Genomic DNA, 55872 nt, shown 5'->3' on the forward strand with positions numbered 1-55872 from the left:
CGTATCTGAACGCGAACGGCGATGTCGCGATGTCGGGCAGCGGCAAGACGCTCGCGGCGTCATACAAGGGCGATGTCTCGCTCTCGGACGTGCGCATGCTCGACAAGGCGACATCCGACCGCTTCGCCGGCTGGAAGCTGCTCGGCCTGACCAACGCGAAAGTGAATTACAGCGAACGCGGCACCGATATCGATGCGGCGCGCGTGACCTTCGCGAACTTCTACGGCCGCGTGCTGCTCGATGCGCAGGGAAGGCTGAACCTGAAGAGCGTGGTGGCGAGCGAGGGCGGGCCGCAATCGGTGACGCGCGACAGAGCCAAGGAAGAAGGCGCGTCCGCGCCGGCGGCGGCGAGCGCGAGCGTGACGGTGCCGGTGAAGACCGCGGCGAAGTCCGGGCCGCCGGTCAACATGCGCTTCGGACAACTGGTGCTGCAGGACGGCCGCGTGACCTACACCGACAACTTCATCAAGCCGAACTACACGGCGAATCTGGTCGCGATCAACGGCACGATCGGCGCGTTCGGCACGCACTCGACTACGCCCGCGCCCGTCGATGTCTCGGCGAAACTCGCGGCCAACGGGCCGGTGTCGATCAAGGGGCAGGTCAATCCGCTGATCGAGAAGCCCGCGCTCGATCTGACGGCGAGCGCGCACGGCGTCGAGCTGACGAATCTCACGCCGTATTCGACGAAGTACGCGGGCTATCCGATCACGAAGGGCAAGCTCAATGTCGACCTGCACTACATGCTCGCCGACAACAAGCTCACCGCGAACAATCATTTGTTCATCGATCAGTTGACGTTCGGCGACCACATCGACAATCCGACGGCGACCAAGCTGCCGGTGCGGCTCGCGGTCTCGTTGCTGAAGAACTCGCGCGGCGAGATCGACGTGAACATTCCGATTTCCGGGTCGCTGGACAATCCGGAGTTTTCGATCGGCGGGCTCGTGTGGCAGGCGATCGTCAATCTCGTGCAGAAGGCGGTGACAGCGCCGTTCACGCTGCTTGCGCACGCGTTCGGCGGCGGCGGCGGCGAGGATCTGAACTACATCGAGTTCGATGCGGGCTCGGCCACGTTGAACGACGCCGCGCAGAAGAAGCTCGATACGATCGCGAAGGCGCTGGTGGACAAGCCGTCGGTGCGGGTGGACGTGACGGGCCGCGTCGATCCGAAGACGGACGAACCGGCGTTGCGCGCCGCGTGGGTCGACAGCCAGGTCAAGCGCGCGAAGGTTCGCGACATGGCGAGCAACGGCGAGAACGTGGACTGGAACGCGATCAAGATATCCGACGCGGACTACGACAAGTATCTGACGAAGGTGTACAAGTCGGCGGAATTCAAGAAGCCGACCAACTTCATCGGCATGACGAAGAGCGTGCCCGACGACGACATGAAGGCGGCGCTGACGAAGAACGCGCCGGTGGATGACGGCTCGTTGCGCGATCTGGCCCAGCGTCGCGCGCAGGCGGTGCAGGAGTACTTCGACGGCAAGATCGACAGCAAGCGGATTTTTATCGTCGCGCCGAAGATGTCTGCGGACGACATCAAGGACAAGGGAGCAGGGTCGCGCGTGGAACTCGGGTTGAAGTAGCGCGCGTTGGCCAAACGGACGATCTGGATGAACAAGGAATCGAAAATTAATATCGGCGATACCGGAAATCAACACGAAGACGGGAATCAGCCGATGGGAACACCTTATGAGAAGGACGTGGTGGCGTGGGCCGAAGAACAGGCCGCGCTGCTGCGTGCAGGGAAGCTTGCGTCCATCGATATCGAGCATATCGCAGAGGAAATCGAGGACGTGGGCAAGAGTGAACAAAGGGAATTTGCGAGCAGGATGGCGGTGTTGCTGGCGCATTTGCTGAAGTGGCAGTTGCAGCCGGAGCGGCGAACCAATAGCTGGACGAACACCGTCCTGACTCAGCGCGCCGCAATCGAGCGACGGCTCAGGAAAACACCGAGTCTGAAGCCTATGCTCAGCGATGAGGACTGGATCGCCGATATGTGGGGCGATGCGCGCGAACTGGCGGCGAATGAAACGCGTATTGGTTTCGCAGATTTCCCGGAAAGCTGTCCCTGGCCGATGTCCTCGGTGCTTGAGGAAGGGTTTTTGCCTGAATAGCAGTCAACGCGCGAGCATCGCAGCTCGCGCATCCTCAATGCGCCCCCGAAGCCGCCCCGCCACCGCCTCCCTTCGCCACCTTCGTCACCCAGATCAGCGGAATGATCAGAATGAAGATCACCGCCGAGATCAGAAAGATATCGTTGAGCCCCATCATCGCGGCTTGCGAGTTGACGGTGAAGTTGAACATGCCGCGCGCCTGCGCCTCGCTCACATCGAGCGTCGATCGCGACAGCCCGAGCGACTGTAAAAACGCCGGATTATAGATATTCGCCTGCTCGGTGAGCCGCTCGTGATGCAGCGCGATGCGGTTGTCCCACGCGTTGCCCGCGAGCGACGTGCCCACCGCGCCGCAAAACACCCGCGCGAAATTCGACAACCCCGCCGCCGCCGGAATCTTCGACGGCGGCAGGCCCGACAGCACGATCGCCGTGAGCGGCACGAAGAACATCGCCATCGGGATGCCTTGCAGGAGCGTTGGCAGCACCAGATGCCACGTGTCGATCTCGATCACGTATTTCGAGCGCAGCCAGAACACGAACGCGAAGCCGATGAACGCCATCGTCGCGATGATGCGCGCGTCGCTGCGCGGCAGCACCTTGCCCATCACCGGCGCGAGGATCACGGCGAAGATGCCGAGCGGCGCCGTGACGAGGCCCGCATCGACGGACCGATAGTTCAGGTACTGCTGCATCCATTGCGGCAGCAGCACGAGATTGCCGAAGAACACGCCGTACGCGACGGAAATTGCCACCGTCCCGCCAAAGAAATTGCGCCCGGCGAACAGCCGCAGATCGACGACGGGATTCGGGTCCGTCAACTCCCAGACGACGAAGAACGCAAACGCGATGACCGCGACGATCGCCAGCACGACGATCAGGGGCGACGAGAACCAGTCGAGGTCGCGCCCCTTGTCGAGCATGATCTGCAGCGACGCGACCCACGAGACGAGCAGCAGCAGGCCGATCACGTCGATGGGCGCCTTGCGCGTCGGCGATTCGCGGTTGCGGTAGATGATCCACGTCACGCCGGCCGCGAAGATGCCCACCGGGATGTTGATGTAGAAGATCCACGACCACGAATAACTGTCGGTGATCCAGCCGCCGAGCGCGGGACCGGCGATTGGGCCGACGGTCGCGGTCATCGCCCAGAGCGAGAGCGCCATCGACGACTTTTCTTTCGGATACGAGCCGAGCAGGATCGCCTGCGAGAGCGGAATCAGCGGCCCGGCGACCGCGCCCTGCAACACGCGCGCGAACAGCAGCACCGGCAGATTGGGCGCGAGGCCGCACAGCCACGACGACAGCACGAACATCAGGATCGCGCCGACGAACAGATGCACTTGCCCGAGCCGCTGCGTGAGCCAGCCGGTCAGCGGAATGGATACCGCATTCGACGCCGCGAACACGGTGATGACCCACGTGCCCTCGTTGACGGACACGCCGAGATTGCCGGAGATGGTCGGAATCGCGACATTGGCGATCGACGAATCCAGCACGTTCATGAAGGTCGCGAGCGCCACCGCGAAAGTGGCGAGGACGAGCTGGCCGCCCGCGAGCGGCGGGGGCGGGGCGGGCGCGGCGGACTGCGGCGGTGTGCTCATGCGGCTCGTGGTCGGTCGGTTGATCCGCCAGTGTGCCTGCGCTCAAAAAAAGCTGCTTGGCCGAACGGCAGATGCCCTGCCAATCAGCCGCTCCAGAGCGCGTATAGACGCGTTGACACGCTGCGAATCGCAGAGATAACATCGAAGTATCAATGAGTATCAACGCCTTTTGGGGACGTCATGCCGAAGCAGATCCTAAAACGTTGGGGCAATAGCATTGCCGTGCGCATTCCTGCCAATATTGCAAGCGAACTTTCCTTGGAGGAGGGACAGGAAGTGCAGGTCGAAATCGAGGATGGACACGTTACGATGCGGCCGCAGCGGGCGATCCGGCGTTTTTCGCGCGAACGTCTGATTCAGCAATTTCGCGAGGGCAAGCTCGAGCGGCATGAAGAGATCGATTTCGGCGATCCCATTGGCGACGAATGGGGTGGTCCGGACGATCCGACGCGCGAGGGTTTCGAATGAAAGACGGAATTCCTGATGCGGGGGACGTGGTGAGATTGCACGTCGGTCCGTCGAGAGGCAATGAGCAGGACGGATATCGCGCGGTGCTGGTGATCTCCGATATCGTGATGAACGACATTACGGGCCGCTTCACGGGACTTCCGATCACGTCGAAGATTCGCGGCTGGGAAACCGAAGTGCCGATCACGAGCCTCAAGCGTCCCGGCGTCGCGCTCGTGGACCAGCTTCGCAGTTGGAGCCATGTCCACAGAGAGCTCGCGTTCCGTGGCGAAACCGTGACGAAGGAAGAGCTCGACGCAGCGAAATACGCGATTCGCGCCTTCCTGCAACTTTGACTGCGGATGCGCGGCGGGGTCGCCGCCGCGCATCCTGCCTACCTCACTTCGCCGAAATATCGATATTCCCCAGATATTTCTTCGCGTACTTGTCGATGGTCCCGTCTGCCCGGACCTTCTCGATCGCCGCGTTGAGCTTCGTCTTCAGCGCATCGTCGCCCTTGCGCACGCCATAGGCGATGCCGCTGCCGAGAATCTTGTCGTCGCGCACCGGCGCGCCGACGAACGCGTAGCCCTCGCCATCCGGCTTCGACAGGAAACCGCTCTGTCCCGCAGGCGCGAGCACGAGCGTCCCGTCGAGACGCCCGGACTTCAGATCCGCGTACACCTGGTTCTGATCCTGATACGGCACGACCTTCACGCCTTCGTTTTCCCAGTGCGCCTTCGCGAAGGTTTCCTGAATCGAGCCCTGCAGCACGCCCACGCTCTTGCCCTTCAGCGACGCCGAAGTCGGTTCCAGGCCGCTGCCCTTCTTCGCGATGAGCTGGGTCGGCACGCGATACACGACCGTTGTGAAATCGATCGCCTGGCGGCGTTGCTCGGTGGCGTTCATCGCGGAGTTGATCGCGTCGAACTTGCGGCCCTGCAGCGCGGGGATCAGGCCGTCGAACGACGTCTCGACCCACTTGCATTGCATCTTCGCGGCGGCGCACACCGCATTGCCGACATCGATGTCGAGCCCTTGCAGCTCGCCCGTCGACGATTTCGATTCGAACGGCGGATATTGCGCTTCCAGCCCGAAGCGCAGCGTATCGGCGGCAAGCGCCGCACCGCTCGCGAAGGTGCACGCGACAAATAATGCGCTGGCGATGTGGTTCAGTTTCATCGTGTTGGTCTCCAGAAAAATCGTCAGATCGAGCAAAGGCGGCGCGCGCCTTCGATGAGCGTGTCATCGTCCTTCGCGAAGGAAAGACGGATCAGGCGGTTGTCGGTGCCATCGGTGTAGAACGCCGACAGCGGAATCGTCGCGACGCGCGCCTCGCGAATCAGGCGCAGCACGAAATCGCTGTCGCTTTCGTTCGAGATCGCGGCGTAACGCGCCAGCATGAAGAAGCTGCCCGCGCTCGGCAACAGCTCGAAGCGCGAATCCTTCAGCGACTCGGCCAGCAGATCGCGCTTGTGCTGATAGAACGGCCCGAGATTCAGATAGCTCGATTCATCCGCCAGCGCCTCGGCGAACGCCATCTGCATCGGCGTGTCGGCGGAGAAGGTCATGAACTGGTGAACCTTGCGGATCTCCGCCGTCAGCGCTGCGGGCGCGAGGCAGTAGCCGACCCGCCAGCCCGTCACGTGATACGACTTGCCGAACGACGCCACGATCACGCTGCGCTCGGCCAGTTCCGGATAACGCGCCATGCCGTGATGCAGCGCGCCGTCGAACACGACGTGTTCGTAGACTTCATCGGACAACACGATGATCTTCGTGTCGCGCGTCAACGCCGTGAGCCGCTCGATGTCGGCGGCGGTGAACGCGCTGCCGGTCGGATTGTGCGGCGTGTTGACGAGGATCATGCGCGTTCGCGGCGTGATCGCGGCGGCGACTTCGTCCCAGTCGATGCTGAAATCCTCCGACGACAGCTTGATCGCGACGGGCGTCGCGCCCTGAAGCTCTACGATCGGTGCGTAGCTGTCGAACGACGGCTCGAAGTAGATCACTTCGTCGCCGGGATGCACGAGCGCGCTGATCGTCGCGTACAGGCCTTCGCTCGCGCTCGCGACCACGGTGACTTCCGTGCCCGGATCGTAGGTCGCGCCGTACAGCTTGTGCGTCTTGACGGCGATCGCCTCGCGCAGCGCGAGCACGCCGGACATCGGCGAGTACTGGTTATGTCCTGCCCGCATGGCTCGCTCGACGCCTTCGATCAGCTTCGGATCGCACGCGAAGTTCGGCGCGCCTTGCGACAGATTGAGCGCATGGTGCTCGTCGGCGAGCTGGCCGATGACAGTGAAAATGGTCGTGCCGACGTTCGGCAGCTTCGACTCGGGAATGCAGGCGCTTTGCACGGCGGTGTCTCCGGAATTGCGGTTCGACGATTGCAGGCGTCGATTCAACCGCAGCAATAAAGCGCGGACAATCGAAACTTTGTCATACTAGCCATGCTTGCAGATCATGGCTATAGGCCGAAAACCCGATGAAACCGTTGCCCTCCCTCGACGTGCTCAAAACCTTCCTGGTCGTCACCCGGACGCTGAATTTCACGCGCGCGGCCGAGGCGCTGAACGTGACGCAGGGCGCGGTCAGCCGCCAGATCGCGGGGCTGGAGGCGCATCTCGGCTACGCGCTGTTCACGCGGCAGGCGCGCGGGCTCGCGTTGACGCATCACGGCGCACTGCTCGTCGCGCCGTTGCAGCAGGCGTTCGCGCATATCGACGATGCGCTCGCGAAAGGCGGCGCGCAATCGGGCATTCTGCGCGTGAAGAGCCCTACCTGCGCGATGCGCTGGGTGTTGCCGCGCGTCATCCGCCTGCAGAACGAACGGCCGGAGCTGGTGGTGGAGGTGACGGCGTCGGTGTCGCACGGCGTCGAGTTCAGTGCGGAGCAGTTCGATGCGGCGATCGTTTTCACGGGCGCGCCGTCGTTCAAGGGCGCGACCGCGCATCATCTGTTCGATGAAGTCCTGACGCCCGTGTGCGCGCCCGAATTGTGGAAGCCGAAGAAAAACGGCCCGTCGACGCCCGACGATCTCGCCGGCAAGACCTTGCTGCATCCCACCCGCGACCGCCGCGACTGGCTGCTGTGGCTCGGCGCGTACGGCTACGCAGGTCTGCCGTCGACGAAAGCGCAGCACTTCGACACGCTCGATCTGGCGATTTCCTCGGCGATGCAGGGCCTGGGCGTGACGATCGGGGATGTCGCGCTGATCGAGGAAGACCTGCGCGCGAAGCGCGTGATCGCGCCGTTCTCGCTGTGCGTGCCGAGCGGCGCGGCGTATTACCTCGTCTATCCGGAGCGGCCCGCGCCGTCGCCCGCATTGCAGCAGTTCGCGCAATGGCTGGGCGACGAAGCGGCGCGCACGCGCGCGCGGCTTGAGGCCCGCGCGCACGAGGCGCAGGCCTGACGCGTCATCACATGCCGTGCTTGGTGACGACGGATTCCCACTGCCCGTTCTTCACCTGGTACAGCGTCGACGATGCGTTCTTCAGCGCGCCGTTGCTGTCGAACGCGATCGGCCCGGTGATGCCGTCGAACTTGTTCGACTTCAGCACCGGCCGGTACACCTTCGGATCGATGGAACCGGCTTTCTGCATCGCGTTGATGGCGGCCCACGCGGCGTCGTAGCCGAACGGCGCATACGAGAGAATCGCGACGCCGAAACGCTTCTGGAACTTGTCGCTGAACGCCTTGCCATCAGGCAGCTTGTCGAGCGGGCTGCCGTATTCCCACGCCTGCGCGCCCTCGGCGGCATCGCCCGCGAGCTTGAGGAAATCGGCGTCCATCACGCCGCCGCCGCCCACGAACTGCGCGTTCATGCCGAGCTGTTTCATCCGCTTGACCACGGCCGCCGCCTGCCGGTCGAGGCCGCCGAAGAAAATCAGGTCGGCGTTGGTCGCCTTGATGCGCGTGAGCTGCGCGCTGAAGTCGACGGTCTGATTGTCGCTGTACTCGCGCGTGACGATCGTGCCGCCTTTCGCCTTCACCGCTTTTTCGAACTCGTCGGCCTCGCCCTGACCGAAGGCCGTGCGGTCGTCGATGATCGCGATGCGCTTCGCCTTGGTCGTCGTCACCGCGTAGACGCCCGCATTGCCGGCGTTCTGCGCATCGCTCGAAATCACCGTGAAGACGTTTTCGAGACCGCGCGTGGTGATCGTCGGGTTGGTGGCGGCCGGGTCGATCATCGGGATGCCGGCGGTGTTGTAGATCGGCGAGGCGGGCAGCGTCGTGCCCGAGTTGAAGTGCCCGACGACGACCGCCACGTTGTCATCGACGAGCTTTTGCGCCGCCTGCACGCCGATGCGCGGGTCGGCCTGATCGTCTTCCGCGTGGATCTCGAACTTGGCCGTCTTGCCGCCGATCGTGATCTTTTTCGCGTTGGCTTCGTCGAGCGCGAGCTGCACGCCGTTCTGGAGATCCTTTCCGTAGCCTGCGTTCGCGCCGGTCAGCGGCGCGGCGAAACCGACTTTCACCGTGAGATCTTCGGCGGACGCTGAAAATGGTACGGCGCCGAGCGCGGCCGTGGCGCACGCCACCAGCCATGCCAAAGGTTTGGTACGAATGCGCATGCTTTCCTCTCCTTTTTTGATTTGGCCTTCGAATGGAACACGACCCGTTCTGTGTCGGCAAGACGGGCTTGCCCTCAACCGTCCAACCATCCGGCGATGAAGACAGCCGCTTCGCGCGCAGCCCGGCACAGGTGACGGACATGCGCAATGTAGAAAGCCAATTTATACGCGTCTTGGTGTTTAGTCGCGCGTCCGATGCGGATTTCGGCATAGGCCCGATCTGCCGCTATCGCACGCCCGACGCGGCTTTGGGCATTTTGCCGCCCGAGCGCGCGCGACGATTCCCGACCATTCCGGCCGCGCGCCTATCGGGGCGATTGAAATTCTCCGGCTTGACAAAGTGCATATGCACTCATATTCTGCGGGACATGACTTCCAACTCCTCTCCACTCGACTGCAACTGTTTCGCGATCCGTCAGGCCGCGCGTTACGTGTCGCAGCTCTACGAGCGGCATTTGACCGTGGCCGGCATCACGGCGGCGCAGTTCACGATCATCGCGGCGATCGGGCGCAGGCCTGGCGTGCAGATGGCCGAACTCTCCGACGCGATGGTCATGGATCGCACCACGCTCGTGCGCGCGCTCAAGCCCTTGCAACGCGACGGCCTCGTCGAAGCGGCGCAGGAATCGGCCGCTTCGCGCGCGATCGGATTGCGGCTCACGGCGGCGGGCAAGGAAACGCTCGTGAAGGCGTCGGCGCAATGGCGCGCGGCGCAGGCGGAATTCGAAGCGAAGTTCGGCGAGAAACGCGCGAAGGCGTTGCGCCAGTCGCTGTTCGAACTGACGACGATGGAGTGAGTCGAATCAAGCAGGCTCGCCGTGCGCGGGCCTTTTGTATATTTATATCAGTGCATATGCACAGTACGGAGCACAGCATGCAGATCAAAGGAAAAGTGGTACTCGTGACCGGCGCGAATCGCGGCCTCGGCAAGCAATTCGCGAAATCGCTGCTCGAAGCGGGCGCGGCCAAGGTGTACGCCGCCGCGCGCGATCCCAAGAGCGTCGACATTCCCGGCGTCGAAGCGATTCGCCTCGATGTCACGAATGCCGCCGATATCGCCGAAGCCGCCGCGACCTACACCGACGTGCAAGTGATCGTCAACAACGCGGGCGTGACGACGCGCGGCCTGCTGGTCGATCCGGCATCGACGCAAGGCATCCGCGATCTGCTCGAAATCAATACGTTCGGCCCGATCGCGCTGACGCAGGCGTTCGCGCCCGTGCTGAAGAAGAACGGCGGCGGCGCGGTGATCAATGTGCTTTCGGTGCTGAGCTGGGTTTCGTTGCCGGCGGGCGGCGCGTATCACATCTCGAAGGCGGCGGCGTGGGCGGCCACCAATGCGCTGCGCGAGGAACTGCGCGAGCAGGGCACGCTGGTCGTGGCGGCGCATCCCGGTTACATCGATACCGACATGACCGCGCAAGTCACCGCCCCCAAATCGACGCCCGAGCATGTAGTGAACGAAGTGCTCGCTGCCGTGGCAAAGAACCAGGAAGAAGTGCTCGTCGATGACACCGGCCGCGACGTCAAGCGCTCGCTGTCGACCGACACGCCGATCTATCTCACCGGCATTCCGCGTTAAAGCGAGGGCATCGACATGTTTGCGCAAGACATCGTGTTGTGTCATCCGGTGCGTACGGCAATCGGTGCGTTCAACGGTTCGCTGAAGGACACGCCCGCCGTCGATCTCGGCGCGGCGGCCATCGCGGAAACGCTGCGGCGCGCGGGCGGCGCGCTCGATCCGGCGTCGATCGATTCGGTCGTGTTCGGCAACGTGATCCAGGCGGGCAATCGCATGAATCCGGCGCGCCAGGCGTCGGTCGGCGGCGGCGTGCCGGTTTCCGTGCCCGCGCTCGCCGTCAATCGCGTGTGCGGCTCGGGCGCGCAGGCCGTCGCGACGGCCGCGACCGAGATCGCAGCGGGCGTCACGAAGCTCGCCATCGCGGGCGGCATGGAGAACATGGACCGCGCGCCGTATCTGCTCGATGGCGGGCGGCGCGGCTATCGCATGGGCAATGCCCAGATCTACGACAGCATGCTGCGCGACGGCCTCGTCGATGCATTCTCGGGCGAACATTCCGGCTGGCACACGGAAGACCTCGTGACGAAGCTGGACATCACGCGTGAAGCGCAAGACCGCTGGGCCGAGCGTTCGCAGCAGTTGTTCGCGGCCGCGCAGAAGGACGGCGCGTTCGATGCGGAGATCGTCGGCATCGACGTGAAGGCGGGCCGCGAAACCGTCGCGTTCGCGCGCGACGAGCAGCCGCGTCCGGACACGACGCTCGCGACGCTTGCGAAACTGCGCCCGGCGTTTCGTTCCGACGGCACGATCACGGCGGGCAATGCGCCGGGGCTGAACAGCGGCGCATCCGCGATGATCGTGACGAGCCGCGGGGAAGCAGAGGTGCGCGGCATCGAACCGTTCGTGCGGCTCGCGGCGTTCGGCGTGGCGGCGGTCGAGCCGGGCATGTTCGGGCTCGGGCCGGTGCCCGCCGTGCAGCAGGCATTGCAGCGCGCGGGATGGACGCTTGGCGACGTGGAGCGCTTCGAGATCAACGAAGCCTTCGCGGCGGTGCCGATCGCGGTGGCGCGCACGCTCGGCGTGCCGGAAGACATCGTCAACGTGGACGGCGGCGCGATCGCGCACGGGCATCCGATCGGCGCGACCGGCGCGGTACTCACGACGCGTCTCGCCCACGCGATGCGCCGCGACGGCGTGAAGCGCGCGATCGTCACGCTGTGCATCGGCGGCGGGCAGGGGATCGCGCTCGCGCTGGAGGCAATCGCGTAGAGGTCCGCGTCAGCGCTTCGCCGCCTTCTGCATATCGTCGAATCCCGCCGCGGCCTGCTGCACGTCCGGCGGGAAATCGTCCATCTCCATCACCTGCCGCACTTCGATCATCTCCGTGTCCGATCCCGGACAGCGCTTCGCCCATTCGATCGCTTCCTCGCGCGATTTCACCTGCAGCATCCAGTAACCCCCGAGCACTTCCTTGGCCTCGGCGAACGGCCCGTCGGTCACGCGCGGCTTGCCGCCTTCGAACGTGACGCGCGCGCCCATCGACGGCGGATGCAGCCCGTCGAGCGCGAGCAGCACGCCCGCTTTCTGCAATTCCTCGTTGTACTTCATCATCGCGGCGACGGCGTCCGCGCTCGGCATCGTGCCCGGTTGCGCGCTTTCGTAACCGCGCGGAATCATCAGCATCATGAATCGCATGTGGATTGCTCCCTGAAGTTCGTGTATTGATCGAGCGTCGTCGACGCGCTCACAACCTACGACGAGCAACATGACACGAGATCGACATGCCCGCTCTTAAGCGTTTGTCCCTAGTCGATTGCTGTTGCCTTCGCGGCTCGTACGATCAAATAATGTAATCCATTACATCTCGATCGCCGCAAGCGACACTGAGCGATGTCCGATTCGGTTCGTCCGCGTGAGGAAGTATCGATTGCCGACGTCGCCGAGCGCGCGGGCGTGTCGGTCGCCACGGTCTCGCGCGTGCTCAACGGGCACACGAACGTTCGCGAGGCGACGCGCGAAAGAGTTCTCGAAGCGGTCGCGGCGAGCGGCTATCGCATCAATGAACTCGCGCGCAATCTGCGCACGGCCGAAAGCCGCCTGCTCCTCACCATGGTCCCCGACTTCGGCAATCCGTTCTATGCGGCGATCGTGCGCGGCATCGACAGCGTCGCGCGCCAGAACGGCTACTTCATGCTGCTGTGCGATACCGGCGCGGACCCGTTGCGCGAGCGAAGCTATTTCGATCTTTTGCGCGGACGCCGCGCGGACGGCGCGATTTGCCTCGATCCCGCCGCCGTGCAAAAGGCGCTCGCCGAAGAAGCCTCGGCGCTGCCGTGGGTCGCGTGCTGCGAGTTCGATCCGGCGGCGGGCGTGCCGTATGTCGGCATCGACAATCATCTCGCGGCGGGCGATGTCGTGCGTTATCTGACCGCCAAGGGACATCGCCGTATCGCGCTCATCAACTCGGGGCAGGGTTATCTGTACGGACGCCAGCGGCTCGCGGGCTATCGCGATGCGCTGATGGACGCGGGCATCGAGCCGCGCGCGCAATGGCTGATCGAGCTGGACAGTCTCGATTACGACGCGGGCGAACGCGCGGCCGAGCAACTCGCCGCACTCGGCGATGCGCGACCGACCGCCGCCTTCGCCGTCTCCGATACGCTCGCCATCGGCGTGATGAACGGCTTTCGCGGCGCGGGCTTTTCCGTGCCGGACGATGTCGCCGTCGTCGGCTTCGACGATATCGCCGTTGCCGCGCACGTCGATCCGCCGCTCACGACCGTATCGCAGCCGATGCAACTGCTCGGCGAAACCGCCGCCGAACTGCTGCTCAAACGTCTGCGCGATCCGCGCGCGGAAGTGCCGGGCGTGCTGCTGCCGCATCGGCTGATCCAGAGAAGGAGCGCGTGACGATGAGCCTCGCCGTGCGTTTCGAAGGCATCGAAAAACAGTTCGGACCAGTGCGCGTGCTGCACGGCGTCAGCTTCGATCTCGCGCCGGGTCGCATCTACGGATTGCTCGGCGAGAACGGCGCGGGCAAGTCGACCTTGATGAAGATTCTCGCGGGCTACGAGCGCGCGAACGCTGGCGAACTTTATGTCGATGAACGCGCGCGCAGCTTCACGAACTCACGCGACGCCGAGCGCGCGGGCATCGTGCTGATTCACCAGGAATTGAATCTCGCGGATCATCTGAGCATCACGCAGAACATGTTCCTCGGGCACGAACTGAAGAAAGGCTACTTTCTCGACGAACCCGCGATGCGCGAAGCCGCGCGTGCGCGCCTGACCGAAGTCGGCCTGCACAAGAATCCGGATACGAAGGTGCGCGACCTGATCGTCGCGGAGAAGCAACTGGTCGAGATCGCGAAGGCGATGTTGCGCGATGCGCGCCTGCTCATCATGGACGAGCCGACCGCGACGCTCACGCCCTCCGAGACGCAGCGTCTGTTCGGCCTGATGGCGCGCCTGAAGGATGCGGGCACGACCATCGTCTATATCTCGCACAAGCTCGACGAAGTGGAGCGCGTGACCGACGACGTGATCGTGATGCGCGACGGCCGCTTCGTCGAACGCGCGCCGACCAGTACGCTCACGCGCCGGCAGATGGCCAATCTGATGGTCGGCCGCGAAGTCTCCGACATGTTTCCGGACAAGCCGGCATTGCGCGCCGATGCGCCGGTCGCGTTCGCGGTCGAAGGCGCATCGGTGCCCGGCTGGGCGAACGGCATCGGCTTTGCGGTGCGCGAAGGCGAAGTGTTCGGCTTCGCGGGACTTGTCGGCGCCGGTCGCACGGAGTTGTTCGAGGCGCTCGTCGGCTTGCGCACGCTCGCCGCGGGGCGCATCGTCATCAACGGCGAAACCGTCCGGCTGAAGAATCCGCGCGATGCGATGAAGCACGGCCTCACGTATCTCAGCGAGGATCGCAAGGGACGCGGCCTGCATGTGGACATGGCGCTGAAAGACAACCTGACGATGATGACGCTGGAGCGTTACGCGCATCCGTTCATCGATATGCACGCCGAACGGGACGCTTTGAACAAAGCGGTGAAGGACTTCGGCATCCGCACGGGAAACCCGTCGATTCGCGCGCGCATGCTATCGGGCGGCAATCAGCAGAAGCTCGCGCTCGCGAAGTTCCTGAATCCCGACCCGCGCGTGATCGTGCTCGACGAACCCACGCGCGGCGTCGACGTCGGCGCGAAACGCGACATCTATTTTCTGATTCATCGCCTCGCCGCCGAGGGCCGCGCGGTGATCGTGATTTCATCCGAACTGATCGAGCTGATCGGCTTGTGTCATCGCGTCGCGGTGATGCGCGCGGGCGAACTCGTCGCGACGCTCGGCATGGATCTTTTGACCGAAGAGAGGTTGATCGCGCATGCGACCGGCACACACTGAAGACATCGAAAGCGAGAGCCGCCTCTCCACTGTCGCGCGCTTTCTGTTCGGCGTCGGGCCGCTGATCGGGCTGGTCGCGCTGTGCATCGGCGGCACGCTGCTCAACCGCGATTTCGCCACCCTCGACAACGCGATGAACGTGCTCACGCGCACGTCGTTCATCGGCATCATCGCAGTGGGGATGACCTTCGTGATCATCTCGGGCGGCATCGACCTGTCGGTCGGCTCGATGGCCGCGCTGATCGCGGGCAGCATGATCTACATGATGAACGCGCTCATGCAGGGCTTTCATGGGCACGCGGTGCCGCCGCTCCTGATCATCGCGCTGGGCGTCGTGCTCGCGCTCGGGCTCGGCGCGCTGTTCGGCTTCGCGCATGGCGTGCTGGTGACGAAAGGGCGCATTGAGCCGTTCATCGTCACGCTCGGTACGCTCGGCATGTTTCGCGCGCTGCTCACGTGGCTCGCGGATGGCGGCGCGCTCACGCTCGACAACTCGCTCGTCGATCTGTACGGGCCGGTCTATTACGCGAGTCTCTTCGGCGTGCCGGTGCCGATCTGGATCTTCCTGATCGTCGCGGCGGGCGGCGCGCTCGTGCTCAATCGCACGGTGTACGGACGCCACGTGCAGGCGATCGGATCGAGCGAGCAGGTCGCGCGCTATGCGGCGATTCGCGTGGATCGCGTGAAGATCGTCACGTACATGCTGCTCGGGCTGTGCGTGGCCGTCGCGACGATTCTGTATGTGCCGCGTCTGGGCTCGGCCACGCCGACCACCGGCCTTTTATGGGAACTGGAGGCGATCGCGTCCGTCGTGGTGGGCGGCACCGCGCTCAAGGGCGGCGAAGGACGCGTGATCGGCACGGTCATCGGCGCGATTCTGCTTTCGGTCATCAACAACATCCTGAACCTGACGAGCATCATCAGCGTGTATCTGAACGCGGCGGTGCAGGGCGCCGTGATCATCCTCGTAGCGTTTTTGCAGCGTGGTCGTCGTTAAAGCTCATAAATCCGGAGACATCGTCATGAAGAAAATGCTTCGCGCGCTCGGCGCGCTCACGTTCGCGGCGAGCGCGTTCGCCGCTGCTTCGTCGTCCGCGTTCGCCGACGAAAAAGTCGTGCTCGGCGTCGCCATTCCGACCGCGGATCACGGCTTCACGGGCGGCATCGTGTGGTGGGCCAACGAGGCGAAAAAGGAGCTGGAGAAGGCGCATCCGGATCTCAAGGTGATCGTGAAGACGGCGGCCACCGCGCCCGAACAGGCGAACCAGTTGCAGGATCTCGTGACCGTCAACAAGATCAATGCGCTCGTGATCTTCCCGCAGGAATCGGCGTCGCTCACGCAGCCGGTCGCGCAGGTGAAGAAGAAGGGCGTGTATGTGACGGTGGTCGATCGCGGTCTCACCGACACCAGCGCACAGGACGCCTACGTCGCCGGCGACAACACCGCGTTCGGCAAGGTGCCCGCCGAATATCTGGCGAAGGCGCTCGATGGCAAAGGCGATGTCGTCGCGCTGCGCGGCATTCCGACGACGCTCGACAACGAACGCTGGAACGCGTTCGAAGGCGTGATGAAGCAGTATCCCGGCATCAAGATTCTCGATGCGAAATACGCCAACTGGAATCGCGACGACGCCTTCAAGGTCATGCAGGATTACCTCACGCGCTTCAAGCACATCGACGCCGTGTGGGCCGCCGACGACGACATGATGGTCGGCGTGCTGAAGGCGATCGATCAGGCCAAGCGCACCGACGTGAAGATCGTGTTCGGCGGCGCGGGCTCGAAGGAAGCGGTGAAGCGCATCATGGACGGCGACAAGCGCGTGCCCGCCGATGTCTCGTATTCGCCGAAGTTCATCTACGACGCGATCAAGCTGACAGCCGAAGCGCGTCTGAAGGGTGACAAGCTGCCGCCGACAACGATCATCCCGTCGGTGCTCATCACGAAGGACAACGCCAAGCAGTTCTATTTCCCGAACTCGCCGTTCTGATGTGCGAAGGCCGTTCACGCGGCCTTCTTTCTCCTAGAGGCGCAAGATGAAAACCATCAAAGGCCCGGCGATATTTCTCGCGCAGTTCATGGGCGATCAGCCGCCGTTCGATACGTTGGAGAACCTGGCATCGTGGGCGGCTTCGCTCGGTTATGAAGGCATCCAGGTTCCCGCCGATCCGCGTCTGATCGATCTGGAGAAGGCCGCATCGAGCGATGCCTATTGCGACGACATCCGCCGCATCGTCGACGATGCCGGCGTCTCGATCACCGAGTTGTCGACGCATCTGCAAGGTCAGTTGATCGCCGTGCATCCCGCTTACGACACCTTGTTCGATGGCTTCGCCGCACCGCACGTGCGCGGCGATCCGGCAGCGCGCACGCAATGGGCGATATCGCAGTTGAAGCTCGCGGCGGCCGCGTCTAAGCGTCTGGGCTTAAGCGCGCACGTGACGTTTTCGGGTGCGCTCGCGTGGCCGTATGTGTATCCGTGGCCGCAGCGTCCGGCGGGTCTCGTCGAAGCTGCGTTCGATGAACTCGCCACACGCTGGCGTCCGATTCTCGACGAGTTCGATCGCGCGGGCGTCGACGTGTGTTACGAGCTGCATCCCGGCGAGGATCTGCACGATGGCGTCACGTTCGAGCGTTTTCTCGCGGCGGTGGACGATCATCCGCGCGCGAACATCCTGTTCGATCCGAGTCACTTCGTGTTGCAGCAGCTCGATTACCTCGCGTTCATCGATATCTATCACGCGCGCATCAAGGCGTTTCATGTGAAGGACGCGGAGTTTCGGCCGAACGGCAGACAGGGCGTGTATGGCGGCTATTCCGGCTGGGCCGATCGCGCGGGACGTTTTCGTTCTCTGGGCGATGGTCAGATCGACTTCAAGGCGATCTTCTCGAAGATGGCGCAATACGACTTTCCCGGCTGGGCCGTGCTCGAATGGGAATGCGCGTTGAAGCATCCCGAGGACGGCGCGCGCGAGGGCGCGGTGTTCATCCGGGATCACATCATCCGCGTGGCCGAGCGCGCGTTCGACGACTTCGCCGGCAGCGGCGCGAGCCGCGAGCAGATGCGCGGCGTGCTCGGTATCGGAGACAACGCGGGAGAGCAGCGATGAATCGCGTCCGACTGGGGATGGTCGGCGGCGGCGATGGCGCGTTCATCGGCGCGGTGCATCGGATCGCGGCGCGGCTCGATGATCGTTACGAGCTGGTCGCGGGCGCGTTGTCGTCGGATGCGCGGCGGGCGGCGTCGAGCGCGGCGGCGATCGGTCTGGCGCGCAGCTACGACGATTATCGCGAGATGGCGCGCACCGAAGCGGGGCGCTCGGACGGCATCGAGGCGGTAGCCATCGTCACGCCGAATCATCTGCACGCACCGATCGCCACCGCTTTCCTCGAAGCGGGCATCCACGTGATCTGCGACAAGCCGCTCGCCGTTTCGCTCGATGAAGGCGAGGCGCTCGCGAAGCTCGCGCGCGAGAAGGATCGCGTGTTCGCGGTGACTTATACCTATACGGGTTATCCGCTCGTGCGTCACGCGCGCGGGATGGTGCGGCGCGGCTTGCTCGGCGACATTCGCGTCGTGCAGGTCGAGTATGCGCAGGACTGGCTGTCGTTGCCGGTCGAGACGCAATCGAATCGACAGGCCCTGTGGCGCACCGATCCCGCGTTGGCAGGACCGGCGGGCTGTCTCGGCGATATCGGCACGCATGCGTATCAGCTCGCGGAGTACGTGACGGGGATGCGGCCGATGGAGTTATCGGCGGATGTGACGACGTTCGTGCCGAACCGGCGCGTGGACGATCACGTTCAGGCGATGTTCCGTTATGCGGGCGGCGCGCGCGGGATGCTGTGGGCGAGCCAGGTCGCGGCAGGCGAGGAGAATGCGCTGCGCTTGCGCGTGTATGGCACGAAGGCGGGCATCGCGTTCGATCAGCAGAAGCCGGATGAGTTGTGGTTCACGCCGATCGGGGGTGCGTCGGAGCGTCTGACGCGCGGGCGCGTGCAGAGCCCGGAGGCGCTGCACGCGACGCGCGTGCCGGCTGGACATCCGGAAGGGTATCTGGAGGCGTTTGCGCAGGTCTATACGGATGCGGCGGCGTGCATCGCGAGCGGGACGACGCAGGGGGATGACTGGCTGACGACCGTCGAGGATGGGGTCGCGGGGTTGAGGTTCGTGGATGCGGTGTTGCGGAGCAGCAGCGCGGACGGGAAGTGGATCGCCGTCGGATGACGCCGCACCGGTTGCCAGGCAGGTGCGGCGGGTTGGCTGCTATGCGCGCGTTACTTCATGCGCCTGCGGTATCCGAGGTTGCCTGTTCGGCGTCCGCCGCGGGGGCAGCGTCGTCGGCGGGCGCAGAGGGTTGCGTGTCGCTGTCGGTGTTCACAGCGGGCGGTTCAGCGGCGACTTGCTGATCGGAAGCGTTCGTAGGGGCCGCTGCGGTTTGCTGCGAATTATCGCCGCTTGCCGAAGTGTCCTGTGGTTGCTGAGCGGGCGCCGGTTGCGTCGCTTGCGTCTGTGCGCCGCCCTCGTCGGGCGTCTGCGTTGCGTATTTTTTCCAATCCGCGAAGGTTGCCGCATTGCCCGGACTCAGCGCGCCGGTCTGCCGGCCCTGTTCCTGGCCATCGCTGCCGACCGTGTAGGAGGTGTGTTGCGTGCCTGTGGCCTTGTCCACTGCACGGCTGCCATCCGGGTTGTATGTGACGTGCGTGAGCGTCCCCGAGCCATCGCTCGGATCATAGCTGGTCGAGGACGTGGGCTTGCCCGTCGCATCGTAACTGTTAATCGCGCCGACATTGCCCTGCGCGTTGCGGGACTCGATGGTATGGCCGCCGCCCGGGTCCGTCGTGTTCTGGGCGGTTATCGCACCGGTTTCCGGGTCATAGTGCGTGGTCTGTATGCCCATTGGCGATACGTTCTGCGCCTGCGTCATCTGGTTCTTCGCGTTGTAGGATTGCGTCTTCATCGAAAGGTTCTCGTTATCGGGTGTCGTAACCGAACGGCTGCCATCGGGTTGGTAGTCGATATTCTTGTTCGGCGCTTCCGTCACGGGGTCGAAGTAACGCGCGCTCACGCGATTTCCATTGGGGTCGAACTGGACTCGCGAGCCGAGCGTGTTCTGATCGTTGTACGAATTGAGCGTCCTGCTGCCGTCCGGTTCGGTCACGACCTGATTCGTCACCCTGTTGGTCGCCGGGTCGGAGTAGTTCTTCTGGCCGCCCAGGGCATTGTTCGCGCCCACCGGTTGCGGCGGCGCGACGCCCGCCGCCGTGTCGCCCTGCCCCTTGAATGCCTGCAATTGCGCCGGCGTGTAGCTCATGGCCTGCTCGGGCGACCGGTTGCCGTTCGCGTCGGTGCTGACGCGCGTTCCTGCTCCGTTCTCATCGATGGTGTCGGCGACGCGGCTGCCATCCGCGTTGTACCGGACGTTGAGATTCATCCGGCCGGTATCGGGGTCGTAGGCGCTCATGCCGGTGCGGTTGCCTTGAGCGTCGTAGTCGTTTTGCAGGCCCACCTTGTGCAGATCATTGAAGGAGTAAAGGGTGCGGCTGCCGTCCGGATGCGTCACGACCTGATTCGTGTTGCGGGCTTCGTTCGGATCGAAATAGTCCTTCTGCGTCTCGCGGCCATTGGCGTCGTACTGGGTCATGCGGGTCGTGCGATTCTGCGCATTGAACTGCGATTCCAACTGCGAGCCGTCCGCATTGAAGCCACGTTCGACGCCGGACTTGTCGGCATTGAAGTCGCTTTGCTGGAGCGTTTGTCCCGCGCCGTCCTTGACCGTCATGCCGTAGCTGCCGTCCGGGTTATAGGTGTACGACGAACTCTGGAGGGGCTTGCCCGACGGGTCGACCGTCTGGACGGACTGGAGCCTGCCGTCCTGGTAATTCTGCGTGGAGACATCGCCGGATTTCCAGTTTTCAGTCGAGGACGTGATGTCGCCGGTGTTGGGGTCGCTCTGGAAGCTGGCCGAAACCGGCCGACCCGGTTCGATCGGCGCCAGGCCGCTGAACTGTCGACCATCGTAGTCATAGGTGCCGTCGGTGAAGTGGCGATCGTTGACCATCGACGCGCCCATGCCTGCGTGAATGATCCGGCTGTCGTTCTGCGCGTCCGTCAGTCCGGCCGGGCGATTCTTGCTCGCCGCTTCGAACGCGTCGAACGTTTCCGGAGATGAGGTGTCAGGCTCGATCCCGGGCTTGCCCGCGGCCTGGAGGCTGCCGTTGATCTCATTGCCGATCTTCCAGCCGTTGTACTCGCCTCCGGTCTCGTTGAGCAGCGACCACATGCCGTTGTTATGGTAGCCGGCTGGATCGCGTGGGTTCGCGGTGTCGATGTACTTGTCCTTGAACGCGAAGTCGCTGGGTTGATTCGCGACGTGGCCGACTTCATGGGCGAGCAGGTTGACGAAGGAGCCGTCGGATTGCTGCGTGACGTCGGGGGCGAATTCCAGTTGATTTTTGTCATAGATGTAACGCCCGTCCGCGGGCAAATCCGGGTTTATCGCCATCGGTTGCAACGTGCCAGCGGCGACTCTTTCGTTCGCTGCCTGAAGTTGCGCGACGAAGGTCGGGCTTCTGTTGATCAGATCGAGTTGCGACTGGGTTGGCTTCACGTCGCCCCAGACAGGCTCGGTTCCGGTGATGGGTTTGATTTTGACGCTCATGTGTCACCTCTTTCAGTGTGATAAAGGGAACATGCCATCTTCTTACCGGAAAGCTTCGTCAGTATTCGTTTGACGGCATGGCCGCGATCTACGCGGTATATCAAGGATGACGAACAGACGATTCGGCGGGTGATATCTTTTCATGTTCATTCGTGACGACGGGGCGACATCCTTGTGCCGAACCTCCCGGACTCGCGAAATCGCCGTTGCGTGCCTGGTCACGCTCTCAATACGATGCCAATCCCGACGCGCACGATGGTGCTGTTGCCGCCCGCCGTCGATATGCCGAGGTTCAGATTGACGTTGCCCTTCTGGTTCCAGCGCGAGACGCCGATGCCGAGCGCCGCCTGGCCGCGATAGCTTGCAATGCCCGCATTGAGCGTCGTACGGCCCGGCAAGTAAGGCGTGACGATGTTGAGCGCCGAGGCCGACGCGATGCCACGTCGAGCCGACTGGTCGACGCCGTCGATGCGCTCGTTCAGGCCGCGCGTCGCGTGATCGAGCTGTCCGACGTTGACGGCGTCGGTGGGAGCGGTCCCCGGTGCGACATTGATGATCTGCCGCTCGTGCCCCGCGCTACCGACGGAGACAGCCTGGTCGCGGTCGGCGACCGAGTCGGCGCCGATCGCCACGGAACCAACGCCGCTCGCCACGGCTGCCTCGCCGAATGCGCTCGATCGCTCGCCGCTCGCCGTGGCCCCGCCGCCCAGTGCGACGCTGCCCGAGCCTGCGGCGCCTGCGGCGCCGGCGGCCGCGCGCAACGCCAGCTGCGGCAAGCGCGAAGCATTGGCATTCTGCGTAAGCTCGCCGAGACTCGCCGCTTGCCGGTTGATCGCGGACCCCCGCGTTCCTTCGACGCTGTCCGCGCTGTTTGCGTCGACCGCACCCGTGGCGATGCCAGCCATTGAACTCCGCGCATGCATCCGGTTTGCGATCGCCTGGCTCGACGTGCCCTGTCCCGCGTGCCTGGCGAGAGCAGACGCATCGGAGCCGAGCCGGCCGCGCACCATCATGCGACGGGAAACGGCGGGCTTTTGATGGACTGGCGCAACACGTCGCGCCCGCCGCTGCCAGCGATCGAGCGGGGCGTGGCCAGCCTTGACGCCCGGGGTGCCCGAGGCGACTCCGCGCGCCGTCGAGCGGAACGTGACGCGCATCTCGGTGGCCGGGGCGTAAGCGATAACGTTGGGCGCTGACGGAAAGTCACGTTGCAACGAATCGAACCCGGCAGGCGAAAGCGACGAGGTCGCCGGTGTGCGCGAGGACGTGTCGGCGGCCATCGTCAGGTCGACATGCTGAGCGCCGGACATCCATGCGCTCATGTCGGGAGGCTGATGACTTTGTATTGCAGTGATGGCACCGCTTTCGGCAAAGGAGAGCGACGCTGTGCCGCCGAGTCCGAGCAGCGCGAAAGTCTTCACGGCGCGCGACAGGAAGGCCCGCGCCACGCGCAGTGCGATACTTCGGTCGACCTTCGGTGCGAGTCCCGCGACCTGCCGAATCATGCCTGCATTCAAATCGGTTCGACGATGCATTTGTAATCCATATAAATGTGAGCAATATATGCTTCGGTTTCTCGAGGAGCCGTCGATGCGCCTTCCAGGCGTGTTCCGGGCGGGGTTACGTATTGCATCGGGAGCTTAGCCGTCGGAGGCGCAGCCACGGTGATACTCCGTTATCGCGGAAAACACTGGAAAGCCGGGATTGGCGATGTGCTGAATAGGTAGTACATCGAATGACATACGGCGAATATTATCGGGTCTGCAGGGAATGCAACCGGGTGCAATGTGCTCAGATGTTCCCTGCGAAATGGTTGTATCGATGAACTGCTAATTTCTTCAGGAAACCAAAATGCAAGCAGCTCTTGATAGTTCTTCCTCGTTCTCGATGAATCCGTTCTCCGGCAGATCGACGTCGTCTTCGTCTTTCTCGAGTAGCCGGAGCGACTCGTCGTTCGGCTGGCGGGATTTCATGCCGTCCTTTCAGTCGCCGTTTCAGCCGTCCTCGCAGCCTTTCTCACCGCCCTTCTCGTTGCCGATGCCCTCGGGCGCGTTCGGCGACAGCAGCATGTCCAGTTCGAGTTTCAACTACGCGGCCCAGCAGATGTCGCGTAGTCCGGACAGTTACAGCGATTATTTCGCCTCGGGCGGTGCGACGTCGTTCAATCGTCAAAGTCCGTTCGGCAATGCCTCATACAACCACATGGAGTCCACCAGCTATATGGATCAAGGGCACAGATCGCCTTCTGGCGGCCGCGACACCGGGTTCGACTCCGGCCGGTGTGCTCGCTGGTCGGATTCGGGCGTCCAAGGGGGCAAATCGTCAGTCGATCTCGGCAACTACAAGCTCGCTTTCGACAAGTCGAATTCGTCGATGCTCCTGACCAACACGCAATCGGGCGACGCCACGAAGATCTGGGGCGATCCGCATATCGACCTTCACTCCGGCGCGGGCAATCAGCAAAGCGGCATGTTCAATGGACCGCTCACGTTCAGCCTGCCGGATGACACCACCGTCGCGGTCGGCACGGAGCCGGGGAACGGCAATTCTGGCGTGTCGTATGCGGACAAAGTGAGGATCACGCAGGGCAATCGCTCCTACGTCGTCGATGGTCTGAGCGAGCAGGACAGCGCGCCGCTCACCGTGCGACGAGGCGATGCCAGCGCGGCCGGGCAGGTTCCCACCGGCGGCTACCATCTGATCGCGAACCCGAACGGCTCGGGCTGGATCAATGCGCAAACGCATCAGGAGGCCACGGCGTCCGACTTTCGTGCCTGACAGACCATAGTCGGGCGACGCTGGTGCAGTTCGGCGGCGATGGCGGCGCAAGCGGTCGCCGCCGCTTTCCTTTCCCTGCTGGCGAAGCCGCCCGCCCGAAAAAGCAAGGCCGGAACGCATGCGCATGCGAAACGAGGCCGTGCTTGCCCAGATGGATCCCGACGATCGCCATGCTCGGCACGATGGCTCTCCCTAAACAGAAATGGCCGGTCCGTGTGAGCTGAACCGGCCATTTCCCTCAGGGTGATCAACTGATAGAACGTGCGCGGCAAGCTCGCACGCCCGCGCACGTCATCACAGTCACATTCCGATATGTCGAATCAGGCGTCACCGCCGCCTGCGTCGGCCGCGGCGCCCGCATCGCCCGCGCCCGCGTCGGCAGAAGGCGCTGCGTCGACTCCCGTGTCCCCAGCCGAGACCGCGCCATCATCGGCGGCGAGCGCTTCGGTAGCCGCGGGGTCTTCCGGCGCTGGGGCATTGTTGCTCGCGGAACCAGGCACAGTGGTGGAACCCTGGCCGCCCGAAGCCCCCGAAGCCCCCGAAGCCCCCGAAGCCCCCGAAGCCCCCGAAGTACCCGTGCTACCTCCGCCGCTGCCGCCGCCTCCGCCGATTCCCCCGCCTCCGATTCCTTTCATCAAGCCGCCGAGAAGGCTGGCGAGCGGATTAGCGAAGCTCTGCATTGCCGTGGCGATCCCACCGAGTCCGCCAAGCAGATCGGCAGGCTTAGCCGAGGCGGACGGCGCACTTGCTGGGCCGGCCGAAGCCGATGCGCGGGCCGGCAGCGCTGGCGCGGCCGCCGCAACGGCACTGGGTGCGCGCGCAACGGGCGCCGCGGACGCGCCGCCGCCATTCACCTGGAAAGGCGCGGGCGCACGAGCGGCTCCATCGTTCGACCCCATTGGCGCGGTCGCGGAGCCGGCAAGGGCCAGGGACGACGGGATCGACGAAGCGCCCGCCAGCGCATCAGGGGCAGGTGAGAACAACTGCCTGTCTGTTGCGCCCGCCAGCGCTGCCATGGCTCCCGGATCGGCGTCGTCCTCCTGCGCCACGGGTGGAAGGTAGATGGGCGCATAACCGACGGCCGGTTGTTGGGCCGCGTCGGCTGGGAACTGCGCAGCGTCGCTGGCCATGATTCTCGGCAGCGCCGGAGTTCTGTTGACTACTAGCATATTCACTCCTTTCTGAATCGAATCTGCGCGTTTGCGCAGACGGTCTTTTGGGTCGCCAGTTTCATCAATTCTCGTAACGTCGATTTGTTCTGCGTACACCTCCTCTATCTGGTTGAAACTGTGTCGCTATCGTGTTGCGAACTGCATCAGTCCTTTCGACAGCCGCCCCCAACCCTCCTCCGCGATCATGGTCTCGACGCGCCTGGCCAGTTGCACGACGCAAACCACGCGCACGTAGGCAGTGAAATTCTTTATGTTGTCTCCTGTCAGGTCCATCTCCATCGACCAGTTGGACAGCAGCTTTCCGACGCTGACGCTATCCTGACGAGCCAGTACTTCGATAATCTCCCAGTAAATTTCTTCCAGGCGAATGCACGTTGCGAGTCCGTTGATGCGTATGGATCTCTGCCGCGGTTCAACGAGTTTCAAGCTGAAGTTGCAATAACGTTTCTTGACCATATGCGTCGCTTAGCTGGCCTGCGGTCTGCATCGATCGTGGCGATCTGTGTTAGGGGTTCGTGGAATGTGTTCGGAAGTTTGTTGTTTGGTATGCTTACCTAATTTCATTCGGGATCCAGTTTATATCTCAAACCCGTTGCGATTCTGTTTTGAAACGGTCGCCGATTGCCTCATGCTTCATCAGCGGTTGAAATACTGATCCTTAAAAAAAATGCCGTGTGGTAAATCTCTATGTCATCCTCATTGATGAACGGAGATAGATTTAGGACATCGCATGCCGGCCTGACCGGAGCAGGAATATGAGATGTCCATGAACTGGCGTAAAAAATGTAATCGTCCTTTGATGCGCGGCCATGCGGTTTGCATGGCGGCCAACCGCATCGTTCCCATTTGCATGGCATTGCAGTGCGCAAACTCATATCCGGCAGAACCCGTATGGCAAGGCGCGGCCATGCGGTATGTCGCGCATGATTCGCGACTTGCGGACGTGCTGACGGACGTGGCGAGCGCCGGCGGTCTGCGCCTCGATGTCACGCGCAACGTGCGCGGCAATGTGAGCGGCGTGTTCGAAAACAAGCCCTCCGAGGTGTTCCGGACGCTCGCCGAGGCCTGGGGTCTCGTGTGGTATTTCGATGGACAGACGATCCACGTGTCGACGGCCGACGATGTGCGCAGCCGGACCATTTCGTTCGCGCCACTGACGAAAGATGCCGTCGCCGCTCTGCTGCGCAGTCTCGATCTCGACGACCCGCACCTCCCATTGAGCTATGCCAGGGACAGCGTGAAGGTAGTCGGGCCATCCCGTTATGTCGACGCCATTGCCGAAGCGATCACCAGGGCGCAGGAGCAGCCTCCGGTGCAGGAGCGCAGCTTCGAGCGCACGCAGATCCGCGTATTCAGGCTGCGCTATGCGCAGGCCCAGGACATCACCTACAACTCAGGCGGTCGTCAGCAAACCATCGCAGGCGTCGCGTCGTTGTTGCGTCGTCTGATGGAGAACACCAGCGTGCCCCGGGCATCGGCCATGCGCGGCGCGCGCACGGACGCGGCGCAGACCTCGCACGGCGGCGTGCCGCCATTGCCGAGCGTGCCGGGACTTCGCGAGACGTCGCAGGCCGCGGCGAGTCTCGACAGCGCGGCCGAGCTACCGCAGTCGCTGGTCACGCCAGCCAGGCGCAGCATCATCGCCGACGCGCGCACCAACTCGGTCGTGGTGTACGACGTGCCCGAGATGATGCCGGCTTACGAGCGAGCCATCGCGATGCTTGACCAGCGGCAGGATCTGGTGGAAATCTCTGCGCTGGTCATGGATGTGTCGAGCGACGCAGCGCGGGAACTGGGCATTCGCTGGGGCGGGGCGGTGAGCTCTCGCGATGCGCGCGTGCCCTATGGCGTCGGGCTGTCCGTGCAGCCGGACGGATCGGCGGCTGCGGGCATGGCCGACGCCGGGCTCACTTTCACCACGCTGATCGGCAACTCGGTGCGCTTCCTGTACAGCCAGATTCACGCGCTCGAACAGAACGGCCGCGCCCGCGTGCTTTCCCGGCCGCGCGTTCTGACCTTGAACAACGCGGAGGCGGTGCTGTCGTCGCGCAACTCGGTGTATGTGCGTGTCGCGGGCAACCAGGACGCCAATCTGTTCAACGTCGATACCGGACTGACGCTCAAGGTCACGCCGACGGTGGAGCAGAGCGGCGCCGCGCGCGGCAGCATCCTGCTCAGCGTGCAGATCGAAGATGGATCGTTCGACGACTCCGCGTCCGTCGACGGCATCCCGCGCGTGAACACGAACTCGATCATCACGCAAGCCGTGGTCGGTGACGGAGAGAGCCTGCTCATCGGCGGTTACGAATACGAGCACAGTCTGGACAGCGGATCGAAGGTGCCCATCCTCGGCGATCTTCCCGTGATTGGCGCGCTCTTCAATGACGATCGCTCGGTCGTCGACCGTACCGAGCGGCTCGTACTCATCACGCCCCAGATCAAGCGCTTCTCGCCCGCGGATGGCGCAAGCGCGCCCGCGGCGGATTCGCCCGCGATCACGTTGCCGGTTGCGCCGGTCGTGCCGGCCGTCGCGTCGTCATCGCCCATGGCGGCGCCGCAGCTCGTGCGCGAGACGTACATTGCGCCGCCGCTGCCGCCGGACGCGCAGGCCGCGTCGGCATCCGGCAAGGTGGCGTTGCGCGGGAGGACTCAATGAGCGGCGTTGCGCGTCTCTATGTCACGCAGGGCTTGCACGCCGGTGCGAGCATCGCGCTTTTGAACGACCGCGAAGTCGTGATCGGCGGCGATGGAGAAGCGGGGCTCGTCCTCGTGGACGCGGGCGTCAAGCCGCATCATGCGACCGTGCGTCTGCAAGGCGACAGACTCGTGCTGCGCACCGTAAGCGATAGCGTCGTGGTGTTCGCGCACACGCTCGGCGCAGGGAGGAAGACGCTGTTGCGGCACGGGGCGAGCTTCCGGATCGGCGAAGCGGCCTTGTTGTTCAGCAACGGTGCGCAGATGACCGACCGGGACGCAGAGCGGGCAGAACTCGCGTGGCTTTTCACGCATGCGCCGCTCGCATGGTTGCGCAGGCGCTGCGCGCGCGTGCCTCGCTATGGCCGCGTGGTGCTGATGTTCGCGCCGTTCGCGCTCGCATCGCTATTCGTCATGGATCTGCTGACTCCGCCCACGCCGGTAGCGCAATCGTCGTTGCTGGAGAAGCCGGCGTTCCGCAATGTTCGCGTGGGAACCGACCAGACCACGGGAACGCGTCTGTACGAAGGCTATGTGCAAACGCCAGCCGATCTCGGCGCGCTGGCGCTCGAAGCGCGTGCGCAAGGCGTCGCGGCAAACGTGCGCGTAGCGGTCATCGACAACATGCAGGAACAGCTGAGCGATTTCCTCGATCTGTACTATCGCGGCGCGCAGTTGAGCGCGGCCGACCCGGGGACGTTCATTGCGACGCCGCCCGCGAGCGCGGGCTATCTGCAGGCCGAGTCGTGGGACTACGCACGGATCGCGCGTCTCGCGCAGAGCCAAGTGGAAGGTCTGAAGGCGCTGCGTTTCGCCGGTCACGAGAACGAAGCCGGACCGGTGCGCGTTCCGATGGAGGCGCTCGGCCTGAATCTGGTGAGCTCGCCACACACTGCATGGCTGGCCGACCGGCAGGGCGTGCGGTATTTCGCCGGAGCTCGCGTGGCAATCGGACGAATCCAGCGCATTGGCCGATGCAATGCGACTGTCATACGCGATGACGGCAGTATCTACGACCTCATCACACGCACGGACGAAGGGAAGTCCTGCTGAGCACCCGGGCATCAACCCTTTGAACGCCGGCGCGCCGTTCGAAGGTTCATGGAGTCCTCCGACTCGAGAAGCGCGTCACTGTTTAATAAGGAATACGGAACATGCAAACCGAGAACCTTGGATTCACACCCGCCATGTACGGCTATGGTGGGCAGATGTACAACCCCGGCGGCGTGAGCATGATCGCCGCGGACGGCACGCTTTCGCTCGCCAGCGTCTCCGAGGCGGTCAAGCGCGTCCTGCAGGGGCAGGCTCAGCAGATCAACCAGCTGCAGCAGCAGGCGGGCGCGCAGGAGGGGCAAGGCGGTCAGGGCGGTCAGGGCGGCGGCGGTGTCGGGAGCGCCACGATGCTGAGCATGCAGGCGAAGGTGGGCGAATACACGGCATCGCTTCAGCAGGGCACCTCGATGATGAGCAGCCTGGCTGAAACGCACAAGTCTGTCGCTCAGAACACGAAGTAGTACAGATCGTCGCCGGAGAGGCCCCCGCGAGGGGGTCATCGCAAGCGCTCTCTCACGTCATTGCCCATCCAGGCAAAAGGAACCCTTCGATGTCACCGCAAGCCATCGGGATGTTTCCCGTTTCCCTCGACAACATGCTTACCGTTCCCGCGGTCGCGCCGACGCAGGCAAGCCCCGACGATGTGGGCGGACACGCATTGACGCGCCTCGCCGAACGCGCGCAAGACTCGCTGCAGAGCGCCGCCGCTCCGCTCGACATCCTGCGCGATCCTGCCCGGCGGCATCCGCTCACGACCAGCGAACTGCTGTCGCTGCAGGCGGCGGTGTCCGACTACTCCGTCACGCTGCTCACGCTCTCTCATCTTGCACAGAGCGCCGGCAGCGCCATCCAGTCCCTCACTCAGAGAACATGATGCGACGCACATTGCTTGTGCTGCTTCTGCTGCCGCTGGCGCTGCTCGCCGCGTGCAAGACTTCACTGTTCGAGGGTATCGACGAAGAGCAGGCGAATCGCATCGTCGCGGTTCTGAGCCGTCACGGCATCGAGGGCTTCAAGGACCGCAATGCCGACAAGACCTGGAACGTTTCCGTGGACGAAAGCCACGCCGTGGCCGCGACCGAACTTGCCGGGGCTTACGCGCTGCCGCGCGGTGCGCATGCCAACCTCGGCGAACTGTTCAGCCGGCAGGGGCTTATTGCGAGCCCGGAGGAGGACCACGTTCGATACGTATACGGACTCACGCAGGAAATGGCGGAAACGCTCGAAAAGATCGACGGCGTGCTCGATGCCCGCGTGCATATCGTCGATCCGCCGCGCGATCCGCTGATGGGCCCCGCGCCGCAACCCAGCGCGTCCGTGATGCTTCGCTATAGCAGCGATGCCGGTCTCGAACAGATGCGCAGCAAGATTCGGTCGCTCGTAGCCGGCGCGGTCGAGGGGCTTACGCCCGAGCGCGTCTATGTCACGTTCGTTCCGGTCATGCCCGTCGTGACGGCGGACGAAGCGTGCAGGCAAACGGGCGTCTGCCCGCACTCGGCGCCCGCTCCGCGTGCGACCGTCACACGCGTGCTCATAGCGTTGACGCTCATGGCGCTGCTCCTCAGCGTGGCGGTCTGGATCTGGGATTCGGGCATCCGAACCTTCCCGAGGATCAGGATCCCCGGCATCACGTTTTATCGCAGGCGCGCCCGTGGCGACGGTAAATCGAGTCAGGCTCCGGGCATGTCCGCCGATACAACCGCTTCATCAACTTCAGAAGGTGGCCAATGAAAACGCACTCCGCTCTCGGAATCGCCGATTGGGCGCATCACAGCTGGCTCGCACGCGCCACACCGGCGCGCAACGAGCGCGCGCGCGCAGGCGGCGGCCTATCTGTTCACGCGCTTTCCCGCGCTGACCGATCCCGGCGTGACGCAGTTGCCGGGGTCCGCGGCGCGGCTCGCGCGGCCGGCTTACGCACGTCTGATGCGGATCTGCGCGGCGCTCGCATGCGCACACGCGCTGCGACTCGTCGTCAGCGCCGAGGCGCGCGCCCGGTTCACCGTGACGACGGGCCTGCCGCCGCTCACGGCGCTTCAATCGCATCCGCGCGGCGATCATGACGATCTGCCGCTCGATGAACCCCTCGACTTCTTCAGTCGGCGCGGCCTGATCGTCGCCGGCCTCGCGCTCGCTTTGCGCGCGGCCGGCGGCGAAGCGCAACGTCAACGGATGCAACTGCGTCTGCCGCGCGATTGCGCCGAAGCCGCCGCGCAATGGCGTCTTCCGTGCGTTTCGCCGCGGATTGCGCTTGAACTGTTCGGCGATGCTCTGCACCTGCTGAATGCGAGGGGTGCGACATGCTGATCTGGCGCGTATCCGACTGGCGTGTGGAGTCCGATGGCTATATCTGCCGCGACGATCTCGCGCGGCTGCAGGACCTGCGCGCGCTGCAGAGCATGAATGCACAGCTTGCCATGCACGAGAAGTCCCGTCTCGTGGAGCGCGCACGCCGGGTGCGGCGTCGTGCGTTCGCGCGCGGCTATCGGGCCGGCCGCGCGGCCGCGTTGCACGATCTCGTCATGCCCACGTCCGCGGCGGCGTTCGCGCTGGCCGCGCTCGAGGAGCGGCTGTTGCGGGTCGCACTGGACGCCCTGGCCGAAATCCTCGGCGAACTGCCGCCTGGCGCGACCTTGCCGAAGCAGATGCGCCGCAGCCTGCAGGCCGCGTCCGGGGAGCGACTGCTTTCGGTGCGCGTCGCGGCATGCGACCACGACGAGGCAAGGCGCGCAATCGACGCGATGGAAAAAAACCTGGGCTTTCCGCTCGTCACGATTCTCCCCGACGCCGGCCTGCCGCCGCGCTCGTGCGTGGTCGAAACCGATCAGGGTTTGATCGATGGCGGCTTGCGTCAGCAGGTCCGGGCGCTCGAGCGCGGCACGCGTGATGCGATCGCCGCCGTGCTGGACACCTACACGCGACTCGACGAGCGCGTGGTCGCGCAGTTCGAGGCGATCGAACGAGGGCTTCGCGACACCATCGACGTCCTGTCGGACGCGTCGCCGGAGGGCGACGCGTTTGGGCGTGCGCCGGCCAGCGGAGGGCACGCGGGATGAACCCCTTCACCGGCCTGAAACGGCTCACGCGCATGCAGGCCGAGCGTCAGAACATCGCGGCCTTGCAGTTCGGGTTTCCGGCGCTCGTGAGCGTAGGTCATCGCCGCTACGCGCTCGTTTTCGAGCCGTGCCGTTCGCACTATCCATTGCGGCTGCACGGCACGGCGTGCGGCGCGCCGCTGCAACTCGACCTGGACGCGCAGGCGCTCCTGCCCGAGCTGTCGCGCGAAACCCTCGAAAAGGCGGGGCCGCACGCAGCCTGCCTGATCGCGGACGCGTGCGAGGACTGGTTGTGCGCACTGGAGGGCGTGTTCGGATTCGCGCTGGATGTCACCGCGGTGTCGTTCGACGTGGCGCCCGACCCCGGCGCCTACGGGCTGGCCCTCACGCACGTCCAGAGCGGCCGCACCGCCGGCTTCTCGTTTCATAACGAAGCGGTCGACCTGTGGCTGCGGCGCCGGCGGGACCCGCTGTGCGACCTGCGTGCGCTGGCGCGCCGCGTGGTCGTGGCCGTGCCGGTCTGCATCGCCGGTCCCACGCTTTCGTTGCCGCGCCTGCGGCGCATCCGTCCAGGCGATGCGCTGGTGCTCGATCGTCATGTCCGATATCTGTGCCTGCCGCTTCGTGACGGTATGCGGCGCTTTCTACTGAAAACTCAAGGAGACCAAACGATGATCGACCGTTCCATGATCGACGAGCAGCATCCGGCACCGGAACTGACGAGCGAATTCATTCCCATCGATGCGCTCACGTTCAGCTTCGATGCCATGATCGGCTCGCTGCGGCTGACGCTCGACGAGCTCAGCCGCTTGCGCAGCGGCTCGCTGGTGTCGTTGCAGATCGCGGTGCGCGAGCGCGCCGTAACGCTGCTCTGCCAGGGCATGCCGTTCGCGCGCGGCGAACTCGTCGATATCGACGATGTGCTGGCCGTGCGCATCACGAGCCTGGTCCGGTCCCCGGACACGGACCGTGCGTCATGATCGGCGCTCAGACCGGCCAGTTGCAACTGATCGGCGTCTTCTTTCTGCTGGGCCTCGCGCCGCTCGCGGTGGTCATGACGACATCGTTCACCAAGTTCAGCATCGTGTTGACGCTTCTGCGCTCGGCGCTGGGCGTGCAGCAGGCGCCGGGCAACATGGCGATCTCCGGGCTCGCGCTCGCTGCCACGCTCATTGTGATGGGGCCGACGATGCACCGTATCGGCGATGCGCTCGCCATCGACGAACGCATCGAGAGCGGGCAGTTGCCGCCGCTCGCGCAGATGATCGACGCCGTTCGCGAACCGCTCGGCGAGTTCATGCTCGCGCACTCGCGTCCCGCCGAACGCGCGCTGCTCGTCGATGCGTCAAAACGCATCGACGCGTCGAACGCCGTGCGGGAAGACGATTTCACCCTGCTCGTGCCCGCCTTCCTGATCAGCGAGATTTCCGCCGGCTTCGAAGCGGGCTTTCTGCTCTATATCGCCTTTCTGGTGATCGATCTCGTCGTGGCGAACGTACTCACGGCCATGGGGATGATGATGCTTTCCCCGAGCAGCGTCTCCATTCCAATCAAACTGTTCGTGCTCGTCGCCGCATCCGGCATTCCGCGGCTCATGCACGCGCTCATTCTCGGTTACGCCCGATGAATACGCTGCCTTCCCTTTCCTCGCTCGCCGCCGACGCGCTGCTGCTGGTGTTCTGGCTGTCGCTGCCGATGCTCGCCGTCGCCACTGCCGTGGGCCTGCTGCTCGGGCTCTTTCAGTCGGTCACGCAGATTCAGGATCAGAGCCTGCCTTACGGCGCGAAGATCATCTGCGTCGGACTCGTGCTGATCGTCGCTGCGCCGTGGGCCAACCGTGAATTCGCGCGCCTGCTGGGCCAGGTTTTCACGCTGATAGCCGCCGGGCACGCCCGATCATGAATCTCGTCGATCAACTCGCCGGGTTCGCTTTCTGCACGATTCGTCCTGCTATCGCGATGAGCCTGATTCCATTCGGCATCGACGGCGCGCTCGGCCTGGCGCTGCGCGTGCCGCTCGTGCTGATGTTCGCGCTCTTGTCCGGGCACGAGGGTTATCCGTCCGGTGTGATCGCCGCGGGCTTCGTCGAAGCGGTCATCGGCCTCGTGATGGGGCTTGGCCTGAGTGTCGTATTTCATGTGGCTTCGGCGGCGGGCGCGGTCATCGATCAGCAGGCGGGCTATAGCGTGGCTGCGGTCTACGATCCCAACTTCCAGCAGGAGTCGGCGCTCTTCGAGACGCTCTTCACGCAGTTCGCGGCGCTGACCTTTTTCACCGGAGACGGGCTCGTCAGGCTGTGCGGCGTTTTCATTGACGGATGGGCGCTGTGGGCGCCGGGCGGCTCGCATCCCGATCTCGGGCGGCTGACCGGGATGCTCGCCGAGGCGCGGCTCGCTCCGGTTCTCGCGCAGGGTCTGCAGCTTGCCGCGCCATTGCTGGTGCTGATGCTGCTCGTCGATATGTCGGTGGGACTGGCCTCACGTCACGCGAAGCGGCTCAATCCGTTCGCCACGGCGCGCACGGTCAAGGTCATGGCGCTGTCCGTCGCCGCCATGTTGTGCGTGCCGGATATCCTCAAACGCCTCGCGCGTATCGCCGCCGCGTCACTGAACCTGGGATAGCCTGCGATGAGCGACAAAACGGAAAAACCTTCGCAACGTCGGCTGCAACGCGCGCGCAAGGACGGCGACATTGCGAAGAGCGCTCATCTCAGCACCGCTGTCAGTGGCGGTCTGTGGTGGTTGCTGCTGACGTTTCAGGCGCCGCATCTGTTTTCCTCCTTCGTGAAGATGGTTCAGACGTGCATGAGCATCGACGCAGACCGTTCCCTGGACTGGCGGCTCAGGGCAGCGATGGCGGCGGCGGCGGACCCGGGCAGGACCGCGCTCACGATGTTCGTCTGCGGACTTCTCGCCGCAGTCGTCCCCGAACTGCTTCAGGCGCGTGGCCTCGTCGCGTTCAAGCGCGTTTCACCGGACTTCCGGCGTCTGGATCCGATCGAAGGCTTCAAGAATCTGTTCGGTCTCAAGGCCTTGCTGGACACCGGCCTGATGCTGATTCAGATGGCCCTCCTTTCATACGTTGCCTGGAATGCGATTTCGGCGTGGCTGGCTCAAGCCGGTCCTGTCTACTCGCTCGAGCCGTTATCCCAGCTCGCGCTCGCCACGCGGGCCCACTCGCGCCTGCTCGCGATGGTCGCACTGTCGCAGCTTGCGCCGGCGGCCGTCGACTACGCGATTCAGCGCAGGTTGCACGAGCGCCGCCTGCGCATGGACAAGGACGAACTGAAACGCGAATACCGCGAGGAGGAGGGCGATCCGCATGTCAAGGGCCGCCGCCGCGCGCTACAGAGATCACTCAACGACCCATCATGATGCAACCTGAATTCTCTTCGTCTTTTCTGGCAGGCCTGCCCGACAGGCTCGCGCGTTACGCTCATTTCGCGGCGGCTGCGGGGTTCATCGGCGTGCTTTCACTGCTGATCCTGCCGATTCCGCCGTTCCTGCTCGATCTTTTTATCGGCATGAGCTTCGGTGTGAGCTTTCTCATGCTGTTCACGACGATCTACGTGTCGCGCGCCGCCGATCTGCCGGGCTTTCCCGCGCTCCTGCTCATGACCACCCTGCTGCGGCTCGCGCTGGCCATCGCCTCCACGAAGATGATTCTCATGCATGCGCACGCGGGCCGCATCATCCAGGCTTTCGGCGAACTCGTGGCGGGCGGCAACGTCGCCGTGGGCATCGTCGTGTTTCTGGTGCTGTGCGCGATCCAGTTCATCGTCGTCGCGAAGGGTGCGGACCGCATCGCCGAAGTCTCGGCGCGCTTCACGCTGGACGCGATCCCGGGGCGTCAGATGAGCATCGACGCCGATCTGCGCAGCGGCCTCATCAGCGCCGAGCAGGCTGTCGCGATGCGCGCGGGTCTCGAGCGCGAGACGTATGTATACGGCTCGCTCGACGGCGCCATGAAGTTCGTCAAGGGCGACACGATCGCGAGCTTCGTGATCGCGATCGTCAACATCGCGGGTGGGCTGGCGATCGGCCTCGTGCAGCACGGCATGTCTTTCAGCGATGCGCTGCAGGTCTACACGATCCTCACGATCGGCGACGGGCTGGTTTCGCAAATACCTTCGCTCGTCGTGTCCATCGCCGCGGGCCTGCTCGTTACGCGCGTCTCGCAGGCGGGCTCCGGTTCGAACCTCGGCGCCGATCTCTACAGCCAGTTGACGCTCCGGCCGCATGCGCTTCTGATGGCGGGCGTGTGCTGCGCCGCACTCGGACTCATTCCGGGCTTTCCGCACGTACAGTTCGCGCTGCTGGCCGGTGCGCTCGCGGGCCTCGCGGTCCTTCTGATGCGCGCACAACGGCGCGCGCAAGGTGCAGTGCAGACGCCGATGCCCGCGCTCGCACGGGACGGGAGCCGCCATATGCCCCAGTTCCTCGACGATGTCGACTTCGGCACGAGCAACGTGCTCCGCCTGCGCGTCGGCACGGACGTCGTTCGCGCCATGCGGCCGGACGCGCTCAACGGCCTGCTCGGCCGGTTGCGCCACACGATCAACGAACGGCTCGGCCTGCCGTTTCCGGGGCTGGTCATTCTGGTGGACGCGCGACTTGCTTCCGATCGCTATATCGTCGATATCGACGACGTGCCGTTCGCGAGCGGTGTGCTCCTCGCGCAACACGTGCTGGTCAGTGGCCGCGCGGCGGACGTGACGATGCAAGGCACGCCCGGCTATCGGCCTGGCGTGGAGAAGTCCGTCTGGATGGCGGCTAGCGAGGCCGCAGCGCTCGACCCCGCCGTCTATGCAACCGATTCGCCGGACGACGTCCTGTGCAGGCATCTGCTCGAAGTCATCGAGCGCTGCGCGCCGCGCCTGATGGGTACGCAGGAGGCGCGCTTCCTGCTCGGCCGCATCGGTCAAGAGTACCGCGAGCTTGCCATGCAGATCGAGCACCGCGTCACCACGATCCGCCTTGCTGCGGTGCTCAGGCAGCTCCTCCAGCAACGCGTGTCGATCCGCAATCTGCGCGGCATTCTGGAAGCGATTCTGCGGGTGCCAGCCAATGAGTCTACGCTCGAGCGCATGGTGCGCGAATGCCGCATCGAACTCGGACCTCAGATCGCGCGCGCCTACGCCAATCTGGATGTCTGGGAAATTCAGGCGGGCGTGCTCGAACCCGCGTGGGAGGCCGAGCTCGAAGCAGGCATCCGCATCGGCCCCGACGGCGAGCCGTATTGCCCGCTCGATTTCGATCAGCTGGATGCCTTGCGGCGCGTTCTGGGCGCCGCACTGGAGTCCGTGCGCCTGCTGGTCACTTCAGCCGCCTTGCGCTCGCACCTCGCGCGCATGCTCGACACCTTCGGCCTGCACATGGACGTGCTGGCGATCGAAGAGATTCCGCGCGACGTGTACCGCGTTCGCGCCGTGGCAACCCTGACGAGGCCGCGATGAACAAGAACGCAGGCGGTGCGCCGAAGCCGGCGCAGCCATGGCTCGATGCGCCGGTGATGCATGGACGCGTGGTCGAGGCTCGCGGGGTCATCGCGAGGGTGGTGGGCGCGTCGCTGCGCATCGGCGAGAAGGTTCGTCTCGTGCGTGCGGACACGCGGGAAGAGCAAATCGGGGAAGTCATCGGCTTCGGACCGGATGGCGCGCTCGTCATGCCGTTCGCGGGGCTTTCCGGGCTCTCCGACATCACGCGCGTCGAGGGCTGCGGACTTGCGTGGCCACGTCTCGACGCGAGCAAGCTCGGCGGCCGTGTTCTGGATGGTCTCGGCAATCCGCTGGACGGCGGGCCGCCGGCGCCCCGAATAGACGCACCCGGATACCGCGAAGACTTGCCGCTCAATCCACTCGAGCGTCCGGTGATCGCGCATCCCTTCGTGACGGGCGTGAGGGCCATCGATGGATTGCTCACCTGCGGGATCGGGCAGCGCGTCGGCATTTTTGCGACCGCGGGTGGCGGGAAGAGCACATTGATGGGCATGATCGCCAACCATGCGCAGGCGGATGTCGTGGTGGCGGCGCTCATCGGCGAACGCGGCCGCGAAGTCTCCGAATTCGTCCACGATCATCTGCGTGAGCAACGCTCGCGCGTGATCGTGATTGCGTCGACCTCGGACCGGCCGGCGGCGGAGCGCATCCGTGCGTCGCAGCTTGCCAGCGGGATCGCGTCGACTTTGCGGGCGCAGGGAAAGCAGGTGTTGCTGCTGTTCGATTCCCTGACGCGCTTTGCGCGCGCGCTGCGCGAAGTGGGCCTCGCCGTGGGCGAACCGCCCGCGCGTCGCGGCTACCCGCCGCGCGTATTCGCCGAGCTGCCGCGGCTGATCGAGATGGGCGGGCTTACCCGCGAGGGTAGTGTGACCGCCTTTTTTACGGTGCTTGCCGAGGACGAGGACCTTGCCGACCCGATCGTCGAAGAAGCGCGCTCCCTGCTGGACGGTCACATTCAGCTTGCCTCCCGGCTGGGCGCGGCCGGCCAGTATCCGGCAATCGACGTGCTGCAGAGTAAGAGCCGACTCATGACGCGCATTGCGCGAGACGGGCATCGCGACGATGCGCGCCGCGTGCGCGAGTGGCTCGCGCGCTATCAGGACGTCGAATTGCTGTTGCAGATTGGCGAATATCGAAGCGGCGCGGATGCGGCCAGCGACCGTGCCATCGAGCGGCATCCCCGCATCCTGGATTTCCTGCGCCAGCTTCAGGGCGAGTACTCGTCCTATGACGAGACGCTCGCGGCCTTGCATGCCTTGTGCGCAAGCGCGGGAACGTCGCCATGACGTCCGCGGGCGATGACAGGCGCCTGTGGACCCTCCTCACGCGCGTGCGCGGGCTGCGCGTGCGCCGCTGCCGGCAATTGCTAGCACGCATGCAACAGGCAGCTCATGGGGCGCGTGCCGAGTTGATGCGGCAAACCGCGGAGCGGGATCGCCACGCCGCGCGTTTGCCCGAGATTCTCGGACTGTGCGGGCACGGTCAGCAGGACGCGACGCTATGGCGCAACGCGCTGAAAGCGCATCGGAGCCGGGAAGCGGACGTGCTCGCGGCGATCCGGACGGCGCAACGCGCGCTCGCGGATGCGCTGGCAGAAGTGCAGATGGCGAGGATTGCCTTGCAACGCCAGATGCGTGCGCACGAAGCCGCTCAGACCCGGAAGCGCGAGGCGACGGCGCGTCTGTGCGACGACGAGTGAGCGAGCTGCCGGATGAACTTCCCGTGACGCACGAACGGAAATGGGGCGGCGTTGGCGTGAGGCGGGATGCGTTAGTCGATCAGCCATTTTCCCCGAATCATCGCTTCTTCCAGCATGCCGAGGGTGAGTTGCCATCCACCGAGCGTTTCCCGAGCCTGCAGGCTGAAGGGCGATTTGAGCAGTGTCCAGAAAAATGCTGGCTTGCTCAACTGGCTGAATGGGTAATAGTGATCAAGCTCGAATCCGCTCATGTCGACGCCGAATTTCGTTCCCCAATCGTTGAGCAGCGCTGAAATCGCGGGCGGATTCAAGTCGAGGTCGTGATACAGATCGTTCTCGGGCGAAAGTTTGCGCTTGCCCAGCTTCACTTCGAGATATTCGATGAGCAGTTCCCAGGCTTCCGATTGGGCAATCATTTACAGCCGATCCTCGGGTTTCACGATATCGTTATAAAGCTGAACCGATCGAAACAGAATGGTCGATACATCGGTAGCGAGAAGCACCCAGCCGACGCCCGGAATCGCGCGTCCGACGAATGCTCCCAGATTGCTGGTGAATTTGACACGCAACATCATAAGACTCGAAAAGGATGTCACCGTTGGCAATATCCTGTATTTGATGTCGATGGGCAGCATTGTTCTGGAGACAATTGACGCAACTGACGTACCCTTGACCGCGAACTTGAATTTTCCCCGCGTCGGAAGAAACGGTTGCCCCAGCAGGATCATCGCGATGCTTGTCAGATCTTCTATGGCGGTTTGTCTATAGGTTTCGGCGATTGCGATAAGAAAAAATAGTTCGGCAGGCTCTAGACCCGTATGCATGCCGTATTGGTAGCGATTGCCCATGTTCACTCATCAATCATTCATAAGTCGAGCGATAATAGTTCTGTATGTCTAATTAATCAACGCTTGCGCAACAGCAGCAATCCCACACGCCATATCGCCAAAAAAAACGCGACTCTCGAAAGAGCCGCGTTTCTCACCTCAAAACTCAAAACCGAATCGTCCCGGCATCACGCCCAATTCGCGTGAAAACTCCCCGCCTTATCCACCCGTTCGAACGTATGCGCACCGAAGAAATCGCGCTGCGCCTGCACCAGATTCGCGGGCAGCCGCTCCGACCGATACGCGTCGAAATAAGCAATCGCCGACGAGAACGCCGGCACCGGAATCCCCGCCTTCACCGCCGCGACGATGACATCGCGCAAGGCATCCTGATACTTCGCCGCGATGTCGCTGAAATACGGATCGAGCAGCAGATTCGCGAGCTGCGGGTTCTTCGCATACGCATCGGTGATCTTCTGCAGGAAGCGCGCGCGGATGATGCAGCCCGCCCGGAAGATCTTCGCGATCTCGCCGTAATGCAGATCCCATTTGTACTCTTCCGATGCCGCGCGCAACTGCGCGAACCCTTGCGCATAGGAAACGATCTTCGACAGATACAACGCGCGCCGCACCGCTTCGACGAACGCCGCGCGGTCGCCATCGAACTTCGGCGACGGGCCGCTCAAGACCTTGCTCGCCGCCACGCGCTGTTCCTTCAGCGACGACAGCACGCGCGCGAACACCGCTTCGGTGATCAAAGGCAGCGGCGCGCCGAGATCGAGCGCGTTCTGGCTCGTCCACTTGCCCGTGCCCTTTTGCGCGGCGCGGTCGAGAATCACATCGACGAGATCCTTGCCGGTCTCATCGTCCTTCTTCGAGAAGATCTTCGATGTGATCTCGATCAGATAGCTGTCCAGCTCGCCCTGATTCCATTCCACATAGACCTTGCCCAGTTCTTCGTTCGACAAACCCGCGACGCGCTTGAGCACGTCATAGCTTTCGGCGATGAGCTGCATGTCGCCGTATTCGATGCCGTTGTGCACCATTTTCACGAAGTGGCCCGCGCCGTCCGGGCCCATGTACGCGACGCACGGTTCGCCGTCCGGCGCTTTCGCGGCGATCTCGGTGAGGATCGGCGCGACGAGTTCGTAGGCTTCCTTCTGGCCGCCCGGCATGATCGACGGGCCTTTCAGCGCGCCTTCCTCGCCGCCCGACACGCCCGTGCCGATGAAATGCAGTCCGGACTTCGCGAGATCCTGATTGCGGCGGATGGTGTCGGTGAAATGCGTGTTGCCGCCGTCGATGAGAATGTCGCCTTTCTCGAGCAGCGGACGCAGCGACGCGATGGTGTCGTCGGTGCCCGCGCCCGCCTTCACCATCATCAGGATGCGGCGCGGCTTTTCGAGCGACTCGACGAATTCTTCGAGCGTGTAAGTGGGCACGAGCTTTTTGTCGGGATGTTCGGCAATCAGTTCGTCGGTTTTGGCGCGGCTGCGGTTGTAGACCGAAACGGCGTGACCGCGGCTCTCGATGTTCAAGGCCAGATTGCGGCCCATGACAGCGAGGCCTACCACGCCGATAGCTTGTTTGCTCATGCTTGATCTCCGGATAACCGAAGCGCACGCGGCTCGTGGCGCGCGGCTTCGGGATGAAAACGTGTCGATGGGAGCGGCGCCCGCGCGTGAGAGATCGTCTCAGGTTCGCTCGGCGGCTCGACGGGCCGTGCGGCGATCCGTGCGGGGGCACCGAACTGTGCGCGAACGCGGACCGCCCCGAATTTACCACTTTGAGGCGCATCCGGCAGGGGGCACGCCGCCCGCACGAGCGCTTTGCGCGCCGCCGTCTTAGAATGAACGCCCGCAACGAGCACGCCGTGAAGGCCAGCCGAAACATGCCGTCGTCGCGGCGCACGCGCCGCCATCATTACTCCGTCTATGTGGTCGAACTGTCCGGCTCGGTCTGGAACGAAGCGCGCTTTCGCCGTGCGAATCCGGATTACGTGACCGGCATGCCGTTCGTCTATGTGGGCATGACGGGCGTCGATCCGGACGTGCGCTTCGACAAACACAAGGCGGGCATCCAGTCGAACCGCTTCGTCCGCGAATTCGGGCTGCGGCTTCTGCCGCAACTGTACGAGATGTACAACCCGATGCCCTACGACGGCGCGCGCGACATGGAAGTGGAACTGGGGATCGGCTTGCGGGAAGCGGGCTATGGCGTCTGGCAGGCGTGACGGCGCATATCTGACAAGGAGCGAGACATGCGGATTCTGGTAGTGGGCGCGGGGGCCATCGGCGGATATTTCGGCGCGCGGTTGCTCGAAGCGGGCAGGGACGTGACCTTTCTCGTGCGCGAGCGGCGCGCCGAGCGGTTGCGGCAGTGCGGCCTGAAAGTGAAGAGCCCCGAGGGCGATCTCGCTTTCGCCTGTCCGCCGATGGTGCTCGCGAAGGACATCGACCGTCCTTACGATCTCATCCTGCTGAGCTGCAAGGCCTACGACCTGCAAGGCGCGATCGATTCCTTCGCGGCCGCAGTCGGCCCCGACACCGCGATCCTGCCGCTCCTGAACGGCATGGGCCATCTCGACGCGCTCGACGCGCGCTTCAACCCGGCGAACGTGCTCGGCGGCCAATGCGTGATCGCCGCGACGCTCGACGCCGAAGGCGAAATCCTGCACCTGAACAACCTGCATGCGATGACCATCGGCGAGCGCGCGGGCGCTCGCTCGACGCGTATCGACGAAATCGCCGCGCAACTCGGCGGCGCGGGCTTCGATCTGACGGTGAGCGAAGACATCCTGCAGTCGATGTGGGACAAGTGGGTGTTCCTCGCTACGCTCGCGACCGGCACCTGCCTGATGCGCGCGCCCATCGGCGATATTCTCGCGGCGCCGGGCGGCGAGGCGCTGCTGTTCCGGCTCTTCGACGAATGCTGCGGCATCGCCGGCGACAACGCGCACACGCCGGGCGAGGCGGTCGTCACGCGCGCGCGGGCGTTTTTCTCGGAGCGCGGCTCGCTGATGACCGCGTCGATGCTGCGCGATCTGGAGAACGGCGCGCCGATCGAGGCGGATCACATCGTCGGAGATTTGCTGGCGCGGCGGCGCACGGCGATCGATGGCGTGTCGGCGCTGGCGGTGGCGTATGCGCATCTCAAAGCCTACGAGGCGCGCCGGGAGCGTTCGGCTGCGTCGCGCTGAGCGATGGACCGCGAAGACGCGCCGCGGCCCACCGTCGCGGAGATTTTCACCGGCTTTCTCACGCTCGGGCTGACGGCCTTCGGCGGTGCGCTGCCGCTTGCGCGTCGCGAGATCGTCGAACGCCGCAAATGGCTCGACGCCGACGCGTTCACCGATCTCCTCGGCCTTTGCCAGTTCCTTCCGGGCGGCAACGTGATCAATCTGTCGGTGGCCATCGGCATGCGCTTTCGCGGCGTGCCGGGCGCGCTCGCGGGCCTGCTCGGACTGCTGGTCGGGCCTTCGCTGATCGTGATCGCGCTCGGCGTGATCTATCAGCGCACGCATCAGGACCCACGCATCGCGCATCTGTTCGCGGGGCTCGCGGCGGCTGCGGCGGGGCTGCTTGTGGCGATGGCGGTCAAGATCATGTGGCCATTGCGCCGCAAGCCCGAAGCGGCTGTCGTCGCGCTTTTGATGTTCGCGTCGATCGCGTTGCTGCGCACGCCCCTCCTGCCGACGATGCTGGTCTTCACGCCGCTCTCGGTGCTGATCACGTGGAAGCTGCGCCGATGACGGACAACTTGCTCTCGCTCGCCGCGATCTTCAGTCAGTTGTCGCTGCTCGCTTTCGGCGGCGGCAACTCGATCCTGCCGGAAATGCAGCGTCAGGTCGTGCAGGTCCACGACTGGATGTCGAACGCCGATTTCTCCGCGCTCTTCGCGCTCGCGCAGGCCGCGCCCGGCCCCAACATGATGGTCGTCACGCTGATCGGCTGGCACGTCGCGGGATGGCCGGGCGTGCTCGTCACGTCGATCGCGAAGTTCGGGCCATCGTCGCTCGTGACGGTCGCCGCGCTGCACGCGTGGGAGCGCTTCAAGGACCGGCCGTGGCGGCGCTTCATCCAGCTCGGCCTCGTGCCGATCACGGCGGGGCTCGTTGCGGCGAGCGCGCTGCTGATCGCGCAGGCGTCGGACCGGACCTGGCTGCTGACGGCGATCACCGCGGCCGTGGCGGTGCTTTCGTACCGGACGCGGCTGCATCCGCTCTGGCTGCTCGCTGGCGGTGCGCTTGTCGGGCTCACCGGCTTCTGACAATCACGCCGCGATTAGATTCATTGCGAACATCGCAATAGTTATTTGCGCGCTTTGCGCAACTTTCAATCGTCTTGCTGGCTTCTCAAAAAATGACAAATTCCAGTTTGACTGATCGAATAATGATTCCGTAGATTTACGCTCCTGCCATTTAGAAATATCTAATTCGATTAATCGTTTTCCTGACATTGTCAGGGCCACTATATTCCGTCATGCAGCGCGCGCAGCCGTCCGGCGACGCGCGGGAGGACCCTTTTACCCTGAATAACCAGGCGCGAATCGTCGTGCTGATTCGCTATTGAATATCGAAATGTGCATCGTCGGACTGCACTTGATTAAGAGGTTACATAACGGAATATGATATATCTGACTCAAAAATGAGAAGCAGCTTTCAATCGATGTCGAATGGCTTGCGAGACCAACCCTCGGTATTTAACAAGCAGCTCACGTCGTATTAGGAGAATTCAAATGAAAATAAGAAGTGCACCGGTGATTCCATCATTGATATGTCCCGGTATTCCGCTCGACGGGGTGCGGATCGGCGTGGTCGTCCGGATCGTGGATTCCGACGCGTCCGCCTATATCAACTACCTGATCCAGGCTGCGGACGGCGCCCAGTACGCCGCGCAGATGGACAACCGGCGCCGGCGCAACCGGGACGCCCTGATCCGTCTCGCGGTCGAATCCGGGCGCTCCGTGATGCTCGTCGGCGGCATCAACAGTTATGTGCGATCGGCGGTCATCGGGACCGAAAGCCATGCGTTCGCGGGTAATGACGGCTTGCATTAGGCGACCGGCGTGCGAACGGCGCTTGAATCGCAGAAGCGCCGTTCAGCGATATCGGCTCACAGTGGGCCGTAATTCAGATACATAGGGTGATCCGTTGAAAAACATTGATAGCAATGCCAGCCTGCTGCTGGTAAGAGGTGGCGTTCCCCTCCAGGACGTGAGAGGCGGATTTCTGATTCGCATCATCGATTCAAACGACCTTGAAAATGTCAATTACATACTCCGATCCGAAGACGGCGCGTCATACTGCGGTCAGTTGAATATCTCTGCGCACGAAAATCGCAACAATCTCCTGATGATGGCGCTCGATTATGGCTTGCCCATTTCGCTGGCTGGCGATCAACGCGGCAATATCATCGGAATGGCTATCGGGCCCAGTGATTCGCCGATTCCATCATTGAATTCCACGTTTCTCAAACTGCAGGACACGCGCACGGGAATCGTGGTCCGGATCGTCGACAAGGACCAGGGCGCCGCCGTCCATTACGTGCTGCAAACGAACGACGGCTCGCGCTATTGCGTGCACATGTGGCCGAACGGCGAAAGCTACGACAATCGAAATAATCTCTTTATGATGGCGCTGAGAACGAATATGGCCGTGACCGTCACCGGAAGCCCGCATCACGAGGTGACGGCGATTGCGATCGGATCGTGACGCCCCCGTAGATTTCGGCTTTGCGGGCGGCGGGCAGATTTTCTGCTGAATGCCCAATAAGACGAAGGAGCAAGGACGAGCGCCATGACCATGAATATCGAATACGCGAAAAGCGCGCCCGAACGCGCGGAAATCGACGCAGCGAGCGGACCGCTGGTCGTCGAATTCGGCACCGACTGGTGCGGCTTCTGCCGCGCCGCGCAGCCGCTGATCGCGCAGGCGTTTCAGGGACATGGCGCTGTCCGGCACATGAAAGTCGAGGACGGCAGCGGCCGTCCGCTCGGCCGCTCGTTTCGCGTCAAGCTCTGGCCGACGCTCGTCTTCATGCGCGGCGGCAAGGAGGTCGCGCGCCTCGTGCGCCCGGGCAATGTCGCCGAAATCCGCAACGCGCTCGCGCTCATCGACACGCCGCTCGCGCAATAGCGATAGCCGCCGACCAAGGGTTTTCCTTGGTCAACGTCTGTCTCGTAAACTTGTATGATGACCCGACAACTTTACGAGCGTTATCGACTCGCATGTTCGAAAAGATTCCGCCGCGCGCCCTGTCCGATTCGGTCGCGCAGCAACTGCAAAAGCTGATCGAGAAGGGCAGCTTCGCCGGCACCGGCAAGCTGCCGACCGAAGCCGTGCTCGCGCAGGAATTCGGCGTGAGCCGCACGGTGATCCGCGAAGCGATCTCGCGGCTGAAAAACGAAGGCATGGTCGAGCCGCGGCAGGGCAGCGGCGTGTTCATCGTCGAGCGCGCGGGCATCCGGCCGCTGCGGATCGACTACGCGCAGGCCGCCGAGCCGGGCGCGGTCGTGCAGATTCTCGCGCTGCGCCGGGCGATCGAGGCCGAAGTGGCGTCCGAAGCCGCGCTGCGCCGCACCGACGCCCAGCTCGCCGCCATCGACGACGCCCTCGCGCGCATCGACGAAGCGGTGCGCGAAGGCCGGGACGGCGTCGCGGAGGACGTCGCGTTTCATCGCGAAATCGCCAATGCGACCGGCAATCCGTACTTCCTGAAAACGCTCACCTTTCTGAACCAGTATCTCGAAGCCGGCACGATCGTCACGCGCGGCAACGAGGCGCTGCGCGAGGATTTCATGCGGCAGGTGCGCGAGGAGCACGCGGCGATCGTCGAGGCGATCCGCGCGCGCGATGCCGCCGCCGCGCGCAATGCCGCGCAGACGCATCTCATCAACGCCGCGCGCCGCCTGTCGGAAGCGGGCATCTGCTAATTCATCGGGAAAAAACGCTATGACGAGAAACGTGGGAGTCATCGGTCTGGGCGCGATGGGCATGGGCGTCGCGCGCTCGCTGTTGCGCGCGGGCTTCGCCGTTCACGCGTGCGATGTGAAAAAGCCCGCGCTCGACGCGTTCGCGGCCGAGGGCGGCATCGCGTGCGCGACGGCCGCCGAGTTGGGCGGCAAGTGCGAGGTCGTGTTGACGGTCGTCGTCAATGCGGCGCAGACCGAGGCGGTCTTGTTCGGTGAGAACGGCGCCGTCGACGCGATGAAGCCCGGCAGCGTCGTGCTCGCGTGCGCGACGGTATCGCCGCAATTCGCCGCGGACCTCGGCAGGCGCATCGGCGAAAAGGGCGTGCTGCTGCTCGACGCGCCCTTGTCCGGCGGCGCGGCCAAGGCCGGTTCAGGCGACATGACGATGATGACCTCCGGCCCCGCCGATGCCTACGCCGCGTGCGAGGACGTGCTCGATGCGATCGCGGGCAAGGTCTACCGTCTTGGCGACGCGCACGGCGCGGGCTCGAAGGTCAAGATCATCAATCAACTGCTCGCGGGCGTGCATATCGCGGCGGCGGCCGAGGCGATGGCGCTCGGCCTGCGCGAAGGCGTCGATCCCGATGCGCTCTACGACGTCATCACGCACAGCGCCGGCAACTCGTGGATGTTCGAGAACCGCGTGCCGCACATTCTCGCGGGCGATTACACGCCGCTGTCCGCCGTCGATATCTTCGTGAAGGATCTCGGCCTCGTGCTCGACACGGCCCGCACCTCGAAATTTCCGCTGCCGCTGTCGGCGGCGGCGCACCAGATGTTCATGATGGCGTCCACGGCCGGACACGGCGGCGAGGACGATTCCGCGGTCATCAAGATTTTTCCGGGCATCGACGTCCCGAAGGGAGCGAAGGCATGACGCAGGCACTGCTCGGCTGTATCGCCGACGATTTCACCGGCGCGACCGATCTCGCCAACATGCTCGTGCGCGGCGGCATGCGTACGGTGCAGACCATCGGCGTGCCGGCGGCGGACGCGCGCATCGAGGCGGACGCGCTCGTCGTCGCGCTGAAGTCGCGCACCATTGCCGCCGATGACGCCGTGCGGCAGTCGCTCGACGCGCTCGCATGGCTGCGCGCACAGGGCTGCCGCCAGTTCATCTTCAAGTATTGCTCGACCTTCGATTCGACCGACAAGGGCAACATCGGCCCGGTCGCGGATGCGTTGCTGGACGCGCTGAAGGACGACTTCACGATCGCCTGTCCCGCGTTTCCTGAAAATGGCCGCACGATCTTTCGCGGCAACCTGTTCGTGGGCGACGTGCTGCTGAACGAATCGGGGATGGAGAATCATCCGCTCACGCCGATGACCGATCCGAACCTCGTGCGCGTGCTGCAGCGCCAGACGAAATCGAAAGTGGGCCTGATCCGTTACGACACGATCGCCAAAGGCGCCGACGCGATCCGCACGCGTATCGACGAATTGAAGAAAGACGGCGCGCGCCTCGCGATCGCCGACGCCGTGTCCGACGCCGATCTCCACGTGCTCGGCGATGCGTGCCGCGATCTCGCGCTGATCACGGGCGGCTCGGGCATCGCGCTCGGACTGCCGCAGAACTTCCGCGCGGCGAATCTGCTCGCGCACGCGGACCATGCCGCCGATCTGCCGAAGCTGGAGGGCAAGGCGGTCGTGCTGGCGGGCAGCGCATCGAAGGCGACGAACGCGCAGGTTGCGCACTGGCGCGAATCGAAGCCGAGCTTCCGTATCGATCCGATGGCGCTTTCGCGCGGCGAGCCGGTCGTGCAGAGCGCCGTCGAATTCGCGCGCAAGCACGACGAGCCCGTGCTCATCTACGCGACTTCATCGCCCGATGAAGTGAAGGCCGTGCAGAAGGAACTGGGCGTCGAAAAAGCGGGGCATCTGGTCGAGGACGCGCTCGCTTCCATCGCGCGCGCGTTGCGCGACGACGGCTACACGAGGTTCGTGGTCGCGGGCGGCGAGACGTCGGGCGCGGTCGTGCAGGCGCTCGATGTACGTTCCTTGCGCATCGGACCGCAGATCGATCCGGGCGTGCCCGCGACGCAATCGATCGGTTCGAATGCGGGCGAAGCGCTGGGTCTCGCGCTCAAGTCCGGCAATTTCGGCGCGACCGATTTCTTCGAGAAAGCGCTGAAGGCACTGTGATGGCATCGACAGAAAGTTCCATTCGCGAGGAGATCTGCCTCACCGGCAAGAGCCTTTACGAGCGTCGCTATACGGTGGGCAGCGCGGGCAACATCAGCGCGCGCCTCGAAGACGGCTGGCTGATCACCCCGACCGACGCGTGCCTCGGCCGCCTCGATCCCGCCGAGATCGCGAAGGTGGATGTGCGGGGCAATCATGTATCGGGCGGACGGCCGTCGAAGACGCTGGCGCTGCATCGTCGCATCTACGAGAACAACGCCGAGGCGCGCGGCGTGGTGCATACGCACTCGACGCACCTCGTGGCGCTGACGCTGGCAGGCGTCTGGAAGCCCGACGATGTCTTGCCGCCGATCACACCGTACTACGTGATGAAGGTGGGCCACGTTCCGCTGATCGCGTACCGGCGTCCGGGCGATGCGGCGGTGGCGGAGGAAGTGGCGGCGTTGGCGTCGAAAGTGCGGGCGGTGTTGCTGGAGCGACTCGGACCGGTCGTGTGGGAGAAGTCCGTGTCGCACGCGAGTTACGCGCTGGAGGAACTGGAGGAAACGGCGCGCCTTTACCTGTCGACGCACCCGCGCCCCGAGCCATTACCGGAAGAGTCGATCGAGGACTTGAGAACGACATTCAACGCCCGATGGTAGGGCTTGCGTCAGGATTCCACGACCAACCAGGAGCAATCGCAAAATGCCGAAATTCGCCGCAAACCTGACGATGATGTACACGGAACACGCGTTCCTCGACCGTTTCGCCGCAGCCGCAAAAGACGGCTTCAAGGCGGTTGAATTCCTGTTCCCCTATGACTTCGCCGCGAACGACATCAAACAGCGCCTGAACGACAACGCTCTGACGCAAGCGCTGTTCAACGCGCCGCCGGGGGATTGGGCAAAGGGCGAGCGCGGCATCGCGTCATTACCCGGGCGCGAAGAAGAGTTCAAGCAAAGCGTCGCGAAGGGCCTCGAATACGCCGCCGTGCTCGGCAACAGGAAGCTGCACGTGATGGCGGGCCTGATCGCCCCGGATCAGCCGAGAGAAAAGCATCGCGCGGTGTACCTGAAGAACCTGGAATACGCGGCAAAGGAAGCGCAAACCGCAGGCATTGGCATCGTGATCGAGCCGATCAACACCCGCGACATCCCCGGCTTCTTCCTGAACCGGCAGGACGAAGCCCAGGCCATCTGCGATGAAATCGGCGCACCGAACCTGCAAGTGCAGTTCGACATCTACCACTGCCAGATCGTGGAAGGCGACATCGCGATGAAGCTCAAGCGCGACATGAAGCGCCCGAACGCGGGCGTCGGCCATATTCAGATCGCGGGCGTGCCGGAACGTCACGAGCCGAGCATCGGCGAACTGAACTATCCGTATCTGTTCGAGCTGATCGATTCGCTCGGCTACGAGGGCTGGATCGGCTGCGAATACAAACCGAAGGCGGGCACGTCCGAAGGCCTCGGCTGGCTCAAACCCTATCTGTGAAAGAAGAAAGGAAGCGACCCACATGAAGATTCTCATTACCGGCGGCGCGGGTTTTCTCGGCCAGCGTCTCGCGAAGCGTCTGCTCGAACGCAACGAGCTGGACGGCAAGCCCGTCACGGAACTCGTGCTGCTCGACGTCGCGCGTCCGAACGATGAAAGCCTGCTCGCCGACAAGCGCGTACGCGCCGAAACCGGCGATATCTCCGATCCGGCGGTGCTGCAACGCCACATCGATACACAGACCGAAGCGATCTTCCACCTCGCCGCGATCGTCAGCGGCCAGGCCGAAGCGGACTTCGATCTCGGCATGAAGATCAACCTCGACGCATCGCGCGCGCTGCTCGAAGTGTGCCGCGCGGCGGGCCACAAGCCGCGCGTCGTGTTCACGAGTTCGGTCGCGGTGTACGGCGGCACGCTGCCCGCCGTCGTGCAGGACGACACCGCGCTCAACCCGCAATCGTCGTACGGAACGCAGAAGGCGATCGCCGAACTGCTGCTCTCCGACTACGCGCGCCGCGGTTTCGTCGATGGCCGCGTGCTGCGTCTGCCGACCATCAGCGTGCGGCCGGGCAAGCCGAACGCGGCGGCGTCGTCGTTCGCGAGCGGCATCATCCGCGAGCCGCTGAACGGCGAGCGCTCGACCTGCCCCGTCGACGGCGACACGCGCGTCTGGCTGCTGTCGCCGAAAAGCGCAGTCGAAGCGCTGATCGCGGGCTGCGAGATCGCGCGCGAGAAGCTCGGGTTGAGGCCGGTCATCAACCTGCCGGGCCTGTCGGTGAGCGTGAACGAGATGGTCGCGGCGCTGCGCGAGGTGGCGGGCGAGGACGCCGTGCAGCGCATCGACTGGCAGCGCGACGAACGCATCGAGAAGATCGTCGGCAGCTGGCCGGGCGCGTGGAACACGTCGCGCGCCGAGCAACTCGGCCTCGCGGGCGACAGCAATTTCGCCGACGTGATCCGCGCCTATATCGCCGACGAACGCGGCTGAATCCCACTCTCTGACCCATCCACCGGGCATCGCGCGCGCGATGCCCGCGTCCCACGCGCCGGTCATGCTGACATTTGCATTTCCGGGCTACACTTGTCGCTTGATTGTGACGAACGTCGGCCCGGCGCCGCGTGCACCGCGTTGAACCACGAGCGCTTGCAGGCTCGTATCTCGCCCGCTTTCGTGCTTTTTGCGCCTTCGCTGCGCCGGTTTCGCGGCGCGCGTCCCGTCGTTCCGTCCCGTGAACTCGCACCTTTCCCTCGCGGGAGATTCCCATGTTGTTGCATCAGCTAGTCGATCGATTCGGCCCGGCGATCGTTTTCATCAACGTGATGGGCTCGGCGCTCGGGCTGCCCGTGCCCGCCATGCCGACGATGATCATCGTCGGCGCGTCCATCGCGCTGACGGCGGTGAACGGCGGCGCGTTCTGGTCGCCGCTGCTGGGCGTGCTGTGCGTCGCGGTGGCGGGCGGCGTGCTCGGCGACCTCGTCTGGTTCCAGGGCGGTCGCAGATACGGCGACAAGACCCTCAAGACCATCTGCAAGCTGTCGCTTTCGCGCGATACCTGCGTGAAGAAGACCGAGCGCTTTTTCGGCCGTTGGGGCGTGCGCGTGCTGCTCGTCGCGAAGTTCATTCCGGGGCTGTCGCTCGTCTCGGTGCCGCTCGCGGGCGCGATGGGCGTGAAGCTGCGCAGCTTCATCGCGCACGACGGCGCGGGCATTGCGCTGTGGGGCATGGTCGGGCTGACCGTCGGCGTCGTCTTCGCGGCGCAACTGGAAATGGTCTTCGCGATGATCTCGCAGCTCGGCCGGCAGGCGGTGATGGTCCTCGCCGTGCTGCTCGCGATCTACGTCGCCTACCGCTGGTGGCGCCGCCGCGCGCTGATGGCGACGCTGGAAAAGGCGCGCATCAGCGTGGACGAACTCTACGCGATGATGAACGACCAGCCGCTGCCGGTGATCTTCGATATCCGTTCGCCGGAAAAGCGCATGCTCGATCCGTTCACGATTCCCGGCTCGATGTTCGCCGACGAGCGCGACCTCGCGAAGATCATCGAGAACTACGACAAGTCGCGCAAGGTCGTCATCTATTGCTCGTGTCCGAACGAAGTGTCGGCTGCGTGGATGGCGAAGACCATGCGCAACGCGGGTTTCCGCGACGTGGTGCCGCTCACGGGCGGACTGGACGCGTGGCGGCTCGCCGGTTTCGATGTCGCGACGCTGACCGAATTCGGCGAACTCGCGGCGACCACGCCCGAGGAGGTCGCGGAAATGGCGGCGATGTGCCCGTGGCCGGTGAAATCGGCCGCAGCCTCTTCCGCGGGCTCGGCATCCTTGCATGAAGCTGGTTTTCCACACGGAGATCGCGCATGAGTACAACGCCGTTCAACGAGCCGGGCGAAGGCGTGCCGAATGTCGTCGCGTGGAGCGCGCGCGAGCCTTTTGAAAATCCGAATCCGAACGTGGTGCCGTCGCCCGCCGCCGCTGCGGCCGATGACAGCGCGCCTTTCTCGCCGCTCGAAACGCGCGCGCACCAGATGTTCCCGCGCCTGACGGACAACGAGATCGAGCGCATGAGCCGCTTCGGCACCGCGTCGCACTGGCGCCGGGGCGAGTGGATGTTCCGCATGGGCGAGACCGGTCGCGGCATGGTGATCGTGCTCGCCGGGCTCGTGCGGGTGACGCGGCGCAACGCGCTCGGGCAGGAGCATCTGGTCGTCGAGCACGGGCCGGGGCATTTTCTGGCGGAAGTGGCGCAACTGTCGGGCAAGCCGTGTCTCGTCGATGGCATCGCCGCCGAGGATGTCCACGGCATCGTGATTCCGCCGGAACGGCTGCGCGCGTTGCTCGTCGCGGAAGCGGAGCTGGGCGAGCGCATCATGCGCGCGCTGATCCTGCGGCGCGTCGGGCTGATCGAGAAAGGCAGCGGGCCGGTGCTGCTCGGCCAGTCGGACGATGGCCGCCTCGTGTCGCTGCAGGGCTTTTTTCGCCGCAACGGTTATCCGCACACCGTGATCGACGCGTGCACCGATCCCGATGCAATCGCGTTACTCGAACGCATCTCGGCATCGACGTCCGATTTCCCGCTCGTGATCTGCCCGGACGGCACCGTGCTGCGCGCGCCCGACGAGAATCAGGTGGCGACGCAACTCGGCTGGTTGCCCGAGTTCGATCCGGCGCATATTTACGATGTCGCGATCGTCGGCGCGGGGCCGGCGGGTCTAGCGACGGCGGTGTATGCGGCGTCCGAGGGCTTGTCGGTCGCGGTGTTCGATTGCCGCGCGCCGGGCGGGCAGGCGGGCGCGAGTTCGCGCATCGAAAACTATCTCGGCTTTCCGACCGGCATTTCCGGCCAGGCGCTGGCCGGGCGCGCGTTCGTGCAGGCGCAGAAATTCGGCGCGCACATCGCGATACCGACGAAGATCAAGGCGCTGCATTGCGATTGCAATCCGATCCAGATCGAACTGGAAAACGGCACGCGCGTCACGACGCAGACGGTGGTGATCGCGTCGGGCGCGGCGTACCGGCGGCCGGACATCGCCGGGCTGGAACGGTACGAAGGGCACGGCACGTATTACTGGGCGTCGCCGGTCGAGGCGAAGCTGTGCAAGAACGCGGAAGTCGTGCTCGTCGGCGGCGGGAATTCGGCGGGGCAGGCGGTGGTGTATCTCGCGTCGCATGCGAAGCACGTACACGTGCTGATTCGCGGCGCGGGGCTTTCGGCGAGCATGTCGCACTATCTGGTGGAGCGCATCGGCTCATTGCCGAACGTGACGGTGCGCACGCATACGCAGATCACCTCGCTAGATGGCGACGGCCGCGCGCTCACCACGGTGCACTGCAAGACGCCCGATGGACCACTCACGATCGAGTCGCGGCATCTGTTTCTCTTCACCGGCGCCGACCCCAATACCGACTGGTTGCGCAACTGCAATGTGAATGTCGATGGCAAGGGCTTTGTGCTGACGGGCCCCGAGGCGCATGAAGGGCGCACGCAAGGCGTGCCTGCGCTCGAGACGAGCGTGCCGGGCGTATTTGCGATCGGCGATGTGCGGTCCAGTTCGACCAAGCGCGTCGCCGCCGCGGTGGGCGAGGGGGCGGCGGTCGTTTCGCAGATTCATGGGTTGTTGGCGAAGCGGGAAGCGTTGGACGTGCCCGTGCGTTAGACGCGACGGCATTGCCGGAAGCGTTTCGAAGCGGCCACTTGTCAGTGGCCGCTTTTCTTTTTCGCAGGCGCATCGCTTCACGCGACATTCCGCCTCAGTTGCAAATTTGTGTTTTAAGCCGCGCCAGCATTGACGTTCTGGGTGCTCATTATTGAGCTTCAAGAAATTTGATCCTGCGCGTTCAATCATTTCATCGTGTTTCATTTCCCGCTGCCTATAATCATTTTCAAATTCGATTGACTCTGGCGCGGGCTGATTTCAAACAGTAAAAATTCAATAACTCGGGCGAAAGCTGAGTTTGGATTATTTCGAATTCTGCGGGGTTTTCGTGCTCGTTTAGCATGACGAATCGATTCAATTCATTTAACAAAAGAGAGGAGTATGCCGTGAAGCAAAAACATTTTCGTGCCGAGCCTTTCGATCTGGCTTTCGAGCCGCAGCGCACCGCGCTCGTCATGATCGACATGCAGCGCGACTTCGTCGAGCCCGGTGGCTTCGGCGAGGCGCTGGGCAACGACGTTTCGCTCGTGCGCACGGCGATCGAGCCGTGCAGGCGCGTGCTGGCCGCGGCGCGGGAAGCCGGCGTGCTGGTCATCCACACACGTGAGGGCCATCGCGCGGACCTGACCGACTGCCCGCCGGCGAAACTCACGCGCGGCGGCAAGACCTTCATCGGCACCGATGGCCCGATGGGCCGTATCCTCGTGCGCGGCGAGAAGGGCCACGACCTGATTCCGGAACTCTATCCGGTCGCGGGCGAGCCGGTCATCGACAAGCCGGGCAAGGGCGCGTTCTATGAAACGGATCTGCATCTGATCCTGAAGAACCGCGATATCCGCACGCTCATTGTGTGCGGCGTGACGACCGAAGTGTGCGTGACGACGACGGTGCGCGAAGCGAACGATCTTGGCTTCGAATGCATCGTGCCGCAGGACTGCGTGGGTTCGTATTTCCCGGCGTTCCAGAAATCGGCGCTCGACATGATCAAGGCGCAGGGCGCGATTTTCGGCTGGGTGAGCGATG

At 64.2% G+C, this 55872-nt stretch carries 58 protein-coding genes (2 of these 58 cut by a window edge); 45 read left to right on the forward strand and 13 right to left on the reverse strand.

The annotated features are described in order from the left end of the window. Both AWB80_RS13525 and AWB80_RS13530 read left to right on the forward strand, forming a co-directional pair. Positions 1-1592, forward strand: partial view of a DUF748 domain-containing protein gene (locus AWB80_RS13525; RefSeq protein WP_061175171.1) — the final stretch only. Its footprint begins 2110 nt before the window's first position; 1592 of the gene's 3702 nt are visible here — the last part of the coding sequence; the start codon falls outside the window, past its left edge; the stop codon is at positions 1590-1592. A 93-nt stretch (positions 1593-1685) separates the two neighbouring features. Continuing rightward, positions 1686-2123, forward strand: a complete 438-nt coding sequence (locus AWB80_RS13530; RefSeq protein WP_061175172.1) for a DUF29 domain-containing protein — start codon at positions 1686-1688, stop codon at positions 2121-2123. A gap of 34 nt (positions 2124-2157) precedes the next feature. On the opposite strand, the gene AWB80_RS13535 is transcribed toward AWB80_RS13530, so the two are convergent. Beyond that, positions 2158-3726, reverse strand: a complete 1569-nt coding sequence (locus AWB80_RS13535; RefSeq protein WP_087131246.1) for a DHA2 family efflux MFS transporter permease subunit — start codon at positions 3724-3726, stop codon at positions 2158-2160. A gap of 180 nt (positions 3727-3906) precedes the next feature. Between AWB80_RS13535 and AWB80_RS13540 the strand changes: the two genes are divergently transcribed. Both AWB80_RS13540 and AWB80_RS13545 read left to right on the forward strand, forming a co-directional pair. Next, entirely contained in the window at positions 3907-4194 is a 288-nt protein-coding gene (locus AWB80_RS13540) for an AbrB/MazE/SpoVT family DNA-binding domain-containing protein (RefSeq protein ID WP_061175174.1), read from the forward strand. Next, the gene (locus AWB80_RS13545) at positions 4191-4529 is read left to right on the forward strand and encodes a type II toxin-antitoxin system PemK/MazF family toxin (protein WP_061175175.1); all 339 of its coding nucleotides are present in this window, start codon (positions 4191-4193) and stop codon (positions 4527-4529) included. Before AWB80_RS13540 ends, AWB80_RS13545 begins: the two co-directional genes overlap by 4 nt. 43 nt (positions 4530-4572) lie before the next feature. On the opposite strand, the gene AWB80_RS13550 is transcribed toward AWB80_RS13545, so the two are convergent. Further along, a complete protein-coding gene (locus AWB80_RS13550; RefSeq protein WP_061175255.1) occupies positions 4573-5355 on the reverse strand; it encodes an ABC transporter substrate-binding protein in 783 nt (260 codons plus the stop codon). A 23-nt stretch (positions 5356-5378) separates the two neighbouring features. Next, entirely contained in the window at positions 5379-6533 is a 1155-nt protein-coding gene (locus AWB80_RS13555) for a methionine aminotransferase (protein ID WP_061175256.1), read from the reverse strand. Positions 6534-6661: 128 nt separating this feature from the next. Here AWB80_RS13555 and AWB80_RS13560 point away from each other — a divergent pair, with 128 nt between their 5' ends. Then, a complete protein-coding gene (locus AWB80_RS13560; protein ID WP_061175176.1) occupies positions 6662-7588 on the forward strand; it encodes a LysR substrate-binding domain-containing protein in 927 nt (308 codons plus the stop codon). A 7-nt stretch (positions 7589-7595) separates the two neighbouring features. On the opposite strand, the gene AWB80_RS13565 is transcribed toward AWB80_RS13560, so the two are convergent. Continuing rightward, a complete protein-coding gene (locus tag AWB80_RS13565) occupies positions 7596-8750 on the reverse strand; it encodes a branched-chain amino acid ABC transporter substrate-binding protein (protein ID WP_061175177.1) in 1155 nt (384 codons plus the stop codon). 368 nt (positions 8751-9118) lie between these two features. On the opposite strand from AWB80_RS13565, the gene AWB80_RS13570 reads away from it, so the two are divergent. The 3 genes from AWB80_RS13570 to AWB80_RS13580 all read left to right on the forward strand — a co-directional run bounded on the left by AWB80_RS13570 (position 9119) and on the right by AWB80_RS13580 (position 11541). Then, on the forward strand, positions 9119-9547 hold the full coding sequence (locus AWB80_RS13570; RefSeq protein ID WP_061175257.1) for a MarR family winged helix-turn-helix transcriptional regulator: 429 nt from the start codon (positions 9119-9121) through the stop codon (positions 9545-9547). 77 nt (positions 9548-9624) lie between these two features. Further along, the gene (locus AWB80_RS13575; RefSeq protein ID WP_061175178.1) at positions 9625-10332 is read left to right on the forward strand and encodes an SDR family oxidoreductase; all 708 of its coding nucleotides are present in this window, start codon (positions 9625-9627) and stop codon (positions 10330-10332) included. A 15-nt stretch (positions 10333-10347) separates the two neighbouring features. Then, entirely contained in the window at positions 10348-11541 is a 1194-nt protein-coding gene (locus AWB80_RS13580) for a thiolase family protein (protein WP_061175179.1), read from the forward strand. Positions 11542-11550: 9 nt separating this feature from the next. Here AWB80_RS13580 and AWB80_RS13585 read toward each other — a convergent pair whose 3' ends face one another. Continuing rightward, positions 11551-11967 (reverse strand): YciI family protein, encoded by a 417-nt coding sequence (locus AWB80_RS13585; protein WP_061175180.1) that lies wholly within the window; start codon positions 11965-11967, stop codon positions 11551-11553. A 195-nt stretch (positions 11968-12162) separates the two neighbouring features. Between AWB80_RS13585 and AWB80_RS13590 the strand changes: the two genes are divergently transcribed. From AWB80_RS13590 to AWB80_RS13615, 6 genes are read left to right on the forward strand one after another with little or no spacing between them, the layout of a single operon-like run. After that, on the forward strand, positions 12163-13182 hold the full coding sequence (locus AWB80_RS13590; RefSeq protein WP_061175181.1) for a LacI family DNA-binding transcriptional regulator: 1020 nt from the start codon (positions 12163-12165) through the stop codon (positions 13180-13182). Positions 13183-13184: 2 nt separating this feature from the next. Beyond that, positions 13185-14672 (forward strand): sugar ABC transporter ATP-binding protein, encoded by a 1488-nt coding sequence (locus AWB80_RS13595; RefSeq protein ID WP_061175182.1) that lies wholly within the window; start codon positions 13185-13187, stop codon positions 14670-14672. Beyond that, positions 14653-15669 carry an ABC transporter permease gene (locus tag AWB80_RS13600; RefSeq protein ID WP_061175183.1) on the forward strand — a complete coding sequence of 339 codons (1017 nt, stop codon included), beginning with the start codon at positions 14653-14655 and terminating at the stop codon, positions 15667-15669. The genes AWB80_RS13595 and AWB80_RS13600 overlap by 20 nt, the downstream gene beginning before the upstream one ends. A gap of 25 nt (positions 15670-15694) precedes the next feature. Beyond that, positions 15695-16660, forward strand: a complete 966-nt coding sequence (locus tag AWB80_RS13605) for a substrate-binding domain-containing protein (RefSeq protein WP_061175184.1) — start codon at positions 15695-15697, stop codon at positions 16658-16660. 46 nt (positions 16661-16706) lie between these two features. Then, positions 16707-17780, forward strand: coding sequence for a sugar phosphate isomerase/epimerase family protein (locus tag AWB80_RS13610; RefSeq protein WP_061175185.1), 1074 nt, complete (start codon positions 16707-16709; stop codon positions 17778-17780). Beyond that, the gene (locus AWB80_RS13615; RefSeq protein ID WP_061175186.1) at positions 17777-18898 is read left to right on the forward strand and encodes a Gfo/Idh/MocA family protein; all 1122 of its coding nucleotides are present in this window, start codon (positions 17777-17779) and stop codon (positions 18896-18898) included. The genes AWB80_RS13610 and AWB80_RS13615 overlap by 4 nt, the downstream gene beginning before the upstream one ends. A 55-nt stretch (positions 18899-18953) precedes the next feature. On the opposite strand, the gene AWB80_RS13620 is transcribed toward AWB80_RS13615, so the two are convergent. From AWB80_RS13620 to AWB80_RS45310, 3 genes are all read right to left on the reverse strand, one after another. After that, positions 18954-21332: a hypothetical protein gene (locus AWB80_RS13620; RefSeq protein WP_061175187.1), complete on the reverse strand. Its 2379-nt coding sequence runs from the start codon at positions 21330-21332 to the stop codon at positions 18954-18956. Positions 21333-21550: 218 nt separating this feature from the next. Beyond that, positions 21551-22867 carry a YadA family autotransporter adhesin gene (locus AWB80_RS13625; RefSeq protein WP_087131247.1) on the reverse strand — a complete coding sequence of 439 codons (1317 nt, stop codon included), beginning with the start codon at positions 22865-22867 and terminating at the stop codon, positions 21551-21553. Positions 22868-23170: 303 nt separating this feature from the next. Further along, positions 23171-23305, reverse strand: coding sequence for a hypothetical protein (locus AWB80_RS45310; RefSeq protein WP_279628652.1), 135 nt, complete (start codon positions 23303-23305; stop codon positions 23171-23173). Between the two features lie 94 nt (positions 23306-23399). Between AWB80_RS45310 and AWB80_RS13630 the strand changes: the two genes are divergently transcribed. Next, entirely contained in the window at positions 23400-24110 is a 711-nt protein-coding gene (locus AWB80_RS13630; RefSeq protein WP_160147436.1) for a DUF1521 domain-containing protein, read from the forward strand. A gap of 1295 nt (positions 24111-25405) precedes the next feature. Here the strand turns inward: AWB80_RS13630 and AWB80_RS13640 are convergent. Further along, complete coding sequence (locus tag AWB80_RS13640) at positions 25406-25738, reverse strand: ribbon-helix-helix domain-containing protein (protein WP_087131250.1); 333 nt, start codon at positions 25736-25738, stop codon at positions 25406-25408. Between the two features lie 451 nt (positions 25739-26189). On the opposite strand from AWB80_RS13640, the gene sctC reads away from it, so the two are divergent. The 5 genes from sctC to sctJ all read left to right on the forward strand — a co-directional run bounded on the left by sctC (position 26190) and on the right by sctJ (position 30760). After that, positions 26190-27938 carry a type III secretion system outer membrane ring subunit SctC gene (sctC, locus tag AWB80_RS13645; protein ID WP_160147437.1) on the forward strand — a complete coding sequence of 583 codons (1749 nt, stop codon included), beginning with the start codon at positions 26190-26192 and terminating at the stop codon, positions 27936-27938. After that, positions 27935-29029, forward strand: a complete 1095-nt coding sequence (locus AWB80_RS13650; protein ID WP_061175192.1) for an FHA domain-containing protein — start codon at positions 27935-27937, stop codon at positions 29027-29029. Before sctC ends, AWB80_RS13650 begins: the two co-directional genes overlap by 4 nt. 101 nt (positions 29030-29130) lie before the next feature. Beyond that, on the forward strand, positions 29131-29490 hold the full coding sequence (locus tag AWB80_RS13655; protein WP_143328023.1) for a hypothetical protein: 360 nt from the start codon (positions 29131-29133) through the stop codon (positions 29488-29490). A gap of 89 nt (positions 29491-29579) precedes the next feature. Further along, the gene (locus AWB80_RS13660) at positions 29580-29903 is read left to right on the forward strand and encodes a hypothetical protein (protein WP_143328024.1); all 324 of its coding nucleotides are present in this window, start codon (positions 29580-29582) and stop codon (positions 29901-29903) included. Then, entirely contained in the window at positions 29900-30760 is an 861-nt protein-coding gene (sctJ, locus tag AWB80_RS13665) for a type III secretion system inner membrane ring lipoprotein SctJ (RefSeq protein ID WP_061175195.1), read from the forward strand. Before AWB80_RS13660 ends, sctJ begins: the two co-directional genes overlap by 4 nt. On the opposite strand, the gene AWB80_RS43230 is transcribed toward sctJ, so the two are convergent. Further along, positions 30743-31306, reverse strand: coding sequence for a hypothetical protein (locus tag AWB80_RS43230; RefSeq protein ID WP_143328025.1), 564 nt, complete (start codon positions 31304-31306; stop codon positions 30743-30745). The genes sctJ and AWB80_RS43230 overlap by 18 nt on opposite strands. 23 nt (positions 31307-31329) lie before the next feature. Between AWB80_RS43230 and AWB80_RS13675 the strand changes: the two genes are divergently transcribed. Genes AWB80_RS13675 through AWB80_RS13715 form a run of 9 tightly spaced genes read left to right on the forward strand, consistent with a single transcriptional unit; the run spans position 31330 to position 39281 of the window. Beyond that, the gene (locus tag AWB80_RS13675) at positions 31330-32085 is read left to right on the forward strand and encodes a FliH/SctL family protein (protein WP_061175197.1); all 756 of its coding nucleotides are present in this window, start codon (positions 31330-31332) and stop codon (positions 32083-32085) included. Further along, entirely contained in the window at positions 32082-33065 is a 984-nt protein-coding gene (locus AWB80_RS13680) for a FliM/FliN family flagellar motor switch protein (protein WP_061175198.1), read from the forward strand. The genes AWB80_RS13675 and AWB80_RS13680 overlap by 4 nt, the downstream gene beginning before the upstream one ends. Continuing rightward, the gene (locus AWB80_RS13685; RefSeq protein ID WP_061175199.1) at positions 33062-33712 is read left to right on the forward strand and encodes an EscR/YscR/HrcR family type III secretion system export apparatus protein; all 651 of its coding nucleotides are present in this window, start codon (positions 33062-33064) and stop codon (positions 33710-33712) included. Before AWB80_RS13680 ends, AWB80_RS13685 begins: the two co-directional genes overlap by 4 nt. Next, positions 33709-33987: a type III secretion system export apparatus subunit SctS gene (gene sctS, locus AWB80_RS13690; RefSeq protein WP_061175200.1), complete on the forward strand. Its 279-nt coding sequence runs from the start codon at positions 33709-33711 to the stop codon at positions 33985-33987. The genes AWB80_RS13685 and sctS overlap by 4 nt, the downstream gene beginning before the upstream one ends. Continuing rightward, positions 33984-34706 carry an EscT/YscT/HrcT family type III secretion system export apparatus protein gene (locus AWB80_RS13695; protein WP_061175201.1) on the forward strand — a complete coding sequence of 241 codons (723 nt, stop codon included), beginning with the start codon at positions 33984-33986 and terminating at the stop codon, positions 34704-34706. The genes sctS and AWB80_RS13695 overlap by 4 nt, the downstream gene beginning before the upstream one ends. A 6-nt stretch (positions 34707-34712) precedes the next feature. Further along, positions 34713-35459: an EscU/YscU/HrcU family type III secretion system export apparatus switch protein gene (locus tag AWB80_RS13700; protein WP_087131253.1), complete on the forward strand. Its 747-nt coding sequence runs from the start codon at positions 34713-34715 to the stop codon at positions 35457-35459. Further along, complete coding sequence (locus tag AWB80_RS13705; protein ID WP_244206492.1) at positions 35456-37540, forward strand: flagellar biosynthesis protein FlhA; 2085 nt, start codon at positions 35456-35458, stop codon at positions 37538-37540. Before AWB80_RS13700 ends, AWB80_RS13705 begins: the two co-directional genes overlap by 4 nt. Then, on the forward strand, positions 37537-38868 hold the full coding sequence (locus tag AWB80_RS13710; RefSeq protein ID WP_061175202.1) for a FliI/YscN family ATPase: 1332 nt from the start codon (positions 37537-37539) through the stop codon (positions 38866-38868). Before AWB80_RS13705 ends, AWB80_RS13710 begins: the two co-directional genes overlap by 4 nt. Beyond that, complete coding sequence (locus tag AWB80_RS13715) at positions 38865-39281, forward strand: hypothetical protein (protein ID WP_143328026.1); 417 nt, start codon at positions 38865-38867, stop codon at positions 39279-39281. The genes AWB80_RS13710 and AWB80_RS13715 overlap by 4 nt, the downstream gene beginning before the upstream one ends. Before the next feature lie 71 nt (positions 39282-39352). Here the strand turns inward: AWB80_RS13715 and AWB80_RS13720 are convergent, their stop codons facing one another. From AWB80_RS13720 to gndA, 3 genes are all read right to left on the reverse strand, one after another. Continuing rightward, on the reverse strand, positions 39353-39697 hold the full coding sequence (locus AWB80_RS13720; RefSeq protein ID WP_061175204.1) for a DUF1493 family protein: 345 nt from the start codon (positions 39695-39697) through the stop codon (positions 39353-39355). Further along, the gene (locus tag AWB80_RS13725) at positions 39698-40129 is read right to left on the reverse strand and encodes an STM2901 family protein (RefSeq protein ID WP_061175205.1); all 432 of its coding nucleotides are present in this window, start codon (positions 40127-40129) and stop codon (positions 39698-39700) included. A gap of 167 nt (positions 40130-40296) precedes the next feature. Beyond that, positions 40297-41703, reverse strand: a complete 1407-nt coding sequence (gndA, locus tag AWB80_RS13730; RefSeq protein WP_061175206.1) for an NADP-dependent phosphogluconate dehydrogenase — start codon at positions 41701-41703, stop codon at positions 40297-40299. 296 nt (positions 41704-41999) lie between these two features. Here gndA and AWB80_RS13735 point away from each other — a divergent pair, with 296 nt between their 5' ends. The 16 genes from AWB80_RS13735 to AWB80_RS13810 form a co-directional block, all read left to right on the forward strand. Continuing rightward, complete coding sequence (locus tag AWB80_RS13735; protein ID WP_061175259.1) at positions 42000-42341, forward strand: hypothetical protein; 342 nt, start codon at positions 42000-42002, stop codon at positions 42339-42341. 27 nt (positions 42342-42368) lie between these two features. Next, positions 42369-43307: a 2-dehydropantoate 2-reductase gene (gene panE / locus AWB80_RS13740; RefSeq protein ID WP_061175207.1), complete on the forward strand. Its 939-nt coding sequence runs from the start codon at positions 42369-42371 to the stop codon at positions 43305-43307. Positions 43308-43310: 3 nt separating this feature from the next. Next, complete coding sequence (locus tag AWB80_RS13745) at positions 43311-43859, forward strand: chromate transporter (protein ID WP_061175208.1); 549 nt, start codon at positions 43311-43313, stop codon at positions 43857-43859. Continuing rightward, positions 43856-44377, forward strand: a complete 522-nt coding sequence (locus AWB80_RS13750; protein ID WP_061175260.1) for a chromate transporter — start codon at positions 43856-43858, stop codon at positions 44375-44377. Before AWB80_RS13745 ends, AWB80_RS13750 begins: the two co-directional genes overlap by 4 nt. 489 nt (positions 44378-44866) lie before the next feature. Further along, positions 44867-45166, forward strand: coding sequence for a hypothetical protein (locus AWB80_RS13755; protein WP_143328027.1), 300 nt, complete (start codon positions 44867-44869; stop codon positions 45164-45166). Between the two features lie 94 nt (positions 45167-45260). Beyond that, positions 45261-45821 carry a hypothetical protein gene (locus tag AWB80_RS13760; RefSeq protein ID WP_143328028.1) on the forward strand — a complete coding sequence of 187 codons (561 nt, stop codon included), beginning with the start codon at positions 45261-45263 and terminating at the stop codon, positions 45819-45821. 84 nt (positions 45822-45905) lie between these two features. Next, on the forward strand, positions 45906-46244 hold the full coding sequence (locus tag AWB80_RS13765; protein ID WP_061175211.1) for a thioredoxin family protein: 339 nt from the start codon (positions 45906-45908) through the stop codon (positions 46242-46244). 92 nt (positions 46245-46336) lie between these two features. Further along, on the forward strand, positions 46337-47041 hold the full coding sequence (locus AWB80_RS13770) for a FadR/GntR family transcriptional regulator (protein WP_061175212.1): 705 nt from the start codon (positions 46337-46339) through the stop codon (positions 47039-47041). A gap of 19 nt (positions 47042-47060) precedes the next feature. Continuing rightward, a complete protein-coding gene (gene ltnD / locus AWB80_RS13775; protein WP_061175213.1) occupies positions 47061-47957 on the forward strand; it encodes an L-threonate dehydrogenase in 897 nt (298 codons plus the stop codon). Further along, positions 47954-49222, forward strand: a complete 1269-nt coding sequence (otnK, locus tag AWB80_RS13780) for a 3-oxo-tetronate kinase (protein ID WP_061175214.1) — start codon at positions 47954-47956, stop codon at positions 49220-49222. The genes ltnD and otnK overlap by 4 nt, the downstream gene beginning before the upstream one ends. Continuing rightward, positions 49222-49863 carry a 3-oxo-tetronate 4-phosphate decarboxylase gene (gene otnC / locus AWB80_RS13785; RefSeq protein ID WP_061175215.1) on the forward strand — a complete coding sequence of 214 codons (642 nt, stop codon included), beginning with the start codon at positions 49222-49224 and terminating at the stop codon, positions 49861-49863. The genes otnK and otnC overlap by 1 nt, the downstream gene beginning before the upstream one ends. Positions 49864-49906: 43 nt before the next feature. After that, positions 49907-50695 carry a 2-oxo-tetronate isomerase gene (otnI, locus tag AWB80_RS13790; protein ID WP_061175216.1) on the forward strand — a complete coding sequence of 263 codons (789 nt, stop codon included), beginning with the start codon at positions 49907-49909 and terminating at the stop codon, positions 50693-50695. 22 nt (positions 50696-50717) lie between these two features. Then, positions 50718-51683 carry a D-erythronate dehydrogenase gene (denD, locus tag AWB80_RS13795; RefSeq protein WP_061175217.1) on the forward strand — a complete coding sequence of 322 codons (966 nt, stop codon included), beginning with the start codon at positions 50718-50720 and terminating at the stop codon, positions 51681-51683. A gap of 275 nt (positions 51684-51958) precedes the next feature. Continuing rightward, a complete protein-coding gene (locus tag AWB80_RS13800) occupies positions 51959-53056 on the forward strand; it encodes a DedA family protein/thiosulfate sulfurtransferase GlpE (protein ID WP_061175218.1) in 1098 nt (365 codons plus the stop codon). Continuing rightward, positions 53053-54849 carry an FAD-dependent oxidoreductase gene (locus AWB80_RS13805; protein WP_061175219.1) on the forward strand — a complete coding sequence of 599 codons (1797 nt, stop codon included), beginning with the start codon at positions 53053-53055 and terminating at the stop codon, positions 54847-54849. Before AWB80_RS13800 ends, AWB80_RS13805 begins: the two co-directional genes overlap by 4 nt. A gap of 386 nt (positions 54850-55235) precedes the next feature. Continuing rightward, positions 55236-55872, forward strand: partial view of a cysteine hydrolase family protein gene (locus AWB80_RS13810; RefSeq protein ID WP_061175220.1) — the 5' portion only. 32 nt of this gene lie beyond the right edge of the window; only the first 637 of its 669 coding nucleotides appear in the window; its start codon is at positions 55236-55238; its stop codon lies beyond the right edge, outside the window.

Source organism: Caballeronia pedi (assembly GCF_001544915.2).
GTDB classification, from domain to species: Bacteria; Pseudomonadota; Gammaproteobacteria; order Burkholderiales; family Burkholderiaceae; genus Caballeronia; species Caballeronia pedi.

Coding starts and splice junctions, on each gene's coding strand:
- AWB80_RS13530 (WP_061175172.1), top strand. CDS start 1,686: ATGGGAACACCTTATGAGAAGGACGTGGTGGCGTGGGCCGAAGAACAG.
- AWB80_RS13535 (WP_087131246.1), bottom strand. CDS start 3,726: ATGAGCACACCGCCGCAGTCCGCCGCGCCCGCCCCGCCCCCGCCGCTC.
- AWB80_RS13540 (WP_061175174.1), top strand. CDS start 3,907: ATGCCGAAGCAGATCCTAAAACGTTGGGGCAATAGCATTGCCGTGCGC.
- AWB80_RS13545 (WP_061175175.1), top strand. CDS start 4,191: ATGAAAGACGGAATTCCTGATGCGGGGGACGTGGTGAGATTGCACGTC.
- AWB80_RS13550 (WP_061175255.1), bottom strand. CDS start 5,355: ATGAAACTGAACCACATCGCCAGCGCATTATTTGTCGCGTGCACCTTC.
- AWB80_RS13560 (WP_061175176.1), top strand. CDS start 6,662: ATGAAACCGTTGCCCTCCCTCGACGTGCTCAAAACCTTCCTGGTCGTC.
- AWB80_RS13565 (WP_061175177.1), bottom strand. CDS start 8,750: ATGCGCATTCGTACCAAACCTTTGGCATGGCTGGTGGCGTGCGCCACG.
- AWB80_RS13570 (WP_061175257.1), top strand. CDS start 9,119: ATGACTTCCAACTCCTCTCCACTCGACTGCAACTGTTTCGCGATCCGT.
- AWB80_RS13575 (WP_061175178.1), top strand. CDS start 9,625: ATGCAGATCAAAGGAAAAGTGGTACTCGTGACCGGCGCGAATCGCGGC.
- AWB80_RS13580 (WP_061175179.1), top strand. CDS start 10,348: ATGTTTGCGCAAGACATCGTGTTGTGTCATCCGGTGCGTACGGCAATC.
- AWB80_RS13585 (WP_061175180.1), bottom strand. CDS start 11,967: ATGCGATTCATGATGCTGATGATTCCGCGCGGTTACGAAAGCGCGCAA.
- AWB80_RS13590 (WP_061175181.1), top strand. CDS start 12,163: ATGTCCGATTCGGTTCGTCCGCGTGAGGAAGTATCGATTGCCGACGTC.
- AWB80_RS13595 (WP_061175182.1), top strand. CDS start 13,185: ATGAGCCTCGCCGTGCGTTTCGAAGGCATCGAAAAACAGTTCGGACCA.
- AWB80_RS13600 (WP_061175183.1), top strand. CDS start 14,653: ATGCGACCGGCACACACTGAAGACATCGAAAGCGAGAGCCGCCTCTCC.
- AWB80_RS13605 (WP_061175184.1), top strand. CDS start 15,695: ATGAAGAAAATGCTTCGCGCGCTCGGCGCGCTCACGTTCGCGGCGAGC.
- AWB80_RS13610 (WP_061175185.1), top strand. CDS start 16,707: ATGAAAACCATCAAAGGCCCGGCGATATTTCTCGCGCAGTTCATGGGC.
- AWB80_RS13615 (WP_061175186.1), top strand. CDS start 17,777: ATGAATCGCGTCCGACTGGGGATGGTCGGCGGCGGCGATGGCGCGTTC.
- AWB80_RS13620 (WP_061175187.1), bottom strand. CDS start 21,332: ATGAGCGTCAAAATCAAACCCATCACCGGAACCGAGCCTGTCTGGGGC.
- AWB80_RS13625 (WP_087131247.1), bottom strand. CDS start 22,867: ATGCATCGTCGAACCGATTTGAATGCAGGCATGATTCGGCAGGTCGCG.
- AWB80_RS45310 (WP_279628652.1), bottom strand. CDS start 23,305: ATGAAATCCCGCCAGCCGAACGACGAGTCGCTCCGGCTACTCGAGAAA.
- AWB80_RS13630 (WP_160147436.1), top strand. CDS start 23,400: ATGTCCAGTTCGAGTTTCAACTACGCGGCCCAGCAGATGTCGCGTAGT.
- AWB80_RS13640 (WP_087131250.1), bottom strand. CDS start 25,738: ATGGTCAAGAAACGTTATTGCAACTTCAGCTTGAAACTCGTTGAACCG.
- sctC (WP_160147437.1), top strand. CDS start 26,190: ATGCGGTATGTCGCGCATGATTCGCGACTTGCGGACGTGCTGACGGAC.
- AWB80_RS13650 (WP_061175192.1), top strand. CDS start 27,935: ATGAGCGGCGTTGCGCGTCTCTATGTCACGCAGGGCTTGCACGCCGGT.
- AWB80_RS13655 (WP_143328023.1), top strand. CDS start 29,131: ATGCAAACCGAGAACCTTGGATTCACACCCGCCATGTACGGCTATGGT.
- AWB80_RS13660 (WP_143328024.1), top strand. CDS start 29,580: ATGTCACCGCAAGCCATCGGGATGTTTCCCGTTTCCCTCGACAACATG.
- sctJ (WP_061175195.1), top strand. CDS start 29,900: ATGATGCGACGCACATTGCTTGTGCTGCTTCTGCTGCCGCTGGCGCTG.
- AWB80_RS13675 (WP_061175197.1), top strand. CDS start 31,330: ATGCTGATCTGGCGCGTATCCGACTGGCGTGTGGAGTCCGATGGCTAT.
- AWB80_RS13680 (WP_061175198.1), top strand. CDS start 32,082: ATGAACCCCTTCACCGGCCTGAAACGGCTCACGCGCATGCAGGCCGAG.
- AWB80_RS13685 (WP_061175199.1), top strand. CDS start 33,062: ATGATCGGCGCTCAGACCGGCCAGTTGCAACTGATCGGCGTCTTCTTT.
- sctS (WP_061175200.1), top strand. CDS start 33,709: ATGAATACGCTGCCTTCCCTTTCCTCGCTCGCCGCCGACGCGCTGCTG.
- AWB80_RS13695 (WP_061175201.1), top strand. CDS start 33,984: ATGAATCTCGTCGATCAACTCGCCGGGTTCGCTTTCTGCACGATTCGT.
- AWB80_RS13700 (WP_087131253.1), top strand. CDS start 34,713: ATGAGCGACAAAACGGAAAAACCTTCGCAACGTCGGCTGCAACGCGCG.
- AWB80_RS13705 (WP_244206492.1), top strand. CDS start 35,456: ATGATGCAACCTGAATTCTCTTCGTCTTTTCTGGCAGGCCTGCCCGAC.
- AWB80_RS13710 (WP_061175202.1), top strand. CDS start 37,537: ATGAACAAGAACGCAGGCGGTGCGCCGAAGCCGGCGCAGCCATGGCTC.
- AWB80_RS13715 (WP_143328026.1), top strand. CDS start 38,865: ATGACGTCCGCGGGCGATGACAGGCGCCTGTGGACCCTCCTCACGCGC.
- AWB80_RS13720 (WP_061175204.1), bottom strand. CDS start 39,697: ATGATTGCCCAATCGGAAGCCTGGGAACTGCTCATCGAATATCTCGAA.
- AWB80_RS13725 (WP_061175205.1), bottom strand. CDS start 40,129: ATGGGCAATCGCTACCAATACGGCATGCATACGGGTCTAGAGCCTGCC.
- gndA (WP_061175206.1), bottom strand. CDS start 41,703: ATGAGCAAACAAGCTATCGGCGTGGTAGGCCTCGCTGTCATGGGCCGC.
- AWB80_RS13735 (WP_061175259.1), top strand. CDS start 42,000: ATGCCGTCGTCGCGGCGCACGCGCCGCCATCATTACTCCGTCTATGTG.
- panE (WP_061175207.1), top strand. CDS start 42,369: ATGCGGATTCTGGTAGTGGGCGCGGGGGCCATCGGCGGATATTTCGGC.
- AWB80_RS13745 (WP_061175208.1), top strand. CDS start 43,311: ATGGACCGCGAAGACGCGCCGCGGCCCACCGTCGCGGAGATTTTCACC.
- AWB80_RS13750 (WP_061175260.1), top strand. CDS start 43,856: ATGACGGACAACTTGCTCTCGCTCGCCGCGATCTTCAGTCAGTTGTCG.
- AWB80_RS13765 (WP_061175211.1), top strand. CDS start 45,906: ATGACCATGAATATCGAATACGCGAAAAGCGCGCCCGAACGCGCGGAA.
- AWB80_RS13770 (WP_061175212.1), top strand. CDS start 46,337: ATGTTCGAAAAGATTCCGCCGCGCGCCCTGTCCGATTCGGTCGCGCAG.
- ltnD (WP_061175213.1), top strand. CDS start 47,061: ATGACGAGAAACGTGGGAGTCATCGGTCTGGGCGCGATGGGCATGGGC.
- otnK (WP_061175214.1), top strand. CDS start 47,954: ATGACGCAGGCACTGCTCGGCTGTATCGCCGACGATTTCACCGGCGCG.
- otnC (WP_061175215.1), top strand. CDS start 49,222: ATGGCATCGACAGAAAGTTCCATTCGCGAGGAGATCTGCCTCACCGGC.
- otnI (WP_061175216.1), top strand. CDS start 49,907: ATGCCGAAATTCGCCGCAAACCTGACGATGATGTACACGGAACACGCG.
- denD (WP_061175217.1), top strand. CDS start 50,718: ATGAAGATTCTCATTACCGGCGGCGCGGGTTTTCTCGGCCAGCGTCTC.
- AWB80_RS13800 (WP_061175218.1), top strand. CDS start 51,959: ATGTTGTTGCATCAGCTAGTCGATCGATTCGGCCCGGCGATCGTTTTC.
- AWB80_RS13805 (WP_061175219.1), top strand. CDS start 53,053: ATGAGTACAACGCCGTTCAACGAGCCGGGCGAAGGCGTGCCGAATGTC.